Here is a 54,540-nt window from a genome sequence, read left to right as displayed (position 1 = left end):
GCCTTGTAGGGGGTGAGGCCGCCCATCAGCTCCGGGTCCTGGAAGTTGGCGGGAGCCGGCTCCATGGTGGCGGCGATGGGCAGGTTCGCGCTGCCGTCCGCGGCGTGGCAGGCCGCGCAGTTGGTGCGGTAGAGCGCCTCGCCCTGCTTCAGGTCCGGGGCCCGGCGCGGGCTGCGGGCGAGGCCTCCCGCCAGGACGAGGTCTTCCACCAGTGCGCCACAGTCCTGGCTGACGCCCTGCGCGTCCTGCGCCTGGTCCACGCGGGCCTGGATGGCCAGCACGCGCGGGAGGAACGCCTCCGCCGCCGGACCCAGCCCTCGCGCCGCGTCCACCGCCTCCGCCGCGAAGCTCTTCTGCTCCGCCAGCTCGAACGCGGACTGGGACTCGATGGCGAGCGGGTAGTCCGCTTCCAGGTACTGGAGGATGCCCACCAGCCGGTGCCAGGTTCGCTCTTCCGCGTCGCCCTCGGCACGGGCCGCCAGAGGCAACGCGAACAGCAGACACAGCACGAGCGAGGCAACGCGATTCATGCCCCTCGGTCTACCAGCCGAGGGATTGTATTTCAATTTTGCGAGTCAATATCAAAAATGCGTCAAGCCCCCGCGGGGACAGCGGTCCACTGCTCCACCTGGAGGGAGCGGATGCGCAGGCTGTCCAGCTTCCAGTCCCCGCCCCGGAGGCGGCCCACGGCCAGGGCGCCGATGGCGAGCGCACCGACGCTGAGGGCGCCCACGGCGAGGGCCCCCAGGGCGGTGGCGCCCGTGACGAGCGCCGGGAAGACGCGGGGGCGGGGGCCCCGGCGCAAGAGGCGGAGGGTGGGTGCGAGCCTCAGGGTGGTGATGAGCGCCGCGGTGTTGGCGGCGGTGAGCGTGGCCGCGCCGGCCAGGGCGGCGAGCCGCCAGGGAGTTCCATCGGTACGTGAGGTGAGGGCGGTATCCATGCCGTGGAGGTGGGCACGTACCGGGAGTACGCCAGCAGACAGCGCACATGCCCCTTGCTCGCATGGGTACTCCCTGGGGAGGGGGCGCCGGAAGGCAGGCCCGTCAGCCGGGCAGACCCGGGGCGTCGGTATGGCGTCAGGGAGAGACGCACATGGACCCGGATGTCCCCGCCCCGAAGCCCGCCGCACCGCTGAAGATGTACATCCTCCTCCGCGAGTCGCTGCCCACCGGCCATGCCGTGCTGGCGGCGGCGCATGCGTCGCTCGCGGCGTACCTGAAGTTCAAGGACACGCCCGAGGTGGCCGAGTGGCTCTCCGGCCCCTTCTACAAGGCGGTGTGCCGGGTGTCGGACGCGGAGTTCGAGCAGGGTCGCGCGTGCGAGGACCACGTGGTGCTCACCGAGTCCTCGCTGGGCGGGCAGGAGGTGGCCATCGCCTTCAAGCCGCGCCGCGAGTGGCCGAAGGCGTTCCGCTTCTTCCGCCTCTACAAGTGACTGTCGCGCTCGTAGGTGAGGAACGCGAAGGGCGGCTCGGCCTCCGGGTGCTGTTCCTCTACGATGAGGCGCCAGCCGGACAGGTCCACCTCGGGGAAGAGGGTGTCGCCGGGGAAGTCGCGGGCGATGCGCGTGAGGTAGAGCCGGCTCCAGCGCTCCAGCGTCTGGGCGTAGAGCTCCGCGCCGCCGGCGATGAACACCTCGTCGTCACCGCGCGCGCGGGCCTGCTCCAGCGCGGCATCCACCGAGTGCGCCACCTGCACGCCCGCGGGCGCGAAGTCCCGCTGCCGGGTGACGACGATGAAGGTGCGGCCCGGGAGCGGGCGGCCGATGGACTCGTACGTCTTGCGGCCCATGACCAGCGTGTGGCCCATGGTGAGGCGCTTGAAGCGGGCCAGGTCCGCGGGCAGGCGCCACGGCAGTGCATTGCCGGCACCGATGACGCGGTTGGACGCCATGGCGACGATGGCGGACAGCTTCATACGGCCACGGGCGCCTTGATGGCGGGGTGCGGCTCGTAGCCCTCGAGCGTGAAGTCCTCGTACTTGAAGGTGAAGAGGTCCTTCACCTCCGGGTTGATGCGCATGCGCGGCAGGGGCCGGGGCTCGCGCGCGAGCTGCTGCTTCGCCTGCTCCACGTGGTTGAGGTACAGGTGCGCATCGCCGATGGTGTGGATGAACTCGTGGGCCTTCAGGCCCGTCACCTGCGCCACCATCATCGTCAGCAGCGAGTACGACGCGATGTTGAACGGCAGGCCCAGGAAGAGGTCCGCGCTGCGCTGGTAGAGCTGGCAGGACAGGCGCCCGTCGGCCACGTAGAACTGGAAGAGCACGTGGCAGGGCGGCAGCTTCATGCCGGGCAGGTCCGCCACGTTCCACGCGCTGACGATGTGCCGGCGCGAGTCGGGGTTCTTCTTCAGCCCCTCCACCAGCACCTTCATCTGGTCGATGTGCTCGCCGTTCGGCGCCGTCCACGAGCGCCACTGGTGGCCATAGACGGGGCCCAGGCTGCCGTCGGCGTTGGCCCACTCGTCCCAGATGGTGACGCCCTGGGCCTGGAGGGTGCGCACGCTGGTGTCGCCCGCGAGCATCCACAGCAGCTCGTGGAGGATGGACTTCACGTGGAGCTTCTTCGTGGTGACGAGCGGAAAGCCCTGCGTGAGGTCGAACCGCAGCTGATGGCCGAAGACGCTGAGCGTGCCCGTGCCGGTACGGTCGCCCTTCTTCGTCCCGTGGGCGAGGACGTGCTCGAGCAGTGACAGATAGGGCTGCATGGAGCCATGTACGATCGCCTTCCACGCGTTGCCAAGTGCGGACTGTGCGACTGTCGTCAGGACGCCCCGCGTACAGCGCCGCACAGCCATGTAGCCCCGCGTGCTCCTTCCCGTGGACTCCACTCGCTTCGCACCGTTAGAAGCCGGGGCCATGAAGATCTACACGAAGAGCGGGGACGCCGGGGAGACCGGTCTGTTCGGCGGTGGACGCGTCGCGAAGGACGATGCGCGCGTGGACGCGTACGGCGAGGTGGACGAGCTGAACGCGACGATTGGCCTCGCGCGCGGCTTTCCCATGCCCACGGACATGGACGCGCTGCTGCTGCGCCTGCAGGACCAGCTCTTCACGCTGGGCGCGGTGCTGGCCACGCCCACGGGGACGAAGGCGTCCTCGTACATTCCCGAGCTGAAGGCGGAGTGGGCGGAGGACATGGAGCACGCCATCGACCGCTTCGAGGAGGAGCTGCCGAAGATGACCCACTTCGTCCTGCCGGGAGGCACGCAGGCCGCCGCCGCGCTGCACCTGGCGCGCACCGTGTGCCGGCGCGCGGAGCGGCGCACCGTGCCGCTGCTGCGCGAGGGGAAGATTCCGCAGGCCGTGGTGGTCTACCTGAATCGGCTCTCCGACTTGCTCTTCGTCATGGCGCGGCTGGCCAACCACCGGGCGGGCGTGCAGGACGTGAAGTGGATTCCGGAGAAGCCCACGAAGTAGCCGCAGGCGACGACGCATGAACATGCTCCCCACCTCCGAGCTCCGCGAGCTTGCCCGTACGGTCGGCTTCGACCTGGTGGGCTTCTCGCGCGCGGAGCCCATCCCCCCCGCCTTCCTCATGGAGTGGCTGGAGGCCGGCTACGCGGCGGACATGGACTGGATGGGAGAGCGGGCCGCCGAGCGCCTGGACGTGGCGACGCTGCTCCCTGGCGCGAAGACGGTCATCTCCTTCGTGAACAACTACTGGCGGGACGATGAGCAGACGCAGGGCTCGCCCATTGCCCGCTACGCGCGCGGCCGCGACTACCACTCCACGCTGCGGGACCGGATGAAGGCGTTCCGCAAGACGCTCACCGCGCGCCACCCCGGCCTGGGCACCTACGGCAGCGTGGACAGCGGCCCGCTGATGGAGAAGGTCTGGGCGGCGCGCGCGGGGCTGGGCTACGTGGGGAAGAACGGGTGCTTCATCACCGAGCCCTTCGGCTCGTGGGTGCTGCTGGCCACGCTCATCCTGGACGCGGAGGTGGACGCGTACTGGCAGGGGCCGGCGGCGGACCGGTGCGGCCCGTGCCGGCGCTGCCTGATGGCGTGTCCCACGGGCGCGCTGGTGGGCAACGGCCAGGTGAACGCGGGGGCGTGCCTCTCCTACCAGACGATTGAGAACCGCGACCGCGAGGTGCCCGAGGCGTTCCGGTTCAAGTTCGACAACCTCATCTTCGGCTGCGACATCTGCCAGCAGGTGTGCCCGCTCAACCGGAAGCCGGTGTTCGCGGAAAATCCGCGCTTCGCGCCGCGAGCCGTGGCGGAGCTGGGCACGCTGGAGCTCGCGGGGCTGACACCAGCACAGTACGAATCGCTGGTCTCCGGTACAGCGCTGGCACGCGCACGGTACGACGGGCTGCGGCGCAACGCGGTGTATGCGCTGGGCGTCGCGAAGCAGGCGGACGCGCGGTACCTGCTCGAAAAGCTCTGCGGCGATTCGAGTGAATTGGTACGTACTGCGGCGCAATGGGCGCTTCGCCAGCTCGACCCCTGACTTCTTCGACAGCCGCCTCTTCGCTGGGCACCGTGTACGCGTTGATGTGCGTGCAGGTCCTCATCAGTGCCGGCACGTACCTCGCGGGCAAGCGGGCCATGACGGAGCTGCCGCCGCTCACGGTGGTCATGTGGCGCTTCCTGCTGAGCGGCTCGGTGTTCGTGGTGCTGCTGTGGCTGACGCCGGGGCCCACGCTGCCGCCGCGCAACGAGTGGAAGCGGGTGCTGTTCCTGGGGCTGCTGGCGGGGCCGGTGAACCAGGGGTTCTTCTTCTATGGCCTGTCGCAGTCCACGGCGGCGCACGCGGCGCTGCTGTATGCGCTGACGCCGCTGGGCGTGTACCTGCTGAGCCTGGCGCGAGGGCACGAGCGGGCCTCGGTGCGGGCGATGGCGGGCATCGGCACGGCGTTCGCGGGCGTGGTGGTGCTGCTCTTGGGGCGCGGGCTGGCGGAGGCGAGCGGCTCGCTGGTGGGGGACCTGCTCATCCTGGGCGCGGTGGCGGCGTGGGTGGTGTACACGACGGAGGGCAAGCCGTTCGTGTCCATTCATGGGCCGGTGCGAGCGACGGCGTGGAGCATGGTGGCGTCCACGCTGCTGATGCTGCCGCTGGCGCCGTTCGTGGCGAAGCCCGACGCGGTGCTGGCGGCGAGCACCGTGGCGAAGGGCTCCATCGTGTACCTGGGGCTGCTGACGTCGGTGGTGGCCTACCTCATCTGGTACTACGCGCTGTCGAAGGTGCCGGCGTCGAAGGTGGCCATCTTCTCCAACCTCCAGCCGGCGGCGACCGCGGTGGCTGCGTGGGCGCTGCTGGACGAGTCGCTGCACTGGGCCATTGCCGTGGGCGGCGTGCTGGTGCTGCTGGGCGTGCGGCTGACGCAGGGGGCGCACGTGCGGCCACCTCCGGCGGAGCCGGTTCACCCAGAGCCGGGACGGCAGGCGGCGTAGGCGCTCAGCGGGTCTCCAGCTCGCGGAAGGTCACTCCGTCCAGCCCCAGTCCCGCCACCGCGTCCACGAAGCGCTCGGTGACGAGAACGACCGTCCAGGCGTCAGCCATGCGGAACACATCCACGTGCTCAGGTAGCGACGCGGCCTCGAGGACGATGGAATTCGGGAGCTTGAGCATATCGTTGCCGCACGTAGGGCAGCGTGGCTGCTGGTCCTGCGGAAGGCAGTCCGGATGGATGCGACCGTGCAGTTCCAACTGCAGCTCCAGCAACTCCGGCGCGTTCTTGCCGCGAAAGCTCACATGGATGGGGCAGCCCTGGAGACCGCGAACTCCAGCGCCCTGTAACGCCTCCAACGCTTCACGGCGAAGCAGGAGCGTCCACGGTGGTTGCAGGCAGAGCTGTCCGAAGCGACCTGAGGCCTTACCCGTCAGCGGGCCAAATGCGGCTCCTGGCTTCAGGAGGGCCCATGAGGGCGCGAACGGCCGTACCAGCTCGGTCAAGCGGGTGAGTTCATCCTGGGGAACCGGCAATGGAGCGGTCAACTTCTCGAGTTCGTTCGGGGGAAGGCCGGAGAGATCCACGCAGGGGTAGTGAAGCCCGGTGGTACCTCCTCCTCTGCGGCAGGTGGGGCAGGGCTGCGCTCCCGGTAGGCTCCACTTGTTCACCGCGTAATCAAGGTCGCCCGTGTAACCTGCCGAGGCGTCATCGATGGCTTGGTAGAACTTCACGGTTCCTCTCCGTGTTGGCCCGGGCATCAGGGATTCCGCAACGTTGGGGCTGACTGATACGGGCCCACGGGAGCGTTATAGGGCACGACGGGTCCAGTCAGCTCAAATCGGAAGATCAGCTCAACAGCCTTGCGATGCAGTTCCTCTGGCGTCACGGAACGGCCGCCTTGAGCCAACCGATACTCCTGCCATGCCTGGTTCCACCTGCCGCCGCGACCCGTGCCGCTGTGAATCTGCCGGTGGATGTGCTCCGGGATGAGGATGGTGAACTTGTGGATGTCGACGCCATTGTCCTCACAGTCGAAAAGGCCGCAGTCTCCAGCTTCACAGGCCACGGCAACGCACTGTTCTTCGTCAGCGTGGTCGCAGTCCTCCGCACGCTCCGCGTTCACCCAGGAATGCGCACCGGGCGTGGACGAAGCGCATGCACAGAGGAACAGCGCGGACAGTACCGGCGACAGCAGGCGAAATCGCGAAAGCGTAGTCATGGGTGCCCTGGATGGTACCGTCCGTCCGCGTCACTACCGTCCCGAATGGTGGGCCCTGGCGCGCGGGGCGCCCGACACACGGAAGGAGGCTTCACACGGTTCCCTCCAGGTGTTCCGGAGCGCGGACGCCGGTCGCTCGTGGCGCCAGGATGCCGACTCACGCTGAGGGGCTTCACTGCACTCAGGGCCGGAGGCACCTGACGCTGGTGGGGGAGGCCCGGTGGCCGCCAGCCGCCAGGTCTTGTTATCATTGCATCTGCAACATCGATACTCCTCACAAGGAGCACCTCATGATGCTGTCCCGTTGGGTCGTTGGGCTGTCCGCGCTGCTTGCCGTCGCCTGTGGTGGACCGGTCGAACAGGAGTCAGAGGAAGTGGAGCCCGCGGCCGCGGTGAGTACGGTGGAGCAGCAGCAGGTGGAGCCCGGTGGGGATGTGCGGTATGGCCAGCACCGGACCTATTACAGCAACGCGGCCAAGACGACCTGGGTGGGGGCCTGGCACTACGACTGCGCGGGGTACATCACGCAGTCGGGCCAGGTGACGCCCTACTATACGGACATCTCTTTCATCTGCTCGTAGGCGGGGCAGACGTCTTCCGCGTCCGAGAGGGCCCTGCCTTGGGCCCCTGAAGAAACCGCGTAGACTCACCGGATGCTCCGTCCGGGAGAAGACCTGCTGCACGTGGAGGACCGGCTGTGGGTGCTGACCGCGCCCACGGGGAAGGGCATCTACGATTTCGCCTTCGACCGGTTCTTCGCGTGCCGCCGGCCGTACCAGCTGCCAGGGCCGGTAGAGGCCATCGCGCGGGCGGGCGCGTGGAACGACTATTCCGAGCGCTACCGCGAGCTGGAGGCGGAGGGCGTGCGGCTGGTGCACTCGCCGGAGCAGCACCTGCTGGCGACGGAGCTGCCGCACTGGTACCCGAAGCTCACGGACCTGACGCCACGCAGTGTCTGGTTCGACGAGCGGCCGGACGCGGAGACCGTGGAACGGCTGCTGGGCTGGCCCGTGTTCGTGAAAGGGGAGCGGCAGACGAGCCGGCACCAGAAGTCATTGTCCATCATCGAGGGCCCGGAGCAGTTCCGGCACGCCATGGACGTGTACGCGAAGGACTCCATCCTCCACTGGCAGCGGGTGGTGTGCCGGGAGCTGCGGCCGCTGCGCCGGGTGGAGGAGGGTGCGCCGGACCGCATTCCCAGCTCGTTCGAGTTCCGCACCTTCTGGTGGCGGGGCGAGCTGGTCGGGTGGGGGCCCTACTGGTGGCAGGGCTCGCCGTACACGATGACGGCACACGAGCAGCGCGAGGCACTCGGGCTGGGGCGCGAGGTGGCGCGCCGGCTGGACGTGCCCTTCCTGGTGGTGGACGTGGCGCAGGAGGTGTCCGGCCGCTGGATTGTCATCGAGTGCAATGATGGCCAGGAGAGCGGCTACGCGGGCAGCTCTCCCTTCGCGCTCTGGCAGAACGTCCTGGACGTGGAGCGGGAGCGCACCGCGCCGACCCGGTGAAGGTGGGTGATGCTGTCCCGCCCCGGCTTGTCGAGACACCAGGCGGGTCGCAATCAGGCCGCTGGCGAGTCCCTCACCTCCGCTTCCGTGTGCCCGTTGTTCAAGCGGTCCAGCCCCCACCTTCGCGAAGGCGGACCGCGCCCTGCTGGCACGCGGTCCGCCCGTGATGACTCCAGCAGCATCAGGCTGGCTTAGAGCCTGAGGGTGATGAGGCCTGAAGCGCCGGGCTGGGGCTGAGGGCCGAAAGGCCCCGTCTGGGGAGCGCCACCCAGGCCGACGGAGGCGGTGTAGTCGGGAGAGGTGGTGCCGCCGGGCTGCCGTGCGTCGCCGCCCGAGGTGGCAATCAGCGTGACGGTGGAATGCGTCCACGAAGAGCCGCCGCCACCGCCACCTCCGGTGTACGTCCACTTGAGGGCGCCGCCGCCACCGCCGTACCAGCCGGCGCCGCCGCCACCACCGGAGCCATTGCCAATGCCCTGGCCCCCCAACTGGAAGCTGGCGGCAGTGGCGCTGCTGCTCGGGCAGGAGCGCGCCGCACCGCCCTGGTTGGCCGTGCCCGCGAAGCCGTGGCTGGTGCACTCGTCATAGCCGTAGGGGTTCTGGTCATTGCTGATTCCCGCGGCTCCGCCGGCCGACTGGGTGGCGCCTCCGCCCGCGCCGGAGTTGGTCTGCAGGTAGTTGTTGGGACGGCCCCCCTGGCCGTTGCCACCCGCGGGGCCACCGGCGCCAGCGGCTCCGGCCAGGGCGTCCTGCTCCAGCGAGCAGCCGCTGCAGCCGTCGACCCCGCCCCCGCCGCCACCCGCGGCGATGAGCATGACCTGCCCGTTGCGCAGGACGTAGGAGGCGCCGCCGCCACCTCCCCGAGCAGCGCCACCGCTGGCGACGCGCACCTCGAGGGTGTCACCGGCAACGACGGGGAAGGAGGCCTGGACCCAGGCGCCTCCGCCTCCAGCTCCCGGTGCACCTCCACCACCTCCACCGCCCCAGAGCTGGAACTCCGCCCGGCTCTTGCCCGCCGGCACCACGTACGAGGCCACCTGGCCGCCAGTGCTCCACGTCGCGGTGGGCGCGGTGCCCGACCCCGTCACCCGGAGGGTGATGAGCCCCGAAGCGCCAGGCTGGGGGGGAGTGCCGAAGGAGCTGGTTTGTGGTGCGCCGCCCAGGCCCGCCGAGCTGGCGTAGTCCGGGGACTGGGTGCCACCCGGCTGCCGTGCTTCGCCGCCCGTCGTGGCAATCAGCGTGGCGTTGGGATGAACCCACGAAGAGCCACCACCGCCACCACCGCCGGTATAGGTCCACTTATGGGCGCCGCTGCCGCCGCCATACCGGCCGGCGCCACCACCACCACCGGAGCCATTGCCAATGCCCTGGCCCCCCAGCTGGAAGTTGGAGGGAGTGTAGGTGCCACCCGTGCAGACACGCGCCGCACCGCCCTGGTTGGCAGCGCCCGCGAAGCCATGGCTGGTGCACTCGTCGTAGCCATAGGGGTTCTGGTCGTTGCTGATGCCCGCGGCTCCGCCTGCCGACTGGGTTCCCCCTGTGCCTGCCCCCGAGTTGGTCTGCAGGTACTCATTGGAGCGGCCACTCTGCCCGCTCCCGCCCGCGGGCCCCCCGCCGCCTCCCGCGCCCGTCAGCGCCGCGGGGTCCATCGAGCAGCCACCGCAGCCATCGACACCGCCCCCACCACCGCCCGCGGCGATGAGCATGACCTGCCCGTTGCGCAGGACGTAGGAGGCGCCGCCGCCACCTCCCCGAGCAGCGCCGCCACTGGCGACACGCACCTCGAGGGTGTCACCGGCAACGACGGGGAAGGAGGCCTGGACCCAGGCTCCGCCACCTCCGGCTCCCGGCGCACCTCCACCACCTCCACCGCCCCAGAGTTGGAACTCGGCCTTGTTGCTCCCCGCCGGCACCACGTACGAGGCCACCTGGCCACCGGTGCTCCACGTCGCGGTGGGGGGCGTATACGAGGTCGGGGCGACAGAGGAGGACTCCTGGCCCACCACGTCCACGGTATTCGGGGGCGTCGAGGGTTCGGTGCCGCACCCGGCAATGAGTAGCAGCAGCGTGGAAAGAATCGGTAGGACACGAGTTCTGGGCATGGACTTCTCCTGGGCACGCAGCAGGCGGAAGCAGGCCTGAATCGAGAGGTTGAAATTCTCGATTTGCTCTTATTTACCGTTTAGCGGCTTCTCTAGTCCAGAGGCCTCCCGTAACGCGATTGGCGGATTTAATCCGGCTTAATTCCTCCCTGTCCCGGGGCCTCTCGATAATCCAGGCACACGTCGCAGGTGCACACGCCTGGGGAGGCAGTGTCATGGGGGACAGCAAGATTCAGTCGGGGAACAGCCAGCTCGCCGCGCGGCTCGCAGCCGAGGCCGCGGCTCGCCAGGCGGCGGAGGCCGCGAAGCGCGAGGCCGCGAAGCAGGCGGCGCTCCAGAAGCCCGCGTCGACTCCGAGGGGCAACACGCTCGTGAAGGACGGCTTCGAGGCGCCACGCACCCAGGGCCGGCTGAACCTGACCGGGGATACCGCCAGTCCGGCGACCCTGGCGCTGCCCATGGCCTTCGGGGGAGGGGAGGTGCGCCAGTCCAGGGACCTTCCGGCCAGCGGCCCCCTGACGCCGGAGCAGGCCACGGCGGAGGTGCAGCGGCTCCTGTCGTCGAACCTCATCGACGATGTCTCCCACGACGACCTCATGGCCATCGAGGCCGTCCTGCGCCGGGTGCCCGCGGACCAGGTCAGCCAGGTCGTCGCCAACCTCTCGGACGCCGAGCTCGAGCAGTGGGTCTCCGACCTCAACGACCCCGGGCTCCTGGGGGGAGGGCCGTTCCGGGGGCTGAATACGGAAGAGCGGAGCGGGCTGTTCACCTTCCTGGCCGACAACCTCGCAGCGTCGCAGGCAGCCCGCTTCTTCACCACGCTCGACAGGCCGGAGCAGATGGTCGAGTTCGGAGAGGCCTTCATCCAGCGCGGTGACGTCCACGACCGGCTCGGCTTCCTGATGTCGGTGGGGCAGACCTCGTTCTCCGAGGGCGAGCGGGCAGCCTCGGGCCAGGTCATCGCCGCGGCGCTGGACTCGCTCACGTCGGACCCCGGCCGCCTGGCCATCGGGGTGCGGATGCTCTCCGAGCAGAACCTGCAGGACGGGCTCCTCAAGGCGGCTGGCGTGGGCTTCAACCCGATGGGCCCATTTGGCGGGCAGCTCCAGTACACCCAGATGGACCGGCTGCAGCGCATCGTCGGCGCGGTGGCCGGCACCGAGGACCACGAGGCACGCGCCGCGATGTTCGATGGCATGGGGTACGTCGTCCGCGAGATGGTGCGGGGGCAGACGCCCGTCCAGGACATGGAGGCCGTCGCCGACCAGATGACGGGCATGATGACGGGCCTCCTCTCCGATGACCTGGGCTCGGTCATCAGCCACCTGAGCGGCGCCAACGGCCTCGACCCCACCGGCTCGGCGCTCACCACCTATGCACGCGAGCAGATGCTCGATGGAGGTGGCACCCTTGGCGTGCTCGCCGAGCAGATGCGCGGGCGCGACCTCCACGCCGCGGGAGCCGACGGGCGATACGACAACGCCTTCCTGGCGGGCTACTTCGCGGGCGCGGTGCTGCGTGCGGTGGACTCGCTCACGCCAGCGGACCTGCTGGGGCCCAACGCGGCCCTGCTGGACCTCGCCAACCTCGTCGTGTCCTTCCGGACGGACCCCGCCACGGGCACGCTGCTGGCGGCCGTGGTGTCGGAGGCCGAGCGCGCGTCGATTGGCCAGGCCATGTCCCAGGGCACCGAAGCGGTGCGCAACGCCATCCTGGACCTGCTCGGGATGGAGCTCTCCCCGGGAAACGACAACGGCACCTCGTTGGGCGGCTTCGAGCAGGGCCTGTTCGCCGTCTACGGCGCCGAGCTGTACGGCGAAGACTGACCCCCAGCCCGACGCCGTGCTGGCCACCGCGCCGAGCGCGGCGTCACCGTATTCGACAGCGTCAGCGTGACTCCGTGAGTCCCTGAGCCCGTGGCGTCGAAAATGGAGTTCCCACAAATCGCGGCTCGCGCATTAGCCGCCCGAAATGAACTCTTTTCGGAGGGAATTCCCATGAAGGTTAGGAGTCTCGCAGCTGCTTTTCTCCTTCTCCTGTCCGCGTGTTCCGCGGGACCCGTGGACGAGTCCGCGGCCCAGGAGGCGCTCCCGAGCGAGCAGCAGTCGCTCGAGGCGGGTGAGGTCTCGCTCTTCCCGGACACGGCCCGCCCCGCCATCGCGATGGACAGCGACACCGGCGCGGTGGAGCTCGGAATGAAGTTCCGCGTGTCCGTCCCGGGCACGCTTCGCGGCGTGCGCTTCTACAAGGGCGGGGCCCAGAATGTTGGCCCGCACCGCGTGAGGCTGTGGAGCCGGGCGGGCACGAAGCTCGCGGAGGCCACCTCCACGAGTGAGACGACGGTGGGGTGGCAGACGGTGCGGTTTGCTTCACCCGTCACGGTCACCACCGGGACGACCTATGTCGTGTCGTACTACGCCTCGGCCGGGCGGTACGCAGCCACGGTGGGCGGCTTCAACGCGGAGAAGGTGCGAGGCCCCATTCGCGGGCTCGCTTCGGGCGTGGACGGGGTGAATGGCGTCTACCGCTACGGCGGCGGCTTTCCGACGCAGGGCTACCAGAACACCGACTACGCGGTGGACGTGGTCTTCCTTCCGGAGGGCACCGGAGGGGACACCCAGGCCCCCACCGCGCCCGCGGGGCTCGTCGCGTCCGCGGCGTCCTCGAGCACCATCAACCTGGGCTGGAGCGCCTCGACGGACAATGTCGGCGTCACGGCCTACGACGTCTTCCGCAATGGCGTGAAGGTCGCCTCCACGGCGAGCCTCACCTACGCGGACACCGGGCTCACGGCGGCCACGAGCTACGGCTACTCCGTGCAGGCACGGGATGCGGCCGGCAACGTCAGCGCCGCCTCCAACAGCGTCACGGCGACGACCGCGCCCACCCAGCCCTCCGGCGGCTTCCCGAACGCGAGCAATACGGGCGTGCCGGCGGGAACGCAGCTGACGCCCTACACCGGTCCGTGCACCATCACCGCGGCCAACACCGTCATCGACTCCAAGACGGTGAACTGCGACCTCCTCATCCGCGCGGCGGGCGTCACGATTCGCAACTCGAAGATCAACGGAAGCGTCGCCACGGAGGAGAACTCCACCGGCTACTCCTTCACGCTCACCGACTCGCACGTGGACGCGGGTGACCGCGTCGTCACGGGGGTGGGCGCCGTCAACTTCACCGCCATCCGCGTGCACGTGCAGGGAGGCAATCGCTCCATGCACTGCTGGCACGACTGTGAGATTCGCGATTCCTATGTCCACGGGCAGATGACGGACGAGACGGGGACCGCGCATGAGTCCGGCATCCGGATGGGCAGGAACGCCATCATCCGGCACAACACCATCATCTGCGACGCGCCGGACGTGCCGCCCGACGCGGGCTGCTCGGCGGCGCTCACCGGCTACGGCGACTTCGCCCCGGTCGAGAACAACCTGGTGGAGAACAACTACTTCCCGGGCACGACGGGAGGCTTCTGCGCCTACGGTGGGTCATCCCAGGGCAAGCCGTACTCGGGCGCGACGAACAACATCCGCTTCATCGGCAACGTCTTCGGGCGCGGCTCGAGCGGACGCTGTGGCTGGTACGGAGCCATCACCAGCTTCGACACCTCGGAGCCGGGGAACGTCTGGTCCAACAACACCTGGGAGGACGGAACGGTCCTTCCTCCCTCGAACTAGCGAAGGCGCCAGGGCAGCCCGGAGGTCTCAATCGTGTCGCTCGATGGGGACCTCCACGCCCGTGGCCTCCCAGGCGTTGCCCGTGGCGGACAGCTGTGTCTGGGTGCTCACGAGCACGGCACAGTCGTAGACGGTCCGGGCGCCGAAGACGTTGTTGCGCACCACCATGCCTGAGAGGCTCGCGCCGCCCGCATGGCCGAGGTTCACGATGCAGCTGCCCCGGTCGAGCCGGTTGCGCTCGAGTCTCACGTCGCGCGTCGGGCCGTACTGCTGGTTCACGAAGACCGCCGCGCCGGCCTCTTCACCCGGACCGTGCACGTTGCTGTCGTAGATGCCGATGTCGCGCCCTTCGAAGATGCTGATGCCGTACTGGGCGCCCACCGGGTCGAGCGCGTGAATCCACGAGTGCTCCACCCGCGCGCCGGACTTCAGGTTCATCCCGACCACCACTCCGTGCACGTCGAGCCGGCGCGCGGTGAAGCCTCCGCCCATCACCCCCCGCTGGAGCGTCGAGGACTCCTCGGCGAAGACCTCGATGTCCTCCAGCAGGACGCCCGTCGCGCCCTCCACGCTGATGATGCCGGCAATCTCGCGTGGCACCGGCGCATGGACGACGCACCGGCGCACGGTGACGTTGTTCGCGCGGATGATGAGCCGGCCGTGGATGTCACGGTCCTCGAGCACGGCGCCCGGCGTGTCCAGCACGAGGTCCCCCTCGTGCCGGACCAGGGACGTGCCGGCGGGAACTCCGGTGTTGTGCGGACCGGGGAGGGCCGGGTTGGCCCGGCAGGAGACGTTGGCCGGACAGGCCCTGCACGCGCCCTCCTCGCACCGGAAGCCATCCGCGCATTCGATGGGCTCGGTGCACGCGGGCTGCGCGAGCCCGAGGTCCTCCAGCGCGGAGAGCTGCCCGAAGCTCCGCGTCCCCTCGCTCCAGGAGCCGCCCATCGGAGCGGGCAGGCCGTCCCGCGTCACCCGGACGAGTGAAGCAGGGCCGCGGTGGCCCGGCGCCGACTCGGCGCGCATCTCGACCCGGGCGGGGAGGGCGAGCGTCAGCCCCGAAGGCTCCAGGGCATAGGTCATTCCGACCGACCAGGCCTGTGTGCCGAGCTCCTGCAGCGAGACGGTCTCCTCGCCTTCGAGCGCACCGGGCGGAAGCGTCACCCGGACGCGGCCATCTCGGGAGGTGACGGTGCCGCCTTCGGGCCCGATGACACGAACGTCGGGCCGCCCGCGTGAATCGAAGAGGCTGTCGCCACACGCAGCCGCGAGCAGGGCGAGCGCCGCGACGAGCAGAGGAGCGCGCATCAGGGCCGGAAGCTCAACCCGGTGACGGCTTCGAACCCGGGCCGCAGCACCGCCTGGTCATTCAGCCTGAACGAGGCGACCTGCGCCTCGGCCTCCGAGAACCAGGAGACCCGGCCCGCGAGGGGAACCGCATAGGAGAGCACCGCACCGGCGCGCCCGCGAAACGCCGTCCCCGCCGACGTGCTCGCCACCGACTGCGTGACGGCATCCGCGCCCAGCCGGCCGCCTGCCGCGAGTCCCCGGACGGGAAGCTGCCAGAGCCACGCGACGTCACCGCCAAGGCTCCGGAGTCCATAGGGCAGCCCGGCATCCTGACCCCGGCCGTCCTGGTATCTGCCGCGCACCCGCAGCGTCTGGGATGCGCCCACCTTGAGGTCGCCTCCCAGCAACAGCGCGGGCGCAATCCTCATGCCCCGAAGCGCCGGCGTGTTGAGGCCGACCGCGGCGAGGAGCGAGAGCTCCCGAGCGAACCCAGGTCCCGGGGCTTCGCCCCCCTTCTCCCCGCGCTCGGCGAAGGGCCGCTGCGTCAGGGTGACTGTCGTGGCCGTCCGCTCCTCGCCCTGCGTGAGCGCGAAGGCGCCGGTCCGCACGTCGTCCGCCGTCGTGCGAATCAGGCGGTAGCGTCCGGCCCGTAGCGCGAGCCGCCGTGGCTTCACGGGGTCCTCGCGAATCTCCAGCACCTCGCCGAGCCCCTCGTCACGCACGACCAGCCAGCGCCTGTCCGGCTCCGTCCCGGGGGCGAAGACGAGCCGCGCGTCCGCGCGGTGCAGGTCGGCGAGCACCAGCTCGCCCTTGCCCTTCAGGTCCATGGCATACGTCGGCCGCTGGGCGACTCCGGAGACTTCGGCCGTATGCGAGACGGTCTTCGCATAGGCGTAGCGATAGGCCTCCTGAAGCGTGATGCGCCCGTCTGCATCGGCATCCGCCGCGCCGCGAAGCCCGGCCGTCAGGTGGTGCGTGAAGAAGCTGCCGCGAAGCTCCGCGCTCTCGAGCGCGTTCTCCCCCGGGCCCGAGGACGCGACGATGGCGGTCCCATCGGGGGATTCGTCACCCGTGACGTTGAGCTCGAACCCGCCAGGCAGGGGCTTCGCCCCCTTCGTGGTGACGAGCCCTCCGGACCTGCATGCGTCCACGAAGGCCACCCTCACGTGCGCGCGCGAGGCCCCGAGCAGCTTCCGGAGCTCCGCGAAGGCGAGGCTCTCGCTCCCGAGCTCCAGGCCCTGCTCCGTGGCATGTCCGGACCAGTAGAACAGCAGCAGCGTTCGCCGCGAGGAGTCACGGGCCGCCGCGGCGATGCGCTGCTCGAGCGCGCGCACCTCGGCGAGCAGCTGCGCGCGGGTGGGGTGCTGGAGCACGCGGACGTCCTCGCCGCGAAAGCCCCCGAGCTCCCTCAGCACGTCCGCGAAGCGCGAGGCATCCGCCTCGGCGAAGCGGAGGCGCGAATGATGGGGCGCGCCCACGTTGTTGCCGACGGCGAGGGCAAAGCGCCGCTCGGGCAGCTGGGCCGCCGCGGACGCCGCGCAGAGGGCCGCGGCGAGCAGCACCAGCCGCCTCATGGCGCGCCACGCTCCAGCAGCACCGTCGCGGTCCTGGCGCCGGGAATGTGGACCTCCGCGGGGGCGCGCACCGGGCTCCCCTGGAGGGCCTGCTCCACGACGGCCCAGGTCAGGGGCTCCTTCGAGAGGACCGCCCAGATTCGCTCGGGCCCTTCGGTCTCATCGAGCACCGCACCGCCCGGAAGCAGCTGGGTGCCAGAGACCGCGAGCGGCATCGTTCCTTCGGCGGGCGCGAGGCGCGAGACGGTGCCCTTCGCGTCGACGGAGGCAATCCAGACGAATGTCTCCGACCCGGGCGACACGTGGAAGCGCAGCTGCTCGCCGGGTCGTACCCGCTCCCCCTGCGCCGCCGCACGCGGCTCGCCCTGTCCTCCCACATAGACGGTGAGCGCCTCGCCCTTGGTCGCATAGAGCGGAGCCGCTGGCGGCGTCGGGCGGAGGAAGAACACGGCTGCTCCGGCGAGGGCCGCCACCGGCAGCAGCAGCGGGGCCCAGCGCCTTGCCAGCGAGGGCTTCACCCGGGTGTTCGCCAGCCAGCGCGGGCTCTCGCGAGCAAACGTGCGTGCGGCCTGGGCGGCGGCCCGCTCCCATATCTGGCAGTGGGCGCAGACCGCGAGGTGCCTGGCGGTCGCGGGGTTCGGGGTGAGCAGATGCGCCTCGAGTGCGAGGTCGCTGGGGCATTGTGCCGTACGTGGTAGGTTCATTCGAAGACCCCCCGGCGCGCATTGGCCAGAAAGAGCTGGATGCGCTTGCCAATCGTCTTGCGCGAGAGGCCGAGCAGCTCGGCGGCTTCTTCCTGGGAGTGGCCGTCGACGAGCACGAGCCAGGCCACCATACGCTCATGTTCCGTCGCATGGGAGAGGGCCTTGACGGCGAGCTGCCGGTCGGCCACCTCCGAGAAGCTGTCCGTGGGCGCGGGCGCGTCGTGGTTCAGCTCCGACCCGCTCGCCGTCTCCCAGGCATCGTCTCGCAGCTGGGCGAAGCACACCCGCGTGGCGATGACGTAGGCCCAGCGAAGCTGCTCGGGCTCCGGGGGCAGCCGGGAGCGGTGGCGGACCAGCTGCATGAAGACCTTCTGGCAGGCGTCCGCCGCCTCGTCCGGATTGCGCAGGATCTTCAGGCAGCGGCGGTAGATGGCGGGTCCAAGCCTGCGGCAGACCTCGCTGAGGGCATCGCCGTCGTGCATCAGGGAGCTCGAGAAGGGGAGGTGGCGTCTACCTCGGCGCTTCCGAGCGTACACCCGGGCTCAGGGCATAGGAAGGCGGAGGGCGTGCCGCCAGCTCCCCTCAGCTCCGGGTATGGCGGGAGCCGAAAGGGCCGCCGCGCATGGAAATGGCGCGGCGGCCCGGGCTCCTGGCCTCGAGCATGGGAAGGGGAGGGCCCCTCTGGGGTGTCAGGTGCTCAGGCAATGACTAGCGACACACGTCGGAACACGTCGAGAGTATACAGCCACTGCTTGAAGCGTTCGCGTCCGCGTCCGCACGGGCGAACCGGCACGCCTTGGTGCAGCCGCCCAGGAACGTGGTGGAGCCAAAGCCAATGACAGAGCAGCTTTCACCGGTCGCCTTGACGCCGGAGCACGTGGTCTGACAGTTGCGAGCCATCTGGGTGACCTCGCCGTCATCCGGCGTGGCCTCCTCGGAGGGGAGCTGCTCGGTGGTGGGCGCGCCAGTCTCGGGAGCCGGATCATCCGTCGCGGGACCGCAGCCCGCACTGAAGGACCCCAGCACGGCGAAGACGGCCAACAGCATCACATGTCGCATCATGGACACTCCCTGTGAACGGGTAAAGGACGCCTTTTCAGAACGTCCAGATTAACTGGTACACGGAGAGTGAAGGCCAATCAAGCAGCCATGGTTACGCAGATGCAATTGCTTCCATGCTGTGTCGGCTTCCAGACTGCTGTTGATGTTTGATTGCGATTCACGGGAGGCCAGCCCCCGCGTGCGGGGGGATGGGCAGTCGTTGGCCTCTCGACCCGGCCATGGCCGGGCAGGCTAAGGGCCGTCGGTGCGCTTTGTGGGACCCGAGGTGGCAGGGCGCTCGCGTCGGAGGGCAGGCGTATAGCAACCGCCTTGATACACGTAGCCGTCCTCCTTGGCGCAGTCCTTCGGGTCTATAGACAGCTTGAGCCAGCAGCCGCCGTTGATGGGCACCTGAGTCTTCCCGGGGCAGCGCATGTTGCCGTCGGGTCGCCTCTGCCCCGGGAACGGCTTCGGCGGCAGCTCCAGTGCGATGGACGACCGTACAGCCGGCGCCCGGTCGGGGTGCTCCAGGGCCGTCAGCGCCGCGTCTCCGACGGCGACGGTGCCACCATCCCTCTCTTCCTCTGGCGCCGAGGCACGCACCTGCTCGGCCTCCTCTGCGCGGTGCACGCCAGTCCCCCACCAGGAACCAAGCGCCAGTCCGAGGCTGGCTGCGGTGAGCCAGGCACTCCAGGTGGCCCCTGGCGCTCGATGCACGACGTGCCGGGGGGCGGCGCTTGTCTCCTCGGGCGGAGGTGCCTCCGGGGCGAAGAGGGGTACATCCGCCTCCGGCCCACCGCCGTGCGCGGCATCCTCTAGTGCCTCGGCCAGCTCGCGAGCACTTCCACGTGCCTTGGGGCTTGCGGAGAGCATCCGGGACGTCAACTCACTCAGTTCCTCGCAGCAGCGGCCGTTCACTGCACGCGCGGACACAGACGCAGCACCCGCCTCGTGCCCGTAAAGAGACGTCGGGTCCGACCGGGGAGGGTACTCGTCGGTGATGAGCCGGAAGGCGGTGACGCCGAGCGCGAAGACATCATCCGCCGGTCCTGGCGCGTAGGCCGCGGCCGAGGCCGGGAGGGGGAGTTTCACGGAGCGCCACGCCTCCGGGGAGCGGTAGGCCGGAGTGCCGGGAGGAAACGGAGGCGGAGTGAGCGTGGCGGCGCCCAGGTAGTGCCCGGAGCCGAAGTCGGTGAGGAAGACGCTGCCCTGCGCATCACTCACGAGGATGTTGTCACCCTTGACGTCTCTGTGGACTCCGCCCGCGGCATGGGTCGCCTCCAATGCCCTCGCGAGGCTGGCGAGGACGTGGAGCACCTGCCGCGAGGTGGGCCGCCGCTGCAGTGCCCAGTCGTACAGCGACGCGCCGTCCACCCACTGCATGGCGAGGTACGGGTAGCAGGGGCCCGCCGGCTGTTGCCAGACACCCTGGTCCACGAGGCGAGGGACGCTGGGGTGGCGGAGGCGGGAGAGGAGCTCGCCCTCGCGAGCGAAGCGCTCATCCCCCGGGTGGAGGGCCAGCTTGAGGGCCACGATGCGTCGGGAGTCCTGTGCGTCGATGGCCCGGTAGACGGCGCCGTAGGTCCCCAGCCCGATTCGCTCCAGCACGCGCCAGGGCCCCACCCGGGTTCCCAGGGGAAGGCGCGCCGGATTCAGGTAGCCGGGCTGCATGGGGTGCCTCGCGAGGAGATGCGCGGTCCGCTCCGCTCGCCAGCAGGCTACTCCCTGAGTAGGCGCGTGTCAGCGCAATCTCCCAGGTGAAGGTCCTGAGGTAACGCCAGGGACTTTCAGTCCCCGTTCGGGTCCCACTCGGAGATGTCCTTCTTGGGCTCCGGGGGCACCGTCGGCCGGGAAGAAGGCGTCGCGGTGGTTGTCGTGGGCTTCTTCGTGGGCGGCGCCGCGGGGAGGACCACGGGCTCCTTCTCGTCGTCGAGCAGCGGGTCCTTCTTGTCACTGCTCGCCGTGACGGCGGGCTCGGGCTTCACCGGCTCGGGCTCGGGCTTCACGGGCTCGGGCTTCGTACCCGACCTCGCCACGGGCCCGGGCTCGGGCGAGGGCTTCGCGTCCAGCGGCTCCAGGTCCTCCAGCCCGGTCGGCTTCTCGGGCTCCGGCTCCGTGTCCGAAGCCCGGTAGCCACTGCGGCGCGAGCCACCCGCCGGAGGCTCCGACACCGTCTGCTCCGCGTCGGCGCGGCTCGAAGTCCCTCGCGGGCGGGGGGGCGGAGTCGGAGTCGGGGTCGGCGCCGGAGGAATCTCCTCCCTCGGAGACTCCGAGGCCCGGTACGCGTCCCGCGTGTCCGTCCCACCCTTCGCGTTGGCCGGGCGCTCGTCACCAAACGGGTCCTCCTCGCGGTTGTTGTTCCGGCGCGGCGCCGGCTCGTCATCACCGAACGGGTCCTCCTCCTCGTCCTTCTTCGCCTTCTTGTTCTTGCCCGTCGGCTTGCGCGCGGGCCGCGAGTCCTCCGCCACGCCAGGCGGCAGTCCCCGCAGCGACGAGTACCGGTCCGCGCACAGGTCCAGGTTCTCCTGGCAGTCGGCGAAGCAGCGGGTCAGCTTCGCGGCGGTGCGCCCGCTGCCGCCGTACTCGATGGTGCAGTCCTCCTTGCACGTGGCGTAGTCCTCCTTGCAGCCGGAGGAGGCGGAGCGCGCGCCCTGGGCATGGGCGATGCCGGCGGCGAGGGTCAGGACGAGGAGCAGGAGGACAGGCATGGCGGATGCGAAAACTACCAGTCTTCTTGCCTCCCGGCTCCAGGGGCCCGCGCTATGGTCCCCCGCAGCGGCATCCACATCCGTCCTTAGAGGAGGCGCATGGCTGTCAGGGTGGGCATCATCGGGAGCCACGGACTCGGCCAGGTGCTGGGCGTCATCGGTCGGGGGGACTCCCACATCCTCGAGACGCCCTTCGGACCGCACGCCGGCGCCATCATCTCCACGGAGCTGGACGGCGTCCCCGTCGTCTATGTCTCCCGCCATGGCCCCGGGCACATCCACAACGCCACCCGCTCGCCGTACCGCGCCAACCTCTTCGCCCTGAAGATGCTGGGCGTCACCCACGTGCTCGCCACCGGCACCGTGGGCAGCCTGCGCGAGCACATCCAGCCCCTCCAGCTCGTCCTCCCGGACCAGGTCATCGACCGCACCTACCGGCGGCCCTGCACCTTCTATGACGACGTCGCCGTCCACGTGGAGCTGGGCTCGCCCTTCTGCTCCACGCTGCGGCAGGTGCTGGCCTCCGCCGCGGACGCCCAGGGCCCCGCCGTCCACCCGCAGGCCACCTACGTCTGCGTCGAGGGCCCCTCGCTCAGCACGCGCGCGGAGAGCCTCCTGTACCAGACGTGGGGTGCGGACCTGGTGGGCATGACGGCCATGCCCGAGGCCCGGCTCGCCCGCGAGGCGGAGCTGCACTACGCGATGGTCGCCCTGCCCACCGACTACGACTCGTGGCGGCCCGCGCCTCCGGGCCAGGCGCACGAGGCCCTGCTGTCGCAGCTGTCTCACAACGTCCAGGCCGTCACCGCCAGCGGCGCCGCCCTCATCCGCCGCGCGCTGCCCCGCATCGCCGAGTGCCGCCACACCTGCCCCTGCGACTCCGCGCTGGCCCTGGCCATCTGCACCGACCGGGCGCGCATCCCCGACGAGGTCCGCACCCGCCTCCGCCCGCTGCTGGGCAGGTACCTCTCGCCCACGGTGGCCTGAGCCGCGTTCACTTCCGGGCACTGCTCCCCGCCGGAAGTCCTACGAAACGGCGGGCGCCCGCCTGCCTGCCTGCTGCCAACCCACCCCTTCGTCCCCACCTTGCTGCACCCGGGAGGAATGGAGCGAGGAGGGGAGCATGCGGTTGCCCAGGCTCAAGTACCTGACGTGGCGGGAGTTCGGCCGGCGCTTCGTGAAGGAGTTCCAGGAAGACACCGTCACCGACATCGCCGCCCAGCTCTCCTACTACTTCCTCTTCTCCCTCTTCCCGTTCCTCTTCTTCCTGTTCACGCTCGTCGCCTACCTGCCCTTCGCCCCGGGCGCGGTGGACGCGATGCTGGACCGCATCCGCCCGCTGGTGCCCGGGGACGCGCTGACGCTCGTCACCGGCCACCTGGAAGCGCTGGTGAACCAGCCCCGGCCGAGGCTGCTGACGGCGGGGCTCATCATCGCCCTGTGGACGGCCTCGCGCGGCGTGGACGCCCTGCGCACGGCGCTCAACCTGGCCTACGACGTGCCCGAGTCCCGCCCGCTCTGGAAGACCCAGGGCCTGGCCATGCTGGTGACGCTCGCCGGCACGCTGCTCATCCCGCTGTCCTTCACCGTCTTCCTGCTGGGCGGAAAGCTGGGAGCGTGGCTCGCGGCGAAGCTGCAGCTCGTGGACGCCTTCTATCTCCTCTGGTCCTGGCTGCGCTGGCCCTTCACCGCGGGGCTGGTGATGCTGGCGCTGGCGCTCTGCTATTACCTGCTCCCCGACGTGAAGCAGCGCTTCAAGTACATCACCCCCGGCTCCGTGCTGGGCACGTGCGTGTGGCTGCTGAGCACGTGGGGCTTCACGCAGTACGTGGAGCACTTCGGCAAGTACAACGTCACCTACGGCTCCATCGGCGGCGTCGTGGTGCTGATGCTGTGGCTCTACATCTCCGGGCTGGTGTTCATCCTCGGCGGCGAAATCAACGCCATCCTCGAGCACGCCTCCGCGGAGGGGAAGGCCAAGGGCGCGCGCGACTTCGACCAGCCCGCCCCGCTGGAGCCCCCCGTCAAGACGGCGGGCGCCGCGAAGAGCGCCAGCAGCGCGAAGAAGTCGCGGCTGGCGCGCTTCCGGTGGCGGCGGCGCGTGGCCCGGGGGCAGCCCCCCGAGCCCACCGTGGCGGAGCTGGAGCGCGAGCCCCCGTCCCACCTGCACTGAGCCGCGCGCTACTTCCCGCCCAGCTTCTGCTTGATGGCGGGCAGCCCGCCCGGGGCGTTGTTCTTCCCGCGCAGGTTGTTCTGCGAGATGATCTTCTGGATGTTCGCGATGCGGTCCTTGTTCGCGGGGTGGGTGCTCAGCCACTTCATGAAGCCCGGCGTGTCGCCCTGCTGCTTCTGGAGCTTCTCGAAGAAGGTGATGAGCCCGCGCGGGTCATACCCGGCGCCGGAGGAGTAGCGGGCGCCGTACTCGTCCGCCTCGATCTCCTCGCTGCGGCCGTGCGCCAGCATCGTCCCGCCGCCCACCAGCTGCGCGGCAATCTGCCCCACCGCGCTGGGGTTCTGTCCCAGCGCCGCCGCCGTGACGGTCTGGATGCCCATCTGGTTCACCATGGCGCGCGCCGAGTGCCGGCCCACCACGTGGCCCGCCTCGTGCGCCATGACGCCCACCAGCTCCGCCTCCGTGTCCGCCGCGAGGATGAGGCCCGTGTAGACGTAGAGGTACCCGCCCGGCGTGGCGAACGCGTTCACCATCTTCGGGTCGTCGATGACGTTGATCTTCCACTTCACGCCCGGCCGGTCCTTGGTGGCCTGCCGCAGCACGGGCGAGGACAGCGTCCGGACGTAGTCGACGATGCTCGGGTCCTGGACGTACTTGATCTTCTCCTTCGTCTCGAGCTCCTGCTTCACCTGCTTGCCCAGGTCCTCCTCCTGCTCGTCGGAGATGAGGGTTCGCGCGATGGCCTTCTCCGCCTGGACGCGTTGCTTGGTGCAGCCCGCCGTCAGGCCCGTTGCCAGGGTGAGGCCCAGTACCACCGAGAGGATTCGCTGCATGGCGAGGTGTGCCTTTCTTTGCCAGAGGTGCTTCAGATGGAGCCGCCGGACTCTTGGCCAGGGCCGCGCGCGCGGCAAGCCCCACGTTCCGCTTCGTCCGGTAGGGACGTGAACCGGCTGGAGTCCATCCAATCCGCGCCCTTTCGCGCCCTCGCCCGGAGGGCCAGCGAGCCTTGCGCCGCGCGCGCGCGCTACGGACCTTAGGGGGTAACCGGTGCCCCAGACCTCCGGCACCGGGGGAGGCATTCCATGTCGCGTCCCGTCTGGGTGGGCTCGCTGAGCTTCGGCCTGGTGAGCGTTCCGGTGCGGCTCTACAGCGCCATCAGCCCGAGGCCGCTGCAATTCCACCTGCTGCACGACGAGGACGGCGCTCGCATCCAGAACAAGCGGGTGTGCTCGGCGGACGGCGAGGAGGTGCCCTTCGAGCACGTGGTGAAGGGGTACGCGCTGGCCGACGGCCGGCACGTGCAGATAACGCGCGGCGAGCTGGAGGCGTTCGACCCGGAGTCCGCGCGGAGCATCGAGCTGGAGGACTTCGTGGAGGCCGGGGAGATAGACCCCCTCTACTACGACACCTCCTACCACCTGGTTCCCGCCGAGGGCGCGGAGCGCGCCTATGCGCTGCTGGTCGCCACGCTGCGCGAAGCGGGCCGCGTGGGCATCGGCCGGTTCGTCCTGTACCAGAAGGGACACCTGGTCGCCGTGCGGCCCCATGGCCGGGGGCTGCTGCTGTCCACGCTCCACTACGCGGAGGACGTGGTGTCCCAGGACAGCCTGTCCGAGCTGGCGCTGGCGGGGGCGCGTCCCCAGGAGCGGGAGCTGGAGGTCGCGCTCAGCCTCGTCGAGGCGCGGGCCACCGACTTCGAGCCGCGCCGCTACCACGACGTCCACCGCGAGCGGCTGCTGGCCTTCCTGGAGCGCCGCGCCCGGAAGGAGGCAGGCGGGCGGCGCGTCCACGCGGGCGCCACCGTGCAGCAACCTCCGCGGGGAGACCTGCTCGCCGCCCTGGAGCAGAGCGTGGCCGCGCTCCGGGCAGGTCAGCCGCTTCCACCGCCGCCCCAGCAGGGCGCGCTGCGAGTGCGGCCCCAGGCGTCCGCCCACGAAGCGCGTGAGGCGCGCGAGCTTCCGCAGGCCCGGGAGCCGCACGGTGGAGGCGAGACCCCCACCTCCGGCACCCCGGGGCCCCAGCGGAAGACGGACGGGAGCGGAAAGCCCTCGGCCTGAGCCTCCGCCGGGAGGAGGGGACTACTTCAGACGGCCTTCGCAGGCGTCGTAGTCGATGTTGGAGAAGTACGCGTCCACGTACTTGCCGCGCTCGTTCGCCTTGTAGTCCGGCGTGAAGGCATGCTCCCACGCGTCCATGATGATGATGGGCTTGAAGCCGGCGATGTTGTTCGTCTCGTGCAGGGTGATCCAGTGGTTGGACAGCCACCCGGTGCGCGGGTCCTGGAACGTGACGGCCCAGCCGATGCCCGGCATGGTGGCCACGGCCTTGAAGTCGGCGAACCAGTTCTCGAAGGAGCCGAAGCTCTCCTCCATGGCCTTCTTCAGCTTCGCCGGCGGCGTGGCGCCCGAGCCCCCCGGCTTCATGTTGCCGAAGTAGTACTCGTGGAGGACCATGCCGTTGTACTCGAAGCCCAGCCGGCGGGTCATCTCCGCATAGGCCGGGTTGGTGCCCGCCGCCTCGCCCTTGAGCTGCAGGCCGGAGAGCGTCTCGGTCAGCTTGTTGGTGCGGTTGACGTAGCCCTCGTACAGCTTGAAGTGGGTCTCCAGCACCGCGTCGCTCAGGCCCTTGAGGCCCTTCAGCTGCGGGAACTGCATCGGCGTGTACTTCTTCTGCGGCACGTCCGCCATGCTGCCTCCAGAGAGTGGGGTGTTGCTGATGGGTCGGAAGGCGCCTCATAGCGGAGGCGGGCCTTGCCGGCGCGAAGAACTTCACGCGGGTGTCCCCGGCACGACAAGTAAGAAATGCGTGCGGCCCGGGGGCGGTGCTATGTGCCCTGCTGGATGCCTGAGCTTCCGGAAGTGGAGATCGCCCGGCGCAACCTGGTGCGCTGGTTCGGCGGCCGGCGCCTCGTGCGCGCCGAGGCGGACGACACCCGCATCTTCCGCGGGGCCGACCGCGCCCGCTTCGCCGCCCTCACCGGCCGGCTGGAGTCCCTCGTCCGCCGGGGCAAGTACCTCCTCTTCGCCTTCGAGGGCGGACAGGGGCTGATGGCCCACCTGGGCATGACGGGGAAGTTCGTCCGGAGGACGGAGGGGCACGTGGAGCCCTACAGCCGCGCCCGCTTCCACCTGGACGACGGCCACGTCCTGCACTTCGCCGACGCGCGCATGTTCGGCCGCATGGAGCCCGCGCCCGCCGCGCTGCTGCGCCAGCTGGACGCCGTGAAGCTCCTGGGGAGGGACCCGCTCGCGGACGGCCTCACCGCGGGCCAGCTCCAGCAGGCCCTGGGCACCACGAAGCAGCCCCTCAAGGTGGCCCTGATGGACCAGGAGCGGCTGGCCGGCCTGGGCAACATCCACGCCGCCGAGGCCCTCTTCCGCGCCGGCCTCCACCCCGCCCGCCCGCCTGCTTCCCTCGCCCCGGACGAGTGGAAGCGCCTGGTGGGGGCCATCCGGGCCACCATCGACTTCGGCCTCAAGGAGCAGGAAGGGGAGGAGCCGGTGTACCTGGAGGAGGGGCGCTCGGAGAACCCGTTCCAGGTCTACGGCCGCGCCGGGGGGCCATGCTCCCAGTGCGGCAAGGCGGTGGAGTCCTTCACCCAGGGCGGTCGCACCACCCACTTCTGTCCGAAATGCCAGCCCCCGCGGGGCGTTCACGCGTCGAACCCCGCTCCCGGTAAGCGTTGACACCCCCATGTCCCATGGCTTGAATCGCCCGCCTTTCAGACCCGGCCGCCCCGCGCGGCCCTGGAGATCGTTGCCCATGTCTCACGCTCTGCTGGCGGCGCTGCTCGTCGCTTCGTCCACGGCCACCGCCCAGGTGCCCGACGGTGGCACGCCCGCGCACGCGGAGGCCGCGCCCGCCGCGCCCGCCGCAGCCGCTCCCGCGTCTCCTTCTTCGGCGCAGCCGCCTTCTTCGGCGCAGCCGCCCGCCGCCGGTGCCACGGGCGCCGCCACCCCCGAAGGCACCGTCAGCCGCGACGACCTGGAGGCCACCAAGGCGGAGCTGCGCGAGGAGATTCGCGCCGAAATCGCCAAGCAGTCCGTGGGCTCCTCCGAGTGGAACGAGGAGTTCCCCGAGGAGAAGCGCAAGCTCGAGGTCTTCACCCTCGACGGCTACTTCCGGATGCGCCCCACGCTCTTCTACAAGTTCGACCTGGGCAAGGTCCCCGGCGAGGAGCTCTTCCCGCGCTCGAACCGCAGCGCCGCGGAGAACACCCAGTCCTTCGCCACCATGCGCCTGCGCATGGAGCCCACCTTCAACGTGTCCGAGCAGGTGAGCCTGAAGCTCGAGGTGCTCGGCCTGGACAACGTGGTGCTCGGCTCCCAGCCGGACTCGCGCTACCCCGGTGACCAGCGCGACCTGTTCGGCATCTTCTCGGAGAGCCAGGACTCCGCGGTGGACATGCTGGAGGACTCCATCAAGATTCGCCGCGCCTATGGCGAGGTGAAGACGCCGGTGGGCATCCTGCGCTTCGGCCGCATGGGCAGCCAGTGGGGCCTGGGCATGCTGCGCAACGACGGCACGTGCTTCGACTGCGACTTCGGCGACACGGTGGACCGCGTCCAGTTCGTCACCAACCCCTTCGAGGGCTGGTACGTGACGCCAATGCTCGACTTCAACGACGAGGGCGTCGTCAATGGGGGCGGCTCCCAGGGTGAGCCGGTGGACCTCACCCAGGCGGATGACAGCCATGGCTGGGTGATTGCCATCGCCCGCCGGGACACCGACCCGGTCATCCGCTCCAAGCTGGAGAACAACCAGGGCGTGCTCCAGTACGGCCTGCACTTCACCTACCGCGCGCAGAACTGGGAGTACGACGCCGCCACCGACAACGGCTCGGGCGTGGGCTTCATCCCCCGCGACGCGGCGCTCTACATCCCGGACCTGTGGCTGAAGTACGAGGAGCGCACCTGGCGCCTGGAGTTCGAGCTGGCGGCCATCCTCGGCAACATCGGCAACCGCGCGCTGGACGTGGGCGGCATCAACGACCCGTCGCAGAACCAGAGCCTGCAGATCGCCCAGTTCGGCGGCGTGGCGCAGGGTGAGCTGAAGCTGATGAACAACAAGCTGTCGCTCGGCCTGGAGCTGGGCTTCGCCTCCGGCGACAGGGCCCCCGGCTTCGGCAACCAGCCGGGCCGTGCCGGCTCCGGCGATCGCGATGAGACGGTGGCCGGCGACTTCGAGGGCCCCCAGTACGAGTGTGACGCGGGCGGGTGCGGCGACAACGCCATCCGCAACTTCCGCTTCAACCGTGACTACCGCGTGGACCTCATCCTCTGGCGCGAAATCATCGGCGGCGTGACGGACGCCTTCTATGTGCGCCCGTCGGTGAAGTACACCGTCACCGAGGGCTTCGACCTGTACGGTCGCCTCATCTACTCGCAGGCGCTCTACGCGGAGTCCACGCCCTCCTTCGAGAACAAGGCGCTGGGGCTCGAGGCCAACATCGGCGCGGACTACAAGACGGAGGACGGCTTCGTCGCGGGCGTCGCCTACGGCATCCTCTTCCCGATGAGCGGCCTGCAGGAGTACGCCCCCACGCTGCGCAGGGAGCTGGAGACGCCGCAGACCATCCGCGGCTGGCTGGGAATCAACTTCTAGCCATGCGCCGCGTCCACTCGTCCTTCTGGGTCGCCGCCAGCCTCGCGCTGGTGCTGGTGGCGTGCGGCATCAAGGGCTCGCCCCGGCCGCCGAGCCCGCCTCCCGCGCCTCCCACGGAGACGCAGCCTCCGCCGCAGGAGCCCGGCAGGGGCCCCATCGAGCCGTCGGGGCCCTCCATCACCCCCTCCCCGGACGCGGGCACCTTCGCCCCGGGCTCCGAGACGCCGGGCTCCGAGGCACAGTGAACCACTTCAACTGGCGCAAGGGCGTGCTGCACGCTGAGGGCGTGCCGCTGCCGGCCATTGCCGACGCGGCGGGCACGCCCACCTACGTGTACTCCGCCGCCACGCTCACCCGGCACTTCCGGGTGGTGTCGGAGGCCTTCGGGAGCACGCCGCACCTCATCTGCTACTCGGTGAAGGCCAACTCCAACCTGGCCATCCTCAAGCTGTTCTCCGGGCTGGGCGGCGGCTTCGACATCGTCTCCGGCGGCGAGCTGGCTCGCGTGCGGCACGTGGGCGGCGACGTGGCGAAGACGGTGTTCGCCGGCGTGGGCAAGACGCAGCAGGAGATGGAGGCGGCGCTGGCCGCGGGCATCCTCCTGTTCAACGTGGAGAGCGCCGAGGAACTGGACGCGCTGGACGCGGTGGGCCGCCGGCTGGGCAAGCGCGCCCCGTTCGCGCTCCGCGTGAATCCGGACGTGGACGCGCGCACGCACCGCCACATCTCCACCGGGCTGAAGACGTCCAAGTTCGGCGTGCCCTTCGAGGAGGCTGTCGCCCTCTATGCGCGGGCGAAGAAGCTCAAGGGCGTGCGCGCGGCCGGGCTGGACTGCCACATCGGTTCGCAGCTCACCCGCACCTCGCCCATGCGCGCCGCGCTCACCAAGGTGGCCGGCCTGTATACGGCGCTGAAGGCGCAGGGCCACCCGCTGGCATACCTGGACGTGGGCGGCGGCCTGGGCATCACCTACACGGACGAGACGCCGCCGTCCCCCGAGGACTACGCGCGCACCGTGCTGGAGGCGACGCGGGACACCGGCGCGCACCTGGTGCTGGAGCCGGGGCGGGCGCTGGTGGGCAACGCCGGCGTGCTGCTCACCCGCGTGCTGTACCGGAAGCAGACGCCCGCCAAGCACTTCGTCGTGGTGGACGCGGGCATGAACGACTTGCTCCGCCCCGCCCTCTACGAGGCCCACCACGCCCTGCAGCCTCTGGTGAAGCGCCGGGGCAAGCCGGTGGAGGTGGACGTCGTGGGGCCGGTGTGTGAGTCCACCGACGTGCTGGCCAGGGCCCGGCCCCTGGTCCTCCCCCAGGCGGGCGAGCTGTACGCCTTCATGAGTGCCGGGGCTTACGGGATGAGCATGGCTTCCAACTACAACTCCCGACCCCGCCCGGCCGAGGTGATGGTGGACGGGGAGGCCTGGAGGGTCGTCCGCGAACGGGAGCGGGTCGAGGATCTCTGGCGCGGCGAGCGGGCCTGAACATATAAGCGCCGGCATGAAGACCTTCGAAGGCTCCATGACGGCGCTCGCCACCCCGTTTCGCGACGGGGCGTTCGACGAGCAGGCCTACCGGGCCCTGGTGCGCTACCAGATTGAGGGCGGCACCAGTGTCCTGATTCCGATGGGCACCACCGGCGAGTCCGTGACGATGACGGCCGACGAGCGGGCCCGCGCGGTGAAGGTCGCGGTGGAGGAGTCGAAAGGTCGCGTCGCGGTGGTGGGCGGTGGCGGCTCCAACAGCACCGCCGAGGCCATCGACAACGTGAAGCGCGTGCGTGAGACGGGCGCGGACGGCACGCTCATCGTCACGCCGTACTACAACAAGCCCTCGCAGGCGGGCCTGGTGGAGCACTTCCGCGCCATCGCGCGCGCGCACCCGGGCTTCCCCATCATCGCCTACAACGTGCCGGGCCGGACGGGCGTGGACATGCTGCCGGAGACGGTGCAGCGCCTGTGCGACCTCCCCGAGGTGGTGGCCATCAAGGAGGCCACCGGCAACCTCTTCCGCGCGCTCGAAATCCTGGAGAAGTGCGGCGAGCGGATGACGCTGCTATCCGGCGACGACTTCACCGTGCTGCCCTTCATCGCCTGCGGCGGCAAGGGCGTCATCTCCGTGTCCTCCAACGTGGCGCCGCGGATGATGGCGGACCTCGTCGCGGAGGCGCGCGCGGGGAATATCGCGAAGGCCCGCGACATCCAGGTGCGGATGAACAGCCTGCACCGGCTGCTCTTCGTGGAGTCCAACCCCATCCCGGTGAAGTGGGCGCTGCACGTGATGGGCCTGTTCGGCCCGGAGCTGCGCCTGCCGCTGGTGCCCATGAGCGAGCCGAACGCGTCGAAGCTGCGCGACGAGCTGCGCCACCTGGGCCTGCTCAAGAGCTGAGCCCCCACGCCACGCCAGGAGCGCAGCGCACATGATTCGCACCGTCATCACCGGCATCACCGGACGCATGGGCAGCACGCTGCTGCGCCTGGCGCGTGACGCGGGAGATTTACAGGTGGTGGGCGCCACGGAGCGTCCGGGCAGCGCCGCCGTGGGGCTGGACGCGGGGCTCGCCGCGCGGCTGGGCGCGCTGGAGGTCCGCGTGGTGGACGACCTGGGCCGGGCCCTGGATGCCGCGAAGGCGGACGTCGTCATCGACTTCACCAGCGCCGAGGTGAGCGTGGCCCACGCGAAGGCGTGCGCGGCGCGCGGCGTGGCGCTGGTGGTGGGCTCCACCGGCTTCACCCCCGAGTCCTCCGCGGCGCTGGCGGAGTCCGCGAAGGCCATTCCCATCGTCGCGGCGCCCAACATGTCCGTGGGCGTCAACGTGGTCATCCGCATGGCGGCGGAGCTGGCGCGGGTGCTGGGGCAGGGCTTCGACGTGGAGGTGCTGGAGGCGCACCACCGCATGAAGAAGGACGCGCCCAGCGGCACCGCGCTGCGGCTGGCGGAGGTGCTGGCCTCCTCGCTCGGGCGGTCGAAGGAGGACCTCACCTTCGCGCGCGAGGGAATGATTGGCGCCCGGCCGGCCAACGAGATTGGTGTGCAGACGCTGCGGGGCGGGGATGTGGTGGGCGAGCACACGGTGTTCTTCTTCGGCGAGGGCGAGCGCATCGAGCTGACGCACCGGGCGACCAGCCGCGACCAGTTCGGGCTGGGGGCGCTGCGGGCCGCGCGGTGGGCGGTGGGCCACGCGCCAGGGCTCTACGACATGGCCGACGTGCTCGGCTTCCAGAGGACTTCATGACGACCGCGCGCTACTGCCGCTTCCTGTACGAAGGCCGTGCGCACCATGGCCGCGTCGAGGGCTCCGAGGTGGTGGTGCTCTCCGCCGCGCCCTGGGCCGGAGCGAAGGACACGGGCATCCGCCGCTCGCTGTCCGCGGTGACGCTGCTGGTGCCCTCGGACGCGTCCAAGGTCGTCTGCATCGGGCAGAACTACCGCAAGCACGCGGAGGAGATGGGCAAGCCCGTCCCGCCCGAGCCGCTCATCTTCACCAAGCCCTCCACGGCCCTCAACGGCATGGGCTCGCCCATCCGGATTCCGAAGGCCAGCCAGGAGGTGCACTACGAGGCGGAGCTGGCGCTGCTCATCGGCGAGCGGCTGAAGAACGCCGACGAGACGACGGCCGCGCGCGCCATCTGGGGCCTCACGTGCTTCAACGACGTGACGGCGCGCGACATCCAGAAGCGCGAGGTGCAGCACACCCGCGCCAAGGGCTATGACACCTTCGCCTGCGCGGGGCCCTGGGCGGTGACGGGCCTGTCCCCGGCGGACCTGCGCATCGTCTGCCGGGTGAACGGGCAGGTGCGCCAGGACAGCCGGACGTCGGACATGATCTTCAGTCCCGCCCGCCTGGTGTCCTTCATCTCCCAGGTGATGACGCTCCTGCCTGGTGACCTGGTGAGCACCGGGACGCCGTCGGGAGTGGGGAAGCTGGAGGCGGGGGACACGGTGGAGGTGGACATCGAGGGAATCGGGACCCTGGTCAACCCGGTTGAGATTGAGCCTTGAGCGCCACCGTCTATGTCGGACTGGGTTCCAACGAGGGGGACCGCGAGAGCCACCTCGTCGCCGCCTTGACGGCACTGTCCCGCATCGACGCGGTGGCGGTGCTGAGCTGTTCCTCTCTCTTCGACAGCGCCCCCGTGGGGCCGCCGCAGCCGCGCTTCCTCAACGCCGTCGTGGCGCTGGAGTGCGGCCTGCCCCCCCAGCGGCTGCTGTGCATCCTTCAGCAGATTGAGAAGGACCTGGGCCGCCAGCGCGAAATGCGCTGGGGACCGCGCACCATCGACCTGGACATCCTCCTCTGGGAGGGACAGGTGGTGGCAGACCCCACGCTCCAGGTGCCTCATCTGGAGCTGCACAAGCGCCGCTTCGCGCTCGAGCCCCTGGCCGAGTTGGCCCCGCACCTGAAGCACCCGGTGCTGGGCATCACCGTGAAAGAGCTCCTCGGGAAACTCGCCCCGCAGGATGTCCGCAGGAGCGAGGCCACCTGGTGGCCCGAAGCGAGCTACTCGAGCAACGACACATGAACCTGTCCCTCGCCCTGGCCACGGCCGCGCTGCTCGCCGCCGAGCCCACCAACCTGCCCGCCGGCCACCCGCCTGTCCCCCCGGGGACCGAGGCCTCGCCGGCCACCACGCCCGCCGCCCCTGGTGCAGGCCGCATGCCCGAGGGGCACCCCGCGGTGGACGGCGCCGCCGCGGCGCCGCCGGGCGAGCTGCCTCCGGGCCACCCGCCCATGTCGGGCACGGGGCGCGCGCCGCCGTCCGCGGAAGAGCTGCTGCGCCAGCTCGACACCACGGAGGGGCTGCGCGAGCGGGAGAAGACCTTCGAAATCGCCGCGTCGCTGGGCCGGCTCTACTACGTGAATGGCCGCCACTCGGACGCCGCCACCTACCTGCAGCAGGCGGAGGCCCGGGGGAAGGCGACGCGGGAGCTGTTCCTCGCGCAGCGCAAGAAGCTGGGCAAGGCGGCGGTGCCCTCGGCGGAGGCCGCGGGGTGTGGCTTCTCGCAGGGCATGGCGGTGGACGCCATGACGGCGGTGGCGCAGGAGCGCGCGAAGAAGGGTGACGTCCCGGGCGCCGCGGCGTGCGCGCGCGCGGCGCTGGCGCCGGTGCTGGACGTGACGGTGATGCGGGCGAACTCGCTCTTCCTCACGGGCGACCTGGCCGGAGCGCTGGCGGCGTATGCCGGCGTGCTGGACGTAGACCCGACGCACGAGGAGGCCCTCTACTCGCGCTCGGCGCTGCTGTTCGAGACGAAGGGCGAGGACCTGGCGGCGCTGAAGCAGGCGCGCGAGGGCTTCGACGCGCTGGTGGCCGCGCACCCGGACTCGCCCCGGGCGGAGATGGCGAAGCGGCTGAGCAAGACGGTGGAGGAGACGGTGAAGGCGGGCGGGCGCAAGAAGCTGCTCGCCACGCGCGCGGAGGACCGGCGCATCCGCCTGTCGCAGGCGGCGGCCCCGGGCACCGACGCGCCGCGCCCGCTGTCGCAGGAAGCGATTGAGGCGGTGCAGAACACCGAGCGCACGCCGGAGCTGGAGCAGGGCCTGGCGAAGCTGGTGGAGGAGGGCGAGGAGCACCTGGCGCGCGGGCGCTTCCAGGAGGCGCTCGCCAACTACACGCGCGTGGTGCCCTTCCAGCCGGAGAACGGGCGCGCGAAGGCGGGCATGGCGTGGGCGCTGGTGGGCCTGGGCCGTCCCATGGCGGCGCGCGTGTGGGGCGTGGCCGTGCAGTCGGACCCGGCGGCGGTGGAGAAGCTCGGCGACACCCTGAAGACCAAGGGCGACGCCAAGGGCGCGAAGGCGCTCTGGGAGAAGCTCGCCTCCGACGCGCCGGACTACTCGAACAAGGCGGGCCTCCAGGCGAAGCTGACCCAGTAGGCGCGGGCCCGGGGGCCGGCTCGTGGGCCAGCCCCCGGTGTGTTGCGGTCCTCAGGGCTCCTCGGTCTCGGGCGCCGGCGTCACCTCGCAGGGCCACCACGCCGGAGGATTGGCCCGGTCATCCCACCGTCCGTAGAAGATGTCGTGCAGGGCGTAGCGCCGCAGGTTGCCGCCCCTGCAGAACAGCTCCGGGTGCTCGTTCACCGTCAGCGCCTCTCCCTCGACGTCGAAGGAGGTGGAGCAGAACGAGGTGGTGCTCGCGGCCGGCGGGGTGGCCGGCGCCTGCTCCGAAGCGGGCATCGCGTGGTACTGCTCGCAGGCGAGCTGCGGGAAGGACTGGTGGTCCGGGTTCACGATCATGTTCAGAGACACCCGGCCCCGCTTCACGAAGCACCCATCGAAGACCTGCCCCTCGCCTTCAGGGCCGTTGGAGTACTGGTAGGTCGCCACCGAGTAGCCCTGCGGAGGCTCCGGGCACGAGGCGAGCTTCTGGTGGAGCGGGTGGAGCGCTCCCTCGCGGTAGACAATCCAGTGGAACTCCAGCGACTCGGCCGTGTGGCCCTCCTGGTAGCCGATGACGGTGTCGATGCGGCTCGTCGCGGTGGGGCTGATGGTGTCGAGCTGGCCGTTGCCGTTCTCGTCCACGTAGACCACCACCGAGGCGAGGCCCAGGCGTGAGCCCGGCTCTCCATTCAGCACGTTGGCGGGAGGCAGCTTGTTCACGGGGAGCCGCACGGTGGTGGGGCTGCGCGAGTGGATCTTCACGTCCATGGTCTCGCGCGTGTACTCGTACGGCGTGTCCAGCGAGAAGCACCTCCGGTTGTTGCCGCCGGGCGGCAGGTTCTTCAGGCACTCCAGCGTGCTCTCCGGGTAGCGCTCCCAGATGAGCGCGGCCCGCAGCTTCTTCGCCCGCGCTTCGTCGAGCGCGGCGGAGGAGACGAAGGTGCCCTCGACGTCGAGCAGCACCTCGTCCTCCGCCCCGTCGCCCAGCACCTCGCCGCAGCCCGACAGCGTCAGCCCCAGCGCCAGCATTCCCGTCGTGAGGGTTCTCCGGACCATCCGTGTCGCCATGTGCTCCTCCCGTTCATTCGTGTGGTGGATGCGCACCGGGCCGGTGGCGCCCGAGTCCACTCCAGGAGTCGTTTCCTCGGAGCGGCTCGGGCCTCGCCGGCCGGTGCGACAGTGGAGACGCGGAGGGGGATTTGCGTGGGACATCGGCTCGGGAATGCATGCCTCACTGGCCCCAGGTGCAGCCCACCAGCAGCGTGGGCACGGGTTGCAGGCGGAGCTGGTCGTCCTCGCGCACCAGGCTTGCGTGGCCGCCCATGCGCGCGAAGAGGCCAGCGCGGGCGCCGAGGGGAAGCTCGGCGGAGAGCGCCGCGAATACAGCCGCGCCTGCGCCCGTGCGCAGCCTCGAGGCGGACAGGCCCAGGCTGTCGCGCCGCTCCGCCTCGAGGCTGCTCGCGCGCTGGAGGACGCCGAGCACGCCCACGCCCACGTGGGCTCCCGTCCAGACCCTCTCGAGCGAGCCCGCCACACCTACGCCGCCCCAGGCACCGAGCTCCAGCTGGTCCAGGCGGAGCGCCGCGGTGGAGGCCCGGCTGGCGCCCAGCGTGAGTCCACCGACGAGGGAGGGCCCCGTGCCGCCGGACGCCTCGCGTGCGAGAAACACTCCGGCCTGGGGGCCCCAGCCTCCCGCCGGCGTGGAGGCGCGACTCACGCCCAGGCCGGCCTGCCTCCGCCAACCAGCGCCCTCCAGGAGCGCGCCCTTGCGCTGGTGCAGGGCCAGCGTGCGCACCTCGAGCGACTCGGGCTGGAGTCGCTGGCGCTCGCCCCAGGGCAGGTACACCCGGCCGTAGAGGACCTGGGCACCGCGCCGGACCTGGACGCGGTAGCGGCCGGCGGGCAGCGCCACGCGCACGGTGGCTTCCGGGCGGGGCTCCACCTCGGCCATGACCTGCAGGGTGCGCTCCTCCACCAGCACCACGCTGTCGCCCACGGCGGGTGGCAGCTCCAGCTGGGCTTGAGAGCGCTCCAGCGCGGTGAGGAACAGGTCGCCTTCGCCCGCGAGCTGGCTGGAGAGCTCCGGGTGCTGCACCGCCGCGGTGGAGCCGTGCGAGCCCGCGAGGGTGCGGTGGTAGACGTGGCGGTAGGCCTCCGCGAGGCTCACCCGCGCGTCACCGTCCACGTCGGCCGCGCCGCGCAGGCCCGAGACCAGGTGGTGCGTGAAGTACGAGCCCTGGAGGCTGTCGGACTCCTGGGCGACTTCGTGGGCGCCGGCGGAGGTGATGAGGACCCGGCCCTCGGGGCCCACCTGGCGCACGAAGGACACGTCGAAGGCGGGCGCGGACTTCATGCCCTTGGAGCGGCCACGGACCATGGCGCCGCTGTGGCAGGCGTCGAGCACGGCGATGGTGACGGTGGTGGGGATGTCGGCGAGCAGGCGCTGGAGCTCGGCGAGGGGCAGGGGGGCTCCACCCAGGTGCAGCGCGGTCTCGTCGCCGTGGCCCGAGTAGAAGAAGAACAGCAGCGTGCGCTCGCCCATGCGCCGTGCTTCCTCGATGCGCCCGCGCACCCGGGCGAGGGCCAGCCGCACGGTGGCCGGGTCTTCGCCTCGCAGGAGGATGCGGCGGTCCTCTGGCACACCCCCGAGCTGGCTGAAGAGCGTGTCCATGCGCTCCGCGTCGCGCTCCGCCCAGCGCAGGGGCTCGTCCGTGCCCCGGCCGACGTTGTGGCCCACGCTGAGCGAGAAGCGGCTCTCCGCGTGCGCGGGCACCGTGGCCAGCAGGGCTACCGCCAGGGCCACGAGCGGCAACCCCAGACGCCTTCGTGCTGTCACGCTCGGTCCGCGAAGGAGCTTCGAATCCGTCACCACGGCTGCTCCTTGGGGAGCTCCCGCAGCGAGTAGCGGGTTCCTGGCAGAGGCTCCGGGCGTGGCGGGAAACCCGTGCCGTGAGTGGCTTCCCGTGCCCAGCGGAGCACGTCCTCGGGCGAAGGTGCGTCTTCCGTCTTTTCGGCGAGCACCATGACCAGCGCCTCGCGCTCGGGGGCGGCGTCGAGCTCCAGGCTGCCCGGGAGGACCAGCCGCCCGGGCTCCATCTGCACCGCGCCGCCTGTCTGGTCGAAGCCGTGCAGGGGTGTTGCCCGCCCGTGGTCACTGAGTCCCACGACGTAGAGTGTCCCGCCCTCCGCGTCCTCCACCTCCACTCGTACCCTGTCGCCCGGGCGCAGCACGACACCCGGCGCGTGCTCGAACACGGTCTCTCCCCGCTTCACGAGCACCCGCGCCGTCAGCCCGCCGCGCACGCGCACCGTGTCGCCCTCGCCCGTGGTCGCGGGCTGGCGCACGGCGACGATGACCAGCAGCGAGCACAGCCCGAGCGCGGGGAGCGCCCACCGCAAGCCCGCGCCCCGGCCGAATACGCTCCTCGCGTGGCCGAGCAGACCTGTGGCCCGACCCGATACGCCCGACCTCCGCGCTTCGATGCGCGCACCCACCCATGCGAAGGCGCGGGCGTCGGCGAAGGCGCGTTGCTCGGCTCGTCGGTGCTCGAGGTGCGAGGCGAGGGACGGCGAGGCGCGCGCGGCCTCCTCCACACGCTGGGCCTCGTGCGGGGGCAACTCCCCGCACAGGTAGCGCTCAATCAGCAGGTCCGGCACTCCCGGAAAGCGGGGCAGGGAGGGGGAGCTCATGCGGGGGCGGTTCCTTTCCGCGGGACGGCGCTGGGGACGTCCAGCAGCCGTCGCGCCGTATCGAAGAAGGACTGGAGCTTGCGCTGCACCGTCTTGCGGGACACGTCGAGCAGCGAGGCAATCTGCTCCTGCTCCAGTTCATCCAGGAAGCGATGCGCGACGATGCGCTGCACGTCCTCCGGGCAGTGGGCGAGCACGTGGCGCACCAGGTCCGCGTCCACCAGCAGTCGCTCCAGCGCATCATCCGGAGCGACGCCGAGCCCCACGGAGGGAGCTCGGAGCGTCAGTGCGCTGGCGGCCTCGGTGCGGCGCCTGCGCAGTACCGAGAAGCACTGGCGGTCGGCCACCGTGAGCAGCCAGGACAGCGGCGAGCTGGCACTGCCCACCTGTCCGAGGTGTGCGTGGGCGCGCAGGAACACCTCCTGCGTCATGTCCCACGCCAGCGCGTCATCGCCCAGCAGCCGACGGCAGCGCCGGTGAACGGCCTCACCGTAGCGGCGGTAGTAACCCTCGGTTCGCGCGACCTCGTCTTCCGGCTCGCTCAAAGCCCGTCCTCACGTTGCCTCCGACATCGCCCGGCATTCTTCTCCAGCAGGGCGAAGAGGCCCGGAGGTGGAGACGCGTGAGCAACTTTCCGTGGGACATTCCGCGGAGCACCTTGACACCGCGGCATGGGAAGCGGCGGCACCGCCCCCAGGCCCGGGGTACATCCGTTCGGCGGCCCGGCCAGCCCCGGAGGCAGGAAGGAACGTTCATTCCACCCGGCGGTGCGTCTCGCCCGACTCCGGAGGCAGGAAGGAACGTTCATTCCACCCGGCGCCTCGTCCCCTGGATGGCCCTGGATGCAGGAAGGAACGTTCATTCCACCCGGCGGCGAAGGCTCGCTGCCGGGGGGGGCGGTGAATCGGCGTCGTGCCTGCTTCACTCGGCCTTGTCGGCTGATTCAGGCCACGCTCGCGCGCCCCGCCCCCGCCGGACGTCAGACGAACTTCGCGGCCAGCAGGTCCTGCACGTCGAGCAGGCCCACGGCGCGGCCCTCCACGTCCACCACGGGGAGCTGGTCTACCCTCAGCTCGCGCATCTGCGCGGTGGCGGCGAGCACCAGCGTCTCCGGCGTCACGCAGCGGGGGTGCTTCCCCATGACGTCGCGCACGGGGATGGTGAAGTCGGTGAGCCCGTCCTCCACGCGGCGGCGCAGGTCTCCGTCGGTGAAGATGCCCACCAGCTTCCCGGCGCGGTCCACCACGCACGCGGCGCCCGGCCGGCCCGGCGTCTTCGTCATCACCCCCACCACCTCGGACAGGGGCGCGGTGTCGCGCACCAGCGGGTTGGCGGGGCCGGAGCGCATCAGCTCGAAGACGCGCTGCACGGAGCGCCCCAGCTTCCCGCCCGGGTGCAGCAGCGCGTAGTCCTCCGTGCCGAAGGGCCGCGAGCGCAGCACCGCCATGGCCAGCGCGTCTCCCAGTGCGTGCAGCGCCGCGGTGGACGCGGTGGGCACCAGCCCCATGGGGCAGGCCTCTTCAATCGGGCCGATGTCCAGCACCACCTCGGAGCCGCGCGCCAGCGGGCTCTCCGCGTCGCCCGTGAGGGCGATGACGGGCGTGGCCATGCGCTTGAAGGCGGGCAGAAGCCGCACCAGCTCCTCGGTGGAGCCGCTGTTGGACAGCGCGAGGATGACGTCCCCGCGCGCCACGCGGCCCAGGTCTCCGTGCACCGCCTCGGCGGGGTGGAGGTACACCGAGCGGATGCCCGTGGAGGCCAGCGTGGCGGACAGCTTCTGGCCGATGTGGCCCGCCTTGCCCATGCCCGTCACCACCACCTGGCTCTTGCACTCGCGCACCAGCTGCACGGCGCGCAGGAACGCGTCCCCCAGTCGCTCGGTGACGCCGAGGATGGCGCGGGCCTCGGCCTCCAGCACGCCCCGGGCGTAGGCGAGCGTGGCCTCGGTTTCGGGGACGGAGGCAGGTGCCTGGGCAGGGCGGCCGGGGAGCGCGCGCAGGCGAGGCTTCTTGGCGACGGAGCGGGGGGAGCGGGCCATGGTGACGGCCGGAACTTCTACCCTCCGGCACCCCATGGTGGCCACCCTTGACGCGTGGGGAGGCATCGATTACGCGCCTGCTCGCCTGGCCTGCCAAGGCCGGTCACATCCACCTTCATTCATCGCAGCAACTTCCCAGGAGAAGGACGAGATGAAGTTCTTCATCGACAGCGCCGACGTCGAGGAGATCCGCAAGGCCCATGCGATGGGCTGCGTGGACGGCGTCACTACCAACCCTTCGCTCCTGGCCAAGGTGGGACGCGGCCTGGAGGAGACCATCCGGGAAATCTGCTCCATCGTGGACGGCCCCATCAGCGCCGAGTGCGTCTCGCTGGAGGCGGACGAGCTGGTGAAGGAGGGCCGCGGCCTGGCGAAGATTCACGACAACGTCGTCGTGAAGATTCCCATGGGCGTGGAGGGCATGAAGGCCGTCAAGGCCCTCACCGCCGAGGGCATCCGCACCAACGTCACCCTCTGCTTCTCCGCCAACCAGGCCCTGCTGTGCGCCAAGGCGGGCGCCACCTACGTGTCGCCCTTCGTGGGCCGGCTGGACGACATCTCCCAGGACGGCATGGACCTCATCGCCCACATCCTGGAGATCTACCAGAACTACGACTTCAACACGCAGGTGCTGGTCGCCAGCGTGCGCAACCCGGTGCACGTGCTCCAGGCCGCGCGCATGGGCGCGGACGTGGCCACGCTGCCCTACAGCGTCATCACCCAGCTGGCCAACCACCCGCTCACCGACGCGGGCATCAAGAAGTTCCTGGCCGACTGGGAGAAGGTCCCCAAGGCCGCCAAGCCCCCGGCGGCCAACAAGTAGTCCGCCCGGAAGGCCCCCGGCAGCCTGCCCGGGGGCCTGTTCCACCCCCGGGCGTGTGGGAGCGAATCCCCCACCCCGCGGAGGCGGCTTCGGGCTGGCGATTTCGCGGCGCGGCATGTATTCGTTGACTCCCGAGTCAACGAGTCGACCGAGTCACGAGGAGTCGCATGGAATTCCAGCTCACCGACGACCAGCGCGCCCTGCAGGAAGCCGCGCGCAAGTATGCCCGCGAGGTCGTCCGCCCCAAGGCCGCCCACTACGACGAGACGGCCACCTTCCCCAGGGACTTGCTGTCCACCGCGTGGGAGCTGGGCCTCTTGAACATGGCCATCCCCACCGAGTACGGCGGCGTGGGCCTGTCGCACCTGGACCAGACCATCGTCGCGGAGGAGCTGAGCTGGGGCTGTGCTGGCGTGGCGACGTCCATCATCGCCAACGACCTGGCCAACCTGCCCATCATCCTCCACGGCACGGAGGACCAGAAGAAGCGCCTGCTGTCCCACTTCGCCGAGCGCGTGAAGTTCTCCTCCTTCTGTCTCACGGAGCCGGAGGCGGGCAGCGACGTGGCCAGCATGCAGACGACCGCCGTGCGCGACGGTGACCACTACGTGCTCAACGGCGCCAAGTGCTTCATCACCAACGGCGGCCAGGCCGAGCAGTACACGGTGTTCGCCACGGTGGACAAGGCGAAGAAGCACAAGGGCATCACCTGCTTCGTGGTGGAGGGCCGTCCCAAGGGCCTCACCCCCAGCAAGCACGAGAACAAGATGGGCCAGCGCGCCAGCGAGACGGTGTCGCTGACCTTCGAGGACGTGCGCGTCCCGGTGGCCAACCGCATCGGCGAGGAGGGCCAGGGCTTCGCCGTGGCCATGGCCACGCTGGACAACAGCCGCCCGCTCACCGCCATGTTCTCCGTGGGCATCGCCCGCGCCGCGCTCGAGTACTCCATGGAGTACGCCAGCCAGCGCAAGACGTTCGGCAAGCCCATCATCGAGCACCAGGCCATCCAGTTCATGATTGCCGACATGGCCATGAACACCCACGCCGCGCGCATGCTCACCTACGAGAGCGCCTGGCTGCTGGACGAGGGCAAGCGCAACACCCTCCAGTCCAGCTACGCCAAGTGCTTCGCCGCGGACATGGCCATGAAGGTCGCCACCGACGCCGTCCAGGTCTACGGCGGCTACGGCTACATCAAGGAGTACCCCGTGGAGAAGCTGATGCGCGACGCCAAGCTCATCCAGGTCTACGAGGGCACCAGCCAGGTCCAGCGGCTCGTCATCGCTCGCGAACTGTTCAAGTAGAAAAGCAGAACTGTGTCCGGCGGCCGTTTCCCATTGCCGCCGTGACACTCGGATGCCTATTAACCCAGACCGTTCGCGCGCCGCGTCAAGGCGCCCCGCACGGACTGTTTTCCAGCCTTCAAACGCCTCCTCGGTAAGGAGAAGCACCGCCGTGAAGATCCTCGTCACCGCCAAGCGCGTGGAAGACCCTGAGTCGAAGATCAAGGTAAAGCCGGATGGCTCGGGCATCGTTCAGGAGGGGCTCAAGTACAAGATCAACCCCTTCGACGAGATTGGCGTCGAAGAGGGCCTGCGCCTGGTGGCGAAGCACCAGGGCGAAGTCGTGGTGGTGTCCATCGGTGGCAAGGAGGTGCAGGAGCAGCTCCGGCACGCCCTGGCCATGGGCGCCCACCGCGCGGTGTGGGTGAACCACACGGGCCCGCTGGACCAGCTCGCCATCGCCGGCCTGCTCCAGAAGGTCGTGGAGAAGGAGAAGCCGGACCTCGTCATCCTCGGCAAGCAGTCCATCGACGACGACCAGAACCAGGTCGGCCAGTACCTCGCCGAGTTCCTGGGCTGGGGCCAGGCCACGTTCGCCTCCAAGGTGGAGTCCGCGGAGAGCGAGCAGGAGAAGAACAAGGTGCCGGCGCTCGTGGTCAGCGCGGACGGCAAGAGCGTGCGCGTCATCCGCGAGGTCGACAACGGGCTGGCCACGGTGGAGTGCCAGCTGCCGGCCGTCGTCACCACGGACCTGCGCCTCAACCAGCCGCGCTACGCCAGCCTCCCCGGCATCATGAAGGCCAAGAGCAAGCCCATTGAGGAGCTGACGCCGGCCAAGCTGGCCGTGGACGTCACCCCGGCCATCCAGGTGCTGAAGATGTCGGCCCCCCCCGCGCGCAAGGCGGGCATCAAGGTGGCGGACGTCCCGGCGCTGGTGGAGAAGCTCCACAACGAGGCGAAGGTCGTCTGAGCGGCAGCCCGCGCTCCCTCCTACGGAACGAACCTTTCAGAGATACGGAGTCACGCAGATGCCAACTGTTCTCATCATCGCCGAGCAGCAGCCGGACGGCAGCCTCCGCAAGGCCACCCTCAACGCCATTGGTGCGGGCAAGCAGCTGGCCGAAAAGGCCGGCGGCGAGCTGCACATCGCCCTGGTGGGCAAGGACCCCGCGAAGGTCGCGGACGAGCTCAAGGGCACCGGCGCCAAGGCCGTGCACGTGGGCGCCGCGCCCGAGCTGGAGCACTACCTCGCCGAGACGTACGCCCCGGCCCTGGCCGCGCTGGTCCAGGAGCTGAAGGCGGACTACGTGGGCATGGCCTCCACGGCGCAGGGCAAGGACCTGATGCCCCGCCTGGCCGCGCGCCTGCGCGCCGCCATGGCCACCGACGTCATGGCCTTCAACGGCGGCGGCGCGGACATCACCTTCACGCGCCCCATGTGGGCCGGCAACGTCTTCGCCGAGGTGAAGCTCACCACGCCGGTGAAGGTGTTCACCCTGCGCGCCACCGAGTTCACCGCCGCCGCCGGTGGGGGCTCCGCCGAGGTGAAGACCTTCACCCCGAAGGTGGAGGCCTCCAAGACGAAGTTCGTCGACTTCAAGGAAGTGAAGAGCGCCCGCCCCGAGCTGACCGAGGCGCGCGTCGTCGTCTCCGGCGGCCGTGGCACCAAGGGCGACTTCAAGGAGATCGAAGCGCTGGCGGATGACCTGGGCGCCGCGGTGGGCGCGTCCCGCGCGGTGTGCGACGCGGGCTGGGTTCCCAACGACTTGCAGGTCGGCCAGACGGGCAAGGTGGTGGCTCCGGCGCTCTACATCGCGGCGGGCATCAGCGGCGCCATCCAGCACCTGGCGGGCATGAAGAGCTCGAAGACCATCGTCGCCATCAACAAGGACCCCGAGGCCCCCATCTTCCAGGTGGCGGACTACGGCATCGTGGCGGACCTCTTCAAGGTGCTGCCCGAGCTGCGCGCGGAGCTGGGCAAGCTGAAGTAGCACCCGGCACGCTGACGCTGCACGCGAGGGGCGGACGTGGGGACACTCCCCGCGGCCGCCCTTTCGCTTTTCCCGAAGGCTACAGCTCGATGTCGCTGCCGCCCTCGCGCGGAGGCGCCTCTTCCTGCGCGCCGTCGCGGCCCGGGGGCTCGTCTCCCAGGGGCAGCTCCGGCGGGACGGGGGCCTTCGGGGTGGGCGGCGGGAAGTCCTCCGCGGGCGCGTCCCGGGGGGCCGGGTTCGCCACGTCCCGCAGGTCGATGCGGGTGCCGTCCTCCAGCTCGACTTCGAGGGTGGAGTAGCGCCACGGGCCGCCGTCGTCCTGCTCCGCCTCCACGTGCAGGGTGCCGTCGGCCTTGGCGCCGTCGAGGGGAATCGAGTACTTCGCGCGGGTGCGGCCGTTGTTCTTGTGCACGAAGGACTCGCGGGGCCAGTCGACGTCGATGGGCGGGCCCAGCCGGGCGCGCACCTCCTCGTCCGACGTGGCGATGGCCTCCGCTTCGGTCCGCGGGGGCCCCTGGAGGATGGAGGTCAAGCTCGTGCCCACGAGCATGGCGCCCAGGCAGCCGCACGAGGCCAGGACTCCAAGGCACCCCACGGGCACCATCCACTTCCAGTTGCGGCTCCACCAGCCCCGCTGGGGCGCCATCGAGCCCTCCGGCATCCTGTCCATGGATGTGTTCTTCCTCCGTGCCCGAACGGCAGGCGAGCGGCCCCCTCATATCCGGCCCTGGACGGGGCAGGGTAGACCCGGCCAACACTCCGCCCGGGGGCCGTTGGTGTGTGAACCGGGCAACATGTAGATTCCGCGCGTGCTCCACAGGGCCGGTGAGCACGGGGGACTCGGCCGGGCTCGCGCCCCCTGACTGGAGAGGTACGTGGTGGTTCCCTTCCCCCGAGAGACGTCTGCATGGGCGACCTGATGGAGGCCGTGCCCCGGCTCCACCCGGCGGCCGCGGTGCAGCGCGTGCGCGGGCAGCTGGTCGTGCTGGGGCCGGACGAGACGCTTCACACCTTCGAGGACGACACCACGGGCACGGTGTCCGAGGTGGCGGAGCGAATCGTGGAGCTGGTCGACGGCCGCCGGACGGTGGGGGACATCGCCGCGGTGCTGTGTGAGGAATTCGAGGTGGAGGGGGCCGTGTGCCGACACGACACGTCCCGCTTCGTGGCGCTCCTGGTGGAGCGACAGGTGCTGGTGCTCGGCGCGACAGCGGCCGGGTCCTCGGCCCCAAAGAGGGAGTGAGAGGCTCATGCATTCAGCGGGATGGAAGTGGCTGCTCGCGGTGGTCGCGGTGTGCACGTTGGCCGGGTGTCCGGGAAAGCCGCCGGTGGAGTCGAAGCTGGAGGTCGCCTTCGACAAGCCGACGGAGGGCCAGACGCTGACGTCGGCGGATGACGCGGACCCGGCCTCGGATGGCTTCCAGTACGAGGTGGTGGCCACGGCCCGTGACACGGCCGGCCGCGCCTTGAAGCTGGAGCGCGCCACGCTGGAGCTGCGCCAGGCCGCCACGGAGGAGTGGATTCCGGGGCCGCCGGCCGTCATCGACGGCGCCACGGCGCGCTTCCCGGCCGCGCAGCTGCGCGTGCCCGCCACCGAGCTGCGCGTCTCCGTGGTGGAGCAGGGCTCGCGGCGCACGGCCACGAAGACGTCCACCGTGCAGGTGAACACGACGCCGCCGAGCGTGAGCCTGACGGTGCCCACCGAGGGCCAGCTGCTGAACGCGGCCGCCGACGCGGACGCGGCCACGCCCGGCTACCAGGTGCGCTTCACCGTGCAGTCCTCGGGGCTGACGGGCCGGACGGGCACGCTGCGCTGCGAGGGCGCCTGCGGCCTGCCGGAGACACCCTTCACGGTGGCCTCGGGTGGGACCACGGAGTTCCTGGCGACGCTGGGCACCGCGGCCTGTGAGACGGAAGCGTCCTGCGTGGCGGTGGTGGATGACCGGGGCGCCGACGTGACGTCCGCCGCGCGTCGCTTCCAGGTGGACTCCGCGCCGCCGCAGGTCAACGTGACGGCGCCCGTGGTGGAGGCGCTCGGCCCCGCCGGGGACGCCTCCAACGCGGAGGGCTACCAGCTGCGCGTCAGCGCCACCACGTCCGCGGACGTGGGGCAGGACGGGGTGCGGCTGGTGCTGGGCCCCGCGGGCGAGGCCGTCTCGCTGACGCCGGTGGATGGCGCGGTGACGCACGACTTCACCGTCGCCAACACGGGCGAGGCGACCTACTCGCTGACGTTCACCGCCACGGACGATGCGGGCAACACGTCCACACAGACGCGCGACGTCATCGTGGACCTGGTGGGGCTGGCCATCACGCTGGAGACGCCGGCGCAGGGCAGCACCCAGGAGGTGCAGGCGCTGGGGCAGGGTGTGCCCGTACGCGTGCTCGTGACGAGGGGTGAGCAGCACACCGTGCGTGTCTTCTCGAAGGTGGGCGCGGCCGCGGAGAACCTCGTGGGCGAGCTGTCGGTGTCGGGCGGGGTGGCGGAGGGCGCGGTGGGGCTCCCGCTCGGCTCGCAGACGGTGTCGGCGGAGGTGACCGACGCGGTGGGCAACGTGACACGGGACAGCTCGACGGACGTGCTCGTCCGCGTGGCCTCCTGTGCGGTGGCGCTGACGGCGCCCGCGGGCGAGTCCGTCCGCCTGCTGGCCCGGGACGACCGGGACCCGGCCACGGCGGGCCTGCAGTACCGCCTGGAGGGCCGCGCGCCCGGCTGCCTGGGCCGCTCGGTGTCCCTCACCCGGCAGGGCGCCCCGGGCGCCGCGCCGACCACCACGGTGGACTCGGCGGGTCGCTTCCTCTTCGACGTGACGCTGGATGATGGGGCCTCCACGCGCTTCACCGCCGCCGCGGTCAACGTGCTCGGCGAGCGCAGCGAGGACTCGGTGGACGTGACGGTGGACATCACCGTACCGGTGCTCACCGCCGTCATCCCCGCGGCCACCACGCTCTTCTTCGTATCGGCCAACAACGCCAACCTCTTCCCGGTGGCGACGCCGACGCCGGGCTACGTGGCGGACCTGGAGGCGGGTGGCGACGCCACGGCGGACTTCCAGGTCACGGTGAGCCAGGCCGCGGGTGGCAGCATCCAGTTCTTCTACCGGGACCAGCCGGTGTCGGCCGCCGTGGCCGTCGTCGAAGGCGCGCCGACGGCCGTGCGCGTGACGCTGCCACACAACACCTCCGGCACGCTGGAGCTGCGGGTGACGGACCCGTCCGGCAATGAAGTCCGCCGCGCCGCCACGGCCACCGTGGACGTGGTGCCTCCGGCCCCCATCAGCGTGACCCGCCGCGAGCTGACGAACGCGCGCGCGGCGACGGTGGAGGTGGAGTGGACGGCCAGCGGGGATGACGGCGCTTCGGGCACCCCCGCGGGCTATGACCTGCGGTGGACGACCAACGCCCAGGCGCCCAACGGCATCGACGGCTACGCCACGTTCTTCAATCCGCAGATGGCGAAGCAGGAGGGCGGGGCGCTCCGGCCCGCCGGCCAGACGCGCGCCACGTTGACGGTGCCGCCGCTGGCGCGCTACTCCATCGAGGTGACGGCCCGCGACGAGCTGGGCAACTTCGCCGCCTTCACGCCGCAGCCGGTGGCCCAGCAGATTCGCAACCTCTGGCGGCAGGTGACGCTGGCCAACCCGGTGCTCACCGCCGGTGGCTATCAGACCTACCAGTCGGGCCGGGGAGACCTCAATGGCGACGGCCGCCAGGACCTGGTGGTGGGCGCGGCGACCACTGCGTCGATAGGCTCGGCGTACGTCTACTACGGCGCGGCCGACCTGGTGGCGCAGCCGCCCCTGCGGCAGACCGTCGACACGACGGGGAACACCGGCCAATTCTTCGCGACGGACTTCGACCTGGGGGACGTGGGCAACGCCACGGTGGACGACCGGGTGGACGACCTGGCCATCGGCGCGCGCGCCTGGAGCGACCCTGCGGGGGCCAGCGGCCGGGGGCGCGTCTTCCTGTACCTCGGCCGTCGTGGCCAGGTGCTGGACCTGGCGGATGCCCTGGAGATTCGGGGGACGCGCGGCGTGTCGGGCAACTTCGGCGGCACCGTGAAGATGATCAGCGACCTCAACGGCGACGGCCTGCGGGAGCTGGCCATCGCGGCGCACAACGAGTCGCCGGGCCGGGTGTTCATCTTCTTCGGCCGTTCGCGGGACGCGTGGCGTGCGCTGCTCCGCGAGGACCTCGACACCACGCAGACGTGCAGCAGCGGGGTGGGCTGCATCATCCCGGCTGCCCTCGCGGACGTGAAGATCTCCGGCGACGCGGGCATGGCCTTCTTCGGCCGTACGCGTGGCTATGCCCGAATGGGGGACGTGACTGGCGACGGTGTGCCCGACTTCGCGATTCCGGGCTCCAATGACCGGGTGAACCGGGTGTGGCTCTTCTCCGGAGCCCAGGCCACGTCGGGTGCCAACCTCAACCTGACCCATGCGTTCACGTCTGTGACGGGCTTGGCTGTTTCTACCCCCACCGGCGCCAACAGTGGTTTCGGCGCCGAGGCCGTAGGTGACGTAAATTTGGTGGGCGGCTCCACGGCCGACCTGTTGGTGACGCAGCCCAAGCTGGACCGCATGTTCCTCTTCCGCGACGGCAACTTCTCCGCTGCGCCAACCATCTTCAACGGCACGGGGCAGTTCGGGAGTGCGGTGCGCGCGGGCGACCTCAATGGCGACGGGCGGCCGGATCTCATCATCGGCCAGAACCGCACGCCCTCGTCCGCCTACTTCTTCTTCAGCAAGGGGGGAGAGGCAGACGAGTTCGACGTCACGCAGGGCGTGGGCTTCGCCCAGTCCATGCTGGAGCCGCTGGGCATGCAGGGAATCACCGTAGGCGTGCTCGACTTCAACGGGGACGGACTGCTGGATGTCTCCGTGGGCGACATCGCCACCAACGGTGGTCAGGTTGTGGTCTATTACTGAGCTGAGGATGCCCATGAAGCCGTCGACGGACCCCAAGACCCGCCCCTCCCCGAAGAAGGCGTATGTCCCCCCTCGGGTGCGCTCTGAGAAGCTGCTCGTCCCGGACCTTTTCCAGCCCAGCGGCTGCCAGCCCGACCCCGAAACCGGGCAGTGTTGAGCCAGGGAGGCGGGCATGCGGCTGCGGTTTGGAGACTGGGGCGTGGAGGTGGACGCCCGGCTGCTCTCCCGGACTGCTGAGCGCTGCACGCTCGCCCCCTTCGAGTCCCCCGAGGCGCCCGTCCACCTCTCCGTGAGGGTGGGCGGCGTGCCGGCGGGAGAGGGCGGACCGCTGGACCCCCGGCGTCCCGCCGGGCCCCGCTTCGCACTCCAGGGAGACACCGTCCTGGTGGAGCCCCCGGCCGACGCGCTCGACACGGAGCTGGCGCTGCGTGTGGCGCTCCAGCTCGCCACGCTGAGGCAGGGAGGGCTGCTCCTGCATGCGGGAGGCGTGGCCTTCGGCACCGCCGGGGTGGTGGCCCTGGGCCCCAGCGGCGCGGGCAAGTCCACCTTCACTCGGCTGTGCGCGGGCGCGGGCGCGAAGGTGCTCTCCGACGAGGTCATCGCGCTCTATCCAGACGGGCACGTGGAGGGCAGCCCGTTCTGCTCGGACCTGGACCTGCCCTCGGCGCTGCCCCGTGCGCGGCTCGCGGCGTTGCTGCTGCTGGAGAAGGGAGACGCGGAGCGGCTGGCGCTGGTGCCCGCGCGCGAGGCCCTGGCCGCCCTGGCGGGGCAGGTGTTCCGCCCGCTGCTGGGAGAAGTGACTCCGGCGGACGTGCTGCAGCGGCTGTCCGCGCTGCTGGAGCGCACGGCGGCCCGGAAGCTGACGTTCCGCAAGGACCCGGCCGTGGCGGGCTTCGTGGAGGAGTGGGTGCATGCCGCCGCGGAAGCCACCCTCCACTGAGGTGCTGCTGGACGTGCTGGAGTCGCTGCCTCCCGGGCAGCGGCTGTGGGTGCGTGGCGCGGGGCGGAGCCTGTACCCCCTGCTGCGCAGCGGGGACTCGGTGCGGGTGCTGCGCTGCGGGCCCGGGCAGCTGGCGCGCGGGGACGTGGCGCTGATGCGGCGTGGACGTCAGCTGGTAGCGCACGTGGTGGTGTCCACGCGGCCCTGGCGGACGGCGGCGCTGCTGGGGAGCGAGGACCCGCCGGGCGGCGTGACGCTGGGGCGGGTGGTGGCGGTGCGGCGCGGGCAGTGGGTGCTGCCGCTGCCCCGGCCCTTCCGCCCGGCCCTGTGGGTGACGCAGCAGACGCTGGCCCTGGCGTGGGCCCGGCCCGGGACACGGGTAGTCTACCGACGCGTGCGGGACTTCTTCTTCTCCGGCTGGTCGAGGCCGCTGCGGCGTGCGCTGGTGGGACCGCTGGAGGTCCGCCTGCTGCACGTGGACGACCTGGACGCGCTGCTCGTCTTCGCGGGCGAGCGGCTGGTGGTGTCCTCCGGCTTCCTCCGCCGCCAGCTCCGGGAGCGGTGGGGGCTCGCCGAGCCGCACCGGCGGGGCGCCGCGGCGGGCGCCTTCGACGCGCAGGGGCGGATGCATGGCTTCGCCTGGGTGGACTCCTATCGCCAGGAGGCGCTCCCGCTGGACGGCGTCTGGGTGCGCTCGCTGGTGGTGGCGCCGCAGGTCCGCCGGATGGGCGTGGCCACCCGCCTGCTGACCTGCCTGATGGACGAGGCCCGGCGTCAGGGTGAGCCTCGCGTCCAGGCGGACATCGACGACGACAACAGCGCCTCGCTGCGCACCTTCGGCGGGCTGGGCTTCCGACCCGCCGCTCCGGAGCTCACCCGGCGCACCAACCAGGCCTGGGACGCGGCGGGCCGGACCAAGGCCCTGGTCGTCCTGGAGAAGGACCTGACGGTGTGACACGCGGTGGGTTGCGTTGTCGCCGCGCCTGGGCCAGAAGCAGCCTCCTCCCCGGCACTCCCTCGGCTCGTAGCGCCCCATGAACACCTCGACTTCCGACACGCTGGGCGGCAGCCCGTCCCGTCCGGCGCGCGTGCAGCGCCTCCAGGCAGACGGCGCGCTGGCGCTCATCACCATCTTCTGGGGCGTCACCTTCGTGGTGGTGAAGGACGCGCTGGGGTACGGCGACCCGTTCTCCTTCCTCACGCTGCGCTTCCTCGTGGGCGCGGTGGTGCTGAGCGCGCTGGCGGGGCGGCAGGTGCTGGCGCCCCAGAACCTGCGGCGCGGCGCGGTGCTCGGCGCGTTCCTGTTCGCGGGCTTCGTCATGCAGACGGTGGGGCTCACCTCCACCACGCCGTCGCGCTCGGCCTTCATCACCGGGATGAGCGTGGTGTTCGTCCCGCTGCTGTCACTGGTGCTCTTCAAGCGGGTGCCGAAGGCCACGTCGCTGCTGGGGGTGGTGCTGGCGGCGGTGGGGCTCTACTTCCTCACGCGGCCGGACGTGGGCGCGACAGGCGGCGGGCTGGCGCGGGGTGACGTGCTGACGCTGGGCTGCGCGGTGGCGTACGCGTGCCACATCACCCTTACGGAGCGCTATGCGCCGAAGGAGGGGGTGATGGGGCTGGTGGCGGTGCAGCTGTGGAGCGTGGTGCTGCTGTCCGCGGCGTGCCTGCCCTTCGTGACGCGGCGGGTGGAGTGGACTCCGTCGTTCGTCGGGGCCGTGCTCGTCTGCGGCGTGCTCGCCAGCGCGGTGGCCATCAGCGTGCAGACGTGGGGACAGGCGCGCACCTCGGCGGTGCGGGCGGCGGTCATCTACTCCATGGAGCCGGTGTACGCCGCGGCGTACTCGGTGGCGCTGGGCTACGAGGTGCTGGGCGCGCGCGAGTGGGCGGGCGGCGGCCTCATCCTCGTGGGCGTGCTGGTGTCGGACGTGGGTGCCGCGGCCTGGACGTGGTGGCGCTCGCGGACGGCGTAGCGGCTGGACGTGCCAGGGCAGGCGCTGGCGGGCCTCGTTCCGTGTGGGCGCTTCACGGACTCCGAGTGGGACGCGGACGCCGTCCTCCCTGGGAGGTGGGCCTGCCCTGCGGGCGGGCGGGCGGGGAGCGGAAGTGAGGAGGGCCCCGCGCGCGCGGACGCGCTATATCCCGGGGCCCTGCCATGAGTGTGGAGCTCCGCCGAAACGGGATGCACCTGACGGGCACCCAGCTGTCCCTGGATGCGAAGCGCAAGTCGCCGCTTTGCTTCGTCAGTCATGGGCACTCGGACCACATCGCCCGGCATGAGCGCACCATCGCCACGGCGGCCACGCTGCGCTTCATGACGCACCGGCTGGGCCCGGTGAATGCGCCCCTGGCGGTGCCCTACCGGCAGCCCTTCGAGCTGGGCCCGCTGGTGCTGGAGCTGCTGCCGGCCGGGCACATCCTGGGCAGCGCGCAGCTGCGCGCCATCCGCGCGGATGGGAAGCGCATTGTCTACACGGGTGATTTGAACGTGGCGCCGTCCCTCACGGCCGAGGCGACGGAGGTGGCGGAGTGCGACACGCTCGTCATCGAGTCCACCTTCGGCCACCCGCGCTACCGCTTCCCGCCGCGCGCGGAGGTGATAGGGCAGGTGGAGGCGTGGGTGCGAAAGCAGCTCGAGCGGGGCGCGGTGCCCGTGCTGCTCGGCTACCCGCTGGGCAAGAGCCAGGAGGCGATGAAGCAGCTCGCAGACCGGGGCTTTTCGCTGGTGGCGCATTCCTCCATCTACGAAGTCGCGCAGCTCTACGCGGAGCTGGGCGTGCCCATCGAGAACCTGCGCCTCTTCAGCGGCAAGGTGGAGCCGGGCGAGGTGCTCTTCATTCCTCCGCACCAGGCGCGCGGAGGTGCCCTGGCGCACCTGTGGCCCCGCGCCACGGCGGTGCTGACGGGCTGGGCGGTGGACCCGGGGGCGGCGCGGCGCTACGGCGCGGACGTGGCCTTCCCGCTGTCGGACCACGCGGACTTCCCCTCGCTGCTGTCCTACGCGAAGGCGACGGGCGCCAACGAGGTGATTACCTGCCACGGCTTCGCGGAGGAGCTGGCACAGGCGCTGCGCGACGCGGGTGTGGATGCACGGCCGCTCGGGGGCAAGCCGCAGCAGCTCACCCTGCTCTGACGCGCGCGGAGCACAGGAGGCCGGGCCGGGTTAGAACGGGGCCATGGCCCGTACTCCTCCAGCGCTGGTCGGACGCACCGTGCGCGTCCTCGTCTGCACCGAGCAAAAGAGCTTCGTCACCCATGACCTGCCCGAGGTGCGGCTGTCCTTCGAGGGCATCGAAGGGGACAGGCACGCGGGGCTGACGCGCCTGTCGGACGTGCGCACGCCGTGGTTCCCCAGGGGGACGCCCATCCGCAACACGCGGCAGCTCTCGCTGGTGTCCACCGAGGAGCTGGCGCAGGTGGCGCACGCGCTGGAGCTCCCGCGCGTGCTGGCGTCGTGGCTGGGGGCCAACCTGGAGGTGGAAGGCATCCCCAGGCTGACGCAGCTTCCGCCGGGCACGCGGCTGTTCTTCCCCGAGGACGCGGTGCTGGCGGTGGAGGGGGAGAACGAGCCGTGCACCGGCCCGGGGAAGGTCATCGAGGGACACCATCCCGGAATCCCAAAGCTGGCGAGCCGCTTCGTGAAGGCCGCCTGGGAGCGCCGGGGCCTGGTGGCCTGGGTGGACCGGCCCGGCGTCATCCGCGCGGGCGACGCGGTGCGGGTGATGCTGCCGAAGCCCGTGACGTATGTGCTGCCAGGAAGTCCTGTGAACAGAAAGGGCCAGCTGAGCTGAGGGCGTGAGAAAAAATTAACGATACTGATGCGTCCGATGGATGCATAAGCTCCGCAGTGCGAGCATGACTCGCCATGGCGGGGAGCAGACGGCCGCGAGTGCGTGTGCTCCGGCCGAAACGGACTCAGGTGCTCGCGGCTCGGACGTACGAGCAGTTGGTTGACCGCGGTCATCCGGT

General features: G+C 70.7%; 53 protein-coding genes (1 of these 53 only partly in view). 31 read left to right on the top strand and 22 right to left on the bottom strand.

The window, feature by feature from the left end; genetic code table 11:
• Window positions 1–530 carry the start of an FTR1 family protein gene (locus LXT23_RS44145; RefSeq protein ID WP_253986531.1) on the bottom strand. 1,321 nt of this gene lie to the left of the window's left edge, so only the first 530 of its 1,851 coding nucleotides appear in the window; it begins with the start codon at window positions 528–530; its stop codon lies off the left edge, out of view.
• A 62-nt stretch (window positions 531–592) separates the two neighbouring features.
• The gene (locus LXT23_RS44140) at window positions 593–940 is read right to left on the bottom strand and encodes a hypothetical protein (RefSeq protein ID WP_253986530.1); all 348 of its coding nucleotides are present in this window, start codon (window positions 938–940) and stop codon (window positions 593–595) included.
• Window positions 941–1,092: 152 nt separating this feature from the next.
• Between LXT23_RS44140 and LXT23_RS44135 the strand changes: the two genes are divergently transcribed.
• Window positions 1,093–1,434, top strand: coding sequence for a hypothetical protein (locus LXT23_RS44135; RefSeq protein ID WP_253986529.1), 342 nt, complete (start codon window positions 1,093–1,095; stop codon window positions 1,432–1,434).
• Here the strand turns inward: LXT23_RS44135 and LXT23_RS44130 are convergent.
• Both LXT23_RS44130 and LXT23_RS44125 read right to left on the bottom strand, forming a co-directional pair.
• Window positions 1,425–1,916 (bottom strand): dihydrofolate reductase, encoded by a 492-nt coding sequence (locus LXT23_RS44130; protein ID WP_253986528.1) that lies wholly within the window; start codon window positions 1,914–1,916, stop codon window positions 1,425–1,427. The genes LXT23_RS44135 and LXT23_RS44130 overlap by 10 nt on opposite strands.
• Window positions 1,913–2,707: a thymidylate synthase gene (locus LXT23_RS44125; RefSeq protein WP_253986527.1), complete on the bottom strand. Its 795-nt coding sequence runs from the start codon at window positions 2,705–2,707 to the stop codon at window positions 1,913–1,915. Before LXT23_RS44125 ends, LXT23_RS44130 begins: the two co-directional genes overlap by 4 nt.
• 151 nt (window positions 2,708–2,858) lie before the next feature.
• On the opposite strand from LXT23_RS44125, the gene LXT23_RS44120 reads away from it, so the two are divergent.
• From LXT23_RS44120 to LXT23_RS44110, 3 genes are read left to right on the top strand one after another with little or no spacing between them, the layout of a single operon-like run.
• Window positions 2,859–3,419, top strand: a complete 561-nt coding sequence (locus tag LXT23_RS44120; RefSeq protein ID WP_253986526.1) for a cob(I)yrinic acid a,c-diamide adenosyltransferase — start codon at window positions 2,859–2,861, stop codon at window positions 3,417–3,419.
• 16 nt (window positions 3,420–3,435) lie between these two features.
• Window positions 3,436–4,455 (top strand): tRNA epoxyqueuosine(34) reductase QueG, encoded by a 1,020-nt coding sequence (gene queG / locus LXT23_RS44115; protein WP_253986525.1) that lies wholly within the window; start codon window positions 3,436–3,438, stop codon window positions 4,453–4,455.
• 44 nt (window positions 4,456–4,499) lie between these two features.
• Window positions 4,500–5,399 (top strand): DMT family transporter, encoded by a 900-nt coding sequence (locus LXT23_RS44110; protein WP_407692957.1) that lies wholly within the window; start codon window positions 4,500–4,502, stop codon window positions 5,397–5,399.
• A gap of 4 nt (window positions 5,400–5,403) precedes the next feature.
• Here the strand turns inward: LXT23_RS44110 and sitI6 are convergent, their stop codons facing one another.
• Window positions 5,404–6,129, bottom strand: a complete 726-nt coding sequence (sitI6, locus tag LXT23_RS44105; RefSeq protein WP_253986523.1) for a SitI6 family double-CXXCG motif immunity protein — start codon at window positions 6,127–6,129, stop codon at window positions 5,404–5,406.
• Window positions 6,130–6,155: 26 nt separating this feature from the next.
• Entirely contained in the window at window positions 6,156–6,617 is a 462-nt protein-coding gene (sitA6, locus tag LXT23_RS44100) for a SitA6 family polymorphic toxin lipoprotein (protein ID WP_253986522.1), read from the bottom strand.
• Window positions 6,618–6,907: 290 nt separating this feature from the next.
• Here sitA6 and LXT23_RS44095 point away from each other — a divergent pair, with 290 nt between their 5' ends.
• Together LXT23_RS44095 and LXT23_RS44090 are read left to right on the top strand one after the other, a co-directional pair.
• Window positions 6,908–7,198 carry a DUF6289 family protein gene (locus LXT23_RS44095; protein ID WP_253986521.1) on the top strand — a complete coding sequence of 97 codons (291 nt, stop codon included), beginning with the start codon at window positions 6,908–6,910 and terminating at the stop codon, window positions 7,196–7,198.
• Between the two features lie 72 nt (window positions 7,199–7,270).
• Window positions 7,271–8,125 (top strand): ATP-grasp domain-containing protein, encoded by an 855-nt coding sequence (locus LXT23_RS44090; protein ID WP_253986520.1) that lies wholly within the window; start codon window positions 7,271–7,273, stop codon window positions 8,123–8,125.
• Between the two features lie 191 nt (window positions 8,126–8,316).
• Here LXT23_RS44090 and LXT23_RS44085 read toward each other — a convergent pair whose 3' ends face one another.
• Window positions 8,317–10,227 carry a hypothetical protein gene (locus tag LXT23_RS44085; RefSeq protein WP_253986629.1) on the bottom strand — a complete coding sequence of 637 codons (1,911 nt, stop codon included), beginning with the start codon at window positions 10,225–10,227 and terminating at the stop codon, window positions 8,317–8,319.
• 215 nt (window positions 10,228–10,442) lie between these two features.
• On the opposite strand from LXT23_RS44085, the gene LXT23_RS44080 reads away from it, so the two are divergent.
• Complete coding sequence (locus LXT23_RS44080; protein WP_253986519.1) at window positions 10,443–12,053, top strand: hypothetical protein; 1,611 nt, start codon at window positions 10,443–10,445, stop codon at window positions 12,051–12,053.
• A gap of 234 nt (window positions 12,054–12,287) precedes the next feature.
• Window positions 12,288–13,904 carry a DUF4082 domain-containing protein gene (locus tag LXT23_RS44075; RefSeq protein ID WP_253986518.1) on the top strand — a complete coding sequence of 539 codons (1,617 nt, stop codon included), beginning with the start codon at window positions 12,288–12,290 and terminating at the stop codon, window positions 13,902–13,904.
• 27 nt (window positions 13,905–13,931) lie between these two features.
• Here LXT23_RS44075 and LXT23_RS44070 read toward each other — a convergent pair whose 3' ends face one another.
• From LXT23_RS44070 to LXT23_RS44040, 7 genes are all read right to left on the bottom strand, one after another.
• Window positions 13,932–15,212, bottom strand: a complete 1,281-nt coding sequence (locus LXT23_RS44070) for a right-handed parallel beta-helix repeat-containing protein (RefSeq protein WP_253986517.1) — start codon at window positions 15,210–15,212, stop codon at window positions 13,932–13,934.
• Window positions 15,212–16,768, bottom strand: a complete 1,557-nt coding sequence (locus LXT23_RS44065) for a caspase family protein (protein ID WP_253986516.1) — start codon at window positions 16,766–16,768, stop codon at window positions 15,212–15,214. Before LXT23_RS44065 ends, LXT23_RS44070 begins: the two co-directional genes overlap by 1 nt.
• Window positions 16,765–17,472 carry a DUF4384 domain-containing protein gene (locus tag LXT23_RS44060; protein ID WP_253986515.1) on the bottom strand — a complete coding sequence of 236 codons (708 nt, stop codon included), beginning with the start codon at window positions 17,470–17,472 and terminating at the stop codon, window positions 16,765–16,767. Before LXT23_RS44060 ends, LXT23_RS44065 begins: the two co-directional genes overlap by 4 nt.
• The gene (locus LXT23_RS44055) at window positions 17,469–17,954 is read right to left on the bottom strand and encodes an RNA polymerase sigma factor (RefSeq protein ID WP_253986514.1); all 486 of its coding nucleotides are present in this window, start codon (window positions 17,952–17,954) and stop codon (window positions 17,469–17,471) included. The genes LXT23_RS44060 and LXT23_RS44055 overlap by 4 nt, the downstream gene beginning before the upstream one ends.
• A gap of 226 nt (window positions 17,955–18,180) precedes the next feature.
• Window positions 18,181–18,534, bottom strand: a complete 354-nt coding sequence (locus tag LXT23_RS44050; protein WP_253986513.1) for a hypothetical protein — start codon at window positions 18,532–18,534, stop codon at window positions 18,181–18,183.
• Between the two features lie 231 nt (window positions 18,535–18,765).
• A complete protein-coding gene (locus tag LXT23_RS44045) occupies window positions 18,766–20,184 on the bottom strand; it encodes a serine/threonine protein kinase (RefSeq protein WP_253986512.1) in 1,419 nt (472 codons plus the stop codon).
• Between the two features lie 116 nt (window positions 20,185–20,300).
• A complete protein-coding gene (locus LXT23_RS44040; RefSeq protein ID WP_253986511.1) occupies window positions 20,301–21,221 on the bottom strand; it encodes a hypothetical protein in 921 nt (306 codons plus the stop codon).
• 99 nt (window positions 21,222–21,320) lie between these two features.
• Here LXT23_RS44040 and LXT23_RS44035 point away from each other — a divergent pair, with 99 nt between their 5' ends.
• Both LXT23_RS44035 and LXT23_RS44030 read left to right on the top strand, forming a co-directional pair.
• A complete protein-coding gene (locus LXT23_RS44035) occupies window positions 21,321–22,208 on the top strand; it encodes an MTAP family purine nucleoside phosphorylase (protein ID WP_253986510.1) in 888 nt (295 codons plus the stop codon).
• A gap of 136 nt (window positions 22,209–22,344) precedes the next feature.
• Window positions 22,345–23,394, top strand: a complete 1,050-nt coding sequence (locus LXT23_RS44030; protein WP_253986509.1) for a YihY/virulence factor BrkB family protein — start codon at window positions 22,345–22,347, stop codon at window positions 23,392–23,394.
• Between the two features lie 8 nt (window positions 23,395–23,402).
• On the opposite strand, the gene LXT23_RS44025 is transcribed toward LXT23_RS44030, so the two are convergent.
• Window positions 23,403–24,227, bottom strand: a complete 825-nt coding sequence (locus LXT23_RS44025; RefSeq protein ID WP_253986508.1) for a M48 family metallopeptidase — start codon at window positions 24,225–24,227, stop codon at window positions 23,403–23,405.
• 249 nt (window positions 24,228–24,476) lie between these two features.
• Here LXT23_RS44025 and ku point away from each other — a divergent pair, with 249 nt between their 5' ends.
• Window positions 24,477–25,451: a non-homologous end joining protein Ku gene (gene ku, locus LXT23_RS44020; protein ID WP_253986507.1), complete on the top strand. Its 975-nt coding sequence runs from the start codon at window positions 24,477–24,479 to the stop codon at window positions 25,449–25,451.
• Between the two features lie 21 nt (window positions 25,452–25,472).
• Here the strand turns inward: ku and LXT23_RS44015 are convergent, their stop codons facing one another.
• On the bottom strand, window positions 25,473–26,081 hold the full coding sequence (locus LXT23_RS44015) for a superoxide dismutase (RefSeq protein WP_253986506.1): 609 nt from the start codon (window positions 26,079–26,081) through the stop codon (window positions 25,473–25,475).
• A 153-nt stretch (window positions 26,082–26,234) separates the two neighbouring features.
• On the opposite strand from LXT23_RS44015, the gene mutM reads away from it, so the two are divergent.
• From mutM to LXT23_RS43965, 9 genes are all read left to right on the top strand, one after another.
• A complete protein-coding gene (gene mutM, locus LXT23_RS44010; protein ID WP_407692956.1) occupies window positions 26,235–27,080 on the top strand; it encodes a bifunctional DNA-formamidopyrimidine glycosylase/DNA-(apurinic or apyrimidinic site) lyase in 846 nt (281 codons plus the stop codon).
• A gap of 76 nt (window positions 27,081–27,156) precedes the next feature.
• On the top strand, window positions 27,157–28,998 hold the full coding sequence (locus LXT23_RS44000; RefSeq protein ID WP_253986505.1) for a TIGR04551 family protein: 1,842 nt from the start codon (window positions 27,157–27,159) through the stop codon (window positions 28,996–28,998).
• Between the two features lie 2 nt (window positions 28,999–29,000).
• Window positions 29,001–29,243 carry an LPS translocon maturation chaperone LptM gene (lptM, locus tag LXT23_RS43995; protein ID WP_253986504.1) on the top strand — a complete coding sequence of 81 codons (243 nt, stop codon included), beginning with the start codon at window positions 29,001–29,003 and terminating at the stop codon, window positions 29,241–29,243.
• Entirely contained in the window at window positions 29,240–30,481 is a 1,242-nt protein-coding gene (gene lysA / locus LXT23_RS43990; protein WP_253986503.1) for a diaminopimelate decarboxylase, read from the top strand. Before lptM ends, lysA begins: the two co-directional genes overlap by 4 nt.
• A gap of 16 nt (window positions 30,482–30,497) precedes the next feature.
• Complete coding sequence (dapA, locus tag LXT23_RS43985) at window positions 30,498–31,385, top strand: 4-hydroxy-tetrahydrodipicolinate synthase (RefSeq protein WP_253986502.1); 888 nt, start codon at window positions 30,498–30,500, stop codon at window positions 31,383–31,385.
• Between the two features lie 31 nt (window positions 31,386–31,416).
• Complete coding sequence (gene dapB, locus LXT23_RS43980) at window positions 31,417–32,232, top strand: 4-hydroxy-tetrahydrodipicolinate reductase (RefSeq protein WP_253986501.1); 816 nt, start codon at window positions 31,417–31,419, stop codon at window positions 32,230–32,232.
• Window positions 32,229–32,999 carry a fumarylacetoacetate hydrolase family protein gene (locus LXT23_RS43975; RefSeq protein ID WP_253986500.1) on the top strand — a complete coding sequence of 257 codons (771 nt, stop codon included), beginning with the start codon at window positions 32,229–32,231 and terminating at the stop codon, window positions 32,997–32,999. Before dapB ends, LXT23_RS43975 begins: the two co-directional genes overlap by 4 nt.
• Entirely contained in the window at window positions 32,996–33,520 is a 525-nt protein-coding gene (folK, locus tag LXT23_RS43970; RefSeq protein ID WP_253986499.1) for a 2-amino-4-hydroxy-6-hydroxymethyldihydropteridine diphosphokinase, read from the top strand. Before LXT23_RS43975 ends, folK begins: the two co-directional genes overlap by 4 nt.
• Complete coding sequence (locus LXT23_RS43965; RefSeq protein ID WP_253986498.1) at window positions 33,517–34,872, top strand: tetratricopeptide repeat protein; 1,356 nt, start codon at window positions 33,517–33,519, stop codon at window positions 34,870–34,872. The genes folK and LXT23_RS43965 overlap by 4 nt, the downstream gene beginning before the upstream one ends.
• A gap of 51 nt (window positions 34,873–34,923) precedes the next feature.
• Here the strand turns inward: LXT23_RS43965 and LXT23_RS43960 are convergent, their stop codons facing one another.
• From LXT23_RS43960 to LXT23_RS43940, 5 genes are all read right to left on the bottom strand, one after another.
• Complete coding sequence (locus LXT23_RS43960) at window positions 34,924–35,943, bottom strand: hypothetical protein (protein ID WP_253986497.1); 1,020 nt, start codon at window positions 35,941–35,943, stop codon at window positions 34,924–34,926.
• Window positions 35,944–36,106: 163 nt separating this feature from the next.
• Complete coding sequence (locus LXT23_RS43955) at window positions 36,107–37,678, bottom strand: caspase family protein (RefSeq protein ID WP_253986621.1); 1,572 nt, start codon at window positions 37,676–37,678, stop codon at window positions 36,107–36,109.
• A gap of 62 nt (window positions 37,679–37,740) precedes the next feature.
• The gene (locus LXT23_RS43950; protein WP_253986496.1) at window positions 37,741–38,565 is read right to left on the bottom strand and encodes a hypothetical protein; all 825 of its coding nucleotides are present in this window, start codon (window positions 38,563–38,565) and stop codon (window positions 37,741–37,743) included.
• A complete protein-coding gene (locus tag LXT23_RS43945; protein ID WP_253986495.1) occupies window positions 38,562–39,110 on the bottom strand; it encodes an RNA polymerase sigma factor in 549 nt (182 codons plus the stop codon). The genes LXT23_RS43950 and LXT23_RS43945 overlap by 4 nt, the downstream gene beginning before the upstream one ends.
• 434 nt (window positions 39,111–39,544) lie before the next feature.
• On the bottom strand, window positions 39,545–40,603 hold the full coding sequence (locus LXT23_RS43940) for a KpsF/GutQ family sugar-phosphate isomerase (RefSeq protein WP_253986494.1): 1,059 nt from the start codon (window positions 40,601–40,603) through the stop codon (window positions 39,545–39,547).
• 151 nt (window positions 40,604–40,754) lie between these two features.
• Here LXT23_RS43940 and fsa point away from each other — a divergent pair, with 151 nt between their 5' ends.
• The 4 genes from fsa to LXT23_RS43920 all read left to right on the top strand — a co-directional run bounded on the left by fsa (window position 40,755) and on the right by LXT23_RS43920 (window position 44,700).
• Complete coding sequence (fsa, locus tag LXT23_RS43935; protein ID WP_253986493.1) at window positions 40,755–41,426, top strand: fructose-6-phosphate aldolase; 672 nt, start codon at window positions 40,755–40,757, stop codon at window positions 41,424–41,426.
• Window positions 41,427–41,593: 167 nt separating this feature from the next.
• Entirely contained in the window at window positions 41,594–42,730 is a 1,137-nt protein-coding gene (locus LXT23_RS43930) for an acyl-CoA dehydrogenase family protein (RefSeq protein ID WP_253986492.1), read from the top strand.
• A gap of 151 nt (window positions 42,731–42,881) precedes the next feature.
• Entirely contained in the window at window positions 42,882–43,679 is a 798-nt protein-coding gene (locus LXT23_RS43925) for an electron transfer flavoprotein subunit beta/FixA family protein (RefSeq protein ID WP_253986491.1), read from the top strand.
• A 58-nt stretch (window positions 43,680–43,737) separates the two neighbouring features.
• Complete coding sequence (locus LXT23_RS43920) at window positions 43,738–44,700, top strand: electron transfer flavoprotein subunit alpha/FixB family protein (protein WP_253986490.1); 963 nt, start codon at window positions 43,738–43,740, stop codon at window positions 44,698–44,700.
• Between the two features lie 79 nt (window positions 44,701–44,779).
• Here the strand turns inward: LXT23_RS43920 and LXT23_RS43915 are convergent, their stop codons facing one another.
• On the bottom strand, window positions 44,780–45,370 hold the full coding sequence (locus LXT23_RS43915) for a cytochrome c oxidase assembly factor Coa1 family protein (RefSeq protein ID WP_253986489.1): 591 nt from the start codon (window positions 45,368–45,370) through the stop codon (window positions 44,780–44,782).
• Between the two features lie 237 nt (window positions 45,371–45,607).
• Here LXT23_RS43915 and LXT23_RS43910 point away from each other — a divergent pair, with 237 nt between their 5' ends.
• The 7 genes from LXT23_RS43910 (at window position 45,608) to LXT23_RS43880 (ending at window position 54,362) form a co-directional block, all read left to right on the top strand.
• Window positions 45,608–45,943: a PqqD family protein gene (locus LXT23_RS43910; protein ID WP_253986488.1), complete on the top strand. Its 336-nt coding sequence runs from the start codon at window positions 45,608–45,610 to the stop codon at window positions 45,941–45,943.
• A 7-nt stretch (window positions 45,944–45,950) separates the two neighbouring features.
• Window positions 45,951–49,634, top strand: a complete 3,684-nt coding sequence (locus tag LXT23_RS43905) for an FG-GAP-like repeat-containing protein (protein WP_253986487.1) — start codon at window positions 45,951–45,953, stop codon at window positions 49,632–49,634.
• A 172-nt stretch (window positions 49,635–49,806) separates the two neighbouring features.
• Window positions 49,807–50,574 carry a potassium transporter TrkH gene (locus LXT23_RS43900; protein WP_253986486.1) on the top strand — a complete coding sequence of 256 codons (768 nt, stop codon included), beginning with the start codon at window positions 49,807–49,809 and terminating at the stop codon, window positions 50,572–50,574.
• Window positions 50,546–51,529 (top strand): GNAT family N-acetyltransferase, encoded by a 984-nt coding sequence (locus LXT23_RS43895; protein WP_253986485.1) that lies wholly within the window; start codon window positions 50,546–50,548, stop codon window positions 51,527–51,529. The genes LXT23_RS43900 and LXT23_RS43895 overlap by 29 nt, the downstream gene beginning before the upstream one ends.
• A 79-nt stretch (window positions 51,530–51,608) precedes the next feature.
• Window positions 51,609–52,544, top strand: coding sequence for a DMT family transporter (locus LXT23_RS43890; protein WP_253986484.1), 936 nt, complete (start codon window positions 51,609–51,611; stop codon window positions 52,542–52,544).
• Window positions 52,545–52,726: 182 nt separating this feature from the next.
• Window positions 52,727–53,704: an MBL fold metallo-hydrolase gene (locus LXT23_RS43885; RefSeq protein ID WP_253986483.1), complete on the top strand. Its 978-nt coding sequence runs from the start codon at window positions 52,727–52,729 to the stop codon at window positions 53,702–53,704.
• A gap of 43 nt (window positions 53,705–53,747) precedes the next feature.
• Window positions 53,748–54,362 (top strand): MOSC domain-containing protein, encoded by a 615-nt coding sequence (locus LXT23_RS43880; RefSeq protein WP_253986482.1) that lies wholly within the window; start codon window positions 53,748–53,750, stop codon window positions 54,360–54,362.
• The last annotated feature ends 178 nt before the right edge of the window (window positions 54,363–54,540 follow it).

It is taken from the genome of Pyxidicoccus xibeiensis (assembly GCF_024198175.1).
Taxonomy (GTDB): Bacteria; Myxococcota; Myxococcia; order Myxococcales; family Myxococcaceae; genus Myxococcus; species Myxococcus xibeiensis.
This window is presented reverse-complemented; position numbering and strand designations above follow the sequence as displayed.

What these genes read in the sequence shown, in the direction of transcription:
- LXT23_RS44140 (WP_253986530.1), bottom strand. Translation starts at nt 940, where the DNA reads ATGGATACCGCCCTCACCTCACGTACCGATGGAACTCCCTGGCGGCTC.
- LXT23_RS44135 (WP_253986529.1), top strand. Translation starts at nt 1,093, where the DNA reads ATGGACCCGGATGTCCCCGCCCCGAAGCCCGCCGCACCGCTGAAGATG.
- LXT23_RS44130 (WP_253986528.1), bottom strand. Translation starts at nt 1,916, where the DNA reads ATGAAGCTGTCCGCCATCGTCGCCATGGCGTCCAACCGCGTCATCGGT.
- LXT23_RS44125 (WP_253986527.1), bottom strand. Translation starts at nt 2,707, where the DNA reads ATGCAGCCCTATCTGTCACTGCTCGAGCACGTCCTCGCCCACGGGACG.
- LXT23_RS44120 (WP_253986526.1), top strand. Translation starts at nt 2,859, where the DNA reads ATGAAGATCTACACGAAGAGCGGGGACGCCGGGGAGACCGGTCTGTTC.
- queG (WP_253986525.1), top strand. Translation starts at nt 3,436, where the DNA reads ATGAACATGCTCCCCACCTCCGAGCTCCGCGAGCTTGCCCGTACGGTC.
- LXT23_RS44110 (WP_407692957.1), top strand. Translation starts at nt 4,500, where the DNA reads ATGTGCGTGCAGGTCCTCATCAGTGCCGGCACGTACCTCGCGGGCAAG.
- sitA6 (WP_253986522.1), bottom strand. Translation starts at nt 6,617, where the DNA reads ATGACTACGCTTTCGCGATTTCGCCTGCTGTCGCCGGTACTGTCCGCG.
- LXT23_RS44095 (WP_253986521.1), top strand. Translation starts at nt 6,908, where the DNA reads ATGATGCTGTCCCGTTGGGTCGTTGGGCTGTCCGCGCTGCTTGCCGTC.
- LXT23_RS44090 (WP_253986520.1), top strand. Translation starts at nt 7,271, where the DNA reads ATGCTCCGTCCGGGAGAAGACCTGCTGCACGTGGAGGACCGGCTGTGG.
- LXT23_RS44085 (WP_253986629.1), bottom strand. Translation starts at nt 10,227, where the DNA reads ATGCCCAGAACTCGTGTCCTACCGATTCTTTCCACGCTGCTGCTACTC.
- LXT23_RS44080 (WP_253986519.1), top strand. Translation starts at nt 10,443, where the DNA reads ATGGGGGACAGCAAGATTCAGTCGGGGAACAGCCAGCTCGCCGCGCGG.
- LXT23_RS44070 (WP_253986517.1), bottom strand. Translation starts at nt 15,212, where the DNA reads ATGCGCGCTCCTCTGCTCGTCGCGGCGCTCGCCCTGCTCGCGGCTGCG.
- LXT23_RS44065 (WP_253986516.1), bottom strand. Translation starts at nt 16,768, where the DNA reads ATGAGGCGGCTGGTGCTGCTCGCCGCGGCCCTCTGCGCGGCGTCCGCG.
- LXT23_RS44060 (WP_253986515.1), bottom strand. Translation starts at nt 17,472, where the DNA reads ATGAACCTACCACGTACGGCACAATGCCCCAGCGACCTCGCACTCGAG.
- LXT23_RS44055 (WP_253986514.1), bottom strand. Translation starts at nt 17,954, where the DNA reads ATGCACGACGGCGATGCCCTCAGCGAGGTCTGCCGCAGGCTTGGACCC.
- LXT23_RS44050 (WP_253986513.1), bottom strand. Translation starts at nt 18,534, where the DNA reads ATGATGCGACATGTGATGCTGTTGGCCGTCTTCGCCGTGCTGGGGTCC.
- LXT23_RS44045 (WP_253986512.1), bottom strand. Translation starts at nt 20,184, where the DNA reads ATGCAGCCCGGCTACCTGAATCCGGCGCGCCTTCCCCTGGGAACCCGG.
- LXT23_RS44040 (WP_253986511.1), bottom strand. Translation starts at nt 21,221, where the DNA reads ATGCCTGTCCTCCTGCTCCTCGTCCTGACCCTCGCCGCCGGCATCGCC.
- LXT23_RS44035 (WP_253986510.1), top strand. Translation starts at nt 21,321, where the DNA reads ATGGCTGTCAGGGTGGGCATCATCGGGAGCCACGGACTCGGCCAGGTG.
- LXT23_RS44030 (WP_253986509.1), top strand. Translation starts at nt 22,345, where the DNA reads ATGCGGTTGCCCAGGCTCAAGTACCTGACGTGGCGGGAGTTCGGCCGG.
- LXT23_RS44025 (WP_253986508.1), bottom strand. Translation starts at nt 24,227, where the DNA reads ATGCAGCGAATCCTCTCGGTGGTACTGGGCCTCACCCTGGCAACGGGC.
- ku (WP_253986507.1), top strand. Translation starts at nt 24,477, where the DNA reads ATGTCGCGTCCCGTCTGGGTGGGCTCGCTGAGCTTCGGCCTGGTGAGC.
- LXT23_RS44015 (WP_253986506.1), bottom strand. Translation starts at nt 26,081, where the DNA reads ATGGCGGACGTGCCGCAGAAGAAGTACACGCCGATGCAGTTCCCGCAG.
- mutM (WP_407692956.1), top strand. Translation starts at nt 26,235, where the DNA reads ATGCCTGAGCTTCCGGAAGTGGAGATCGCCCGGCGCAACCTGGTGCGC.
- LXT23_RS44000 (WP_253986505.1), top strand. Translation starts at nt 27,157, where the DNA reads ATGTCTCACGCTCTGCTGGCGGCGCTGCTCGTCGCTTCGTCCACGGCC.
- lptM (WP_253986504.1), top strand. Translation starts at nt 29,001, where the DNA reads ATGCGCCGCGTCCACTCGTCCTTCTGGGTCGCCGCCAGCCTCGCGCTG.
- dapA (WP_253986502.1), top strand. Translation starts at nt 30,498, where the DNA reads ATGAAGACCTTCGAAGGCTCCATGACGGCGCTCGCCACCCCGTTTCGC.
- dapB (WP_253986501.1), top strand. Translation starts at nt 31,417, where the DNA reads ATGATTCGCACCGTCATCACCGGCATCACCGGACGCATGGGCAGCACG.
- LXT23_RS43975 (WP_253986500.1), top strand. Translation starts at nt 32,229, where the DNA reads ATGACGACCGCGCGCTACTGCCGCTTCCTGTACGAAGGCCGTGCGCAC.
- LXT23_RS43965 (WP_253986498.1), top strand. Translation starts at nt 33,517, where the DNA reads ATGAACCTGTCCCTCGCCCTGGCCACGGCCGCGCTGCTCGCCGCCGAG.
- LXT23_RS43960 (WP_253986497.1), bottom strand. Translation starts at nt 35,943, where the DNA reads ATGGCGACACGGATGGTCCGGAGAACCCTCACGACGGGAATGCTGGCG.
- LXT23_RS43950 (WP_253986496.1), bottom strand. Translation starts at nt 38,565, where the DNA reads ATGAGCTCCCCCTCCCTGCCCCGCTTTCCGGGAGTGCCGGACCTGCTG.
- LXT23_RS43940 (WP_253986494.1), bottom strand. Translation starts at nt 40,603, where the DNA reads ATGGCCCGCTCCCCCCGCTCCGTCGCCAAGAAGCCTCGCCTGCGCGCG.
- fsa (WP_253986493.1), top strand. Translation starts at nt 40,755, where the DNA reads ATGAAGTTCTTCATCGACAGCGCCGACGTCGAGGAGATCCGCAAGGCC.
- LXT23_RS43930 (WP_253986492.1), top strand. Translation starts at nt 41,594, where the DNA reads ATGGAATTCCAGCTCACCGACGACCAGCGCGCCCTGCAGGAAGCCGCG.
- LXT23_RS43920 (WP_253986490.1), top strand. Translation starts at nt 43,738, where the DNA reads ATGCCAACTGTTCTCATCATCGCCGAGCAGCAGCCGGACGGCAGCCTC.
- LXT23_RS43915 (WP_253986489.1), bottom strand. Translation starts at nt 45,370, where the DNA reads ATGGACAGGATGCCGGAGGGCTCGATGGCGCCCCAGCGGGGCTGGTGG.
- LXT23_RS43910 (WP_253986488.1), top strand. Translation starts at nt 45,608, where the DNA reads ATGGGCGACCTGATGGAGGCCGTGCCCCGGCTCCACCCGGCGGCCGCG.
- LXT23_RS43905 (WP_253986487.1), top strand. Translation starts at nt 45,951, where the DNA reads ATGCATTCAGCGGGATGGAAGTGGCTGCTCGCGGTGGTCGCGGTGTGC.
- LXT23_RS43900 (WP_253986486.1), top strand. Translation starts at nt 49,807, where the DNA reads ATGCGGCTGCGGTTTGGAGACTGGGGCGTGGAGGTGGACGCCCGGCTG.
- LXT23_RS43895 (WP_253986485.1), top strand. Translation starts at nt 50,546, where the DNA reads ATGCCGCCGCGGAAGCCACCCTCCACTGAGGTGCTGCTGGACGTGCTG.
- LXT23_RS43890 (WP_253986484.1), top strand. Translation starts at nt 51,609, where the DNA reads ATGAACACCTCGACTTCCGACACGCTGGGCGGCAGCCCGTCCCGTCCG.
- LXT23_RS43885 (WP_253986483.1), top strand. Translation starts at nt 52,727, where the DNA reads ATGAGTGTGGAGCTCCGCCGAAACGGGATGCACCTGACGGGCACCCAG.
- LXT23_RS43880 (WP_253986482.1), top strand. Translation starts at nt 53,748, where the DNA reads ATGGCCCGTACTCCTCCAGCGCTGGTCGGACGCACCGTGCGCGTCCTC.